Consider the following 57,671-nt stretch of genomic DNA (forward strand, 5'->3'; position numbering starts at 1 on the left):
TACCCCCGGCGGCCCCCAGAATATCATTGATGGTAGCGAACCTGATTCAATTGCTTTACGCAGTACCGCTCCCGGCCCAACAAGATGTTTTTGCCCAACATAATCATCAAGCGATTTGGGCCGCATACGTTCGGCTAATGGTGGGAGGTTATTCATAAAAGTAAAATTCAGAAAAGAAAACGCTAAATCCTAAAAAAATTAGTAAAATAGTATTTGCGCTTGAACAGGGTTTTCAACATCTCCTCTTGAGAGGGGGCGCGGAGGAATGAGCGGTGGCAGGGGTGTGTTTCTGCGATAGACTCATCAAAGTAGAAACCCACCCCTCCACCCCTCTCGAGAGAGGAATCGCACGTACCCCCGCTTTTTGACGAATATACTCTCAAACAGGAGCTAAATGTGATTATCTCAATCCTGTGTAATTGGTTCGTGATGTGCATGGCAGGCCTCTGCACAATCCAAACAGGCTCTGGCGCATTCCCGGCAATGATCGTGTTCGTGCTTACCGCATTCGGCAGCACAAAGGCGGCAGATTTCTTCGCATAAAACCAAATATTGGTGGGCAATAACCGAATCCCGTTGCAGTAACCGGGCAGCCTGAGTGCAGATATCGGCGCAATCGCGGTCGAGGCTGATGCAGGCGGCCATCATTTTAACATCTTCTTCGTGCAGGCATGCGGTAGCACAGTGTTCGCAAGCTAAAGCGCAATCCAATAATTTTTGAATTATAGCGCGGTGATCATGATTTTGCATAACGGTAAATTTTAAGTTTTACTTAATATACTACCCATTACAGTTAAAAAAAGTTTGCACAAATCTGAAATGTCTTATCAGGGCGCCAACAAAAAAGGCTGCCTCCACAAAAGAAGCAGCCTTCATAATATATATTGAATTTTTATTAATTACTGTTGGTTAGGGTTTTGATCGCTGTTATTATCTTCAGGATCATCTGACGGGGTACCTACAATTTTGTAAGCTTTGTTGCCGCCATCCTGAGTTTCCTGGTAATAATAACCATCAGGCGATACAAATAATTTTTCGCCATTGATTTTGATCTTCCTGCAATCAGGAGGCAATTGGGTTACAATGTCGCCAATTTGCGGGCCCTGATCAACGCTACCGTTATCGCCATTACCCTGATCGGTATTTAACTGACCATCTTTGCCGGCGATCACATAAACAGTTGAGCCGTCGTCTTTGGTATATGGCTGATAGTAAACACCATTTAACTCGTAGTACTGTTCGCCATTGATCATGATTGACTCTGCACCTGATGGCAAGGTTTTGATTTCGGCACCAATTGGAGGCTCAACAACGGTATACTGATCGTTATATTGGCGGTAGTACAAACCATCGCTATAGTAATACTGATAATCGCCCCACCAGAAAGGATAGTAGCCATAAGGCAAGAAACCAATGCTAAAACCTAAACGAGGGTAATAGAACGAATTATAATAGTTACGATATGGATAATAGTAATGGCTGCCAAAGTAACCACCACGACCACCGTAAGGATAGGTACCAGGATAAACCCTGCGGCCACCGTAAGCGTATGATCCGCCCCTGTAATAAGTACCACGGCCACCGTTATAAGCGCGTCTGTCGACAGTTGTATAACCACCGCGGCTGCCGCTATAAACACGTGCAGTGCTGCCATAGCTACGTTGCGGTGCAATAGCCGAACCATTTGGTCTTATACCACCATAGCTGCGTTGTTGTGGAGTGCCGTAGCTGCTGCGCGAATCGGTACCGTAGCTACGTTGTGGTGCTGCTATTGCGGTACGGGTACTGCCGTTAAACGAAGTTGACGGGCGTGAAAAACTACCACCTGAAGAACGGGAAAAACTACCGCCTCCGCCACCACCGCCTGACGATCTTGAACCGCCTCCGCCGCCTCCACCACCGCCGCCGCGGGATCCACCGCCACCACGTTGTGCATCAGCATTAAATGCCAGGGATAAGCTCAACAAGCCCCCTAATGCAATTGTTAATAGATTTTTATATGTCCTTTTCATGATGAAAGATTTTTAACTGATCAGCATGGTATTTTTGCTGATATAAATATATAGACTATTAAATGTTTAAACGGTTTAACACGTTTTAAATTATTTTTACTCAAAAAGCGAACCAATACTATCTAATACGTACCGGTTACTGCTTTCGCTACTCCAAATCCTCGGCAATGAACAAAAAAGATTGCTCAAAATGCAGCGTAAAAAAGCCATCGTGCGTGGTTTTGTACCTGTTATTGCCCATGGCTTCAAGCCCGCTTAATTGTAAGCCTGATGGATGTGAAAGCAATTCAATGAACTCGCCTGCCGGTTTCCATTTGCTGAACCCCGGGTTAACCGGATAGACTTTTTGTTGCGCCTGGAAAATCACCAGGTTTATTTTATCGGCATAGAACAAAAAATCTTTCAGATCCAGCGTATCCGTAATCACATTAACCGATGGGTAATTATGCGTTACCAGGTATTTTAAAGCTGTGCCTGCAGCATTATTATCCTTGTCCAAGGGCATCAGTTTTACATCCGACTGCAAATCACCTGCATCACCATCACCTATTATCCAGTCGACCTTTATACCTGAGGCATCCAGTTTTTCGGCCGTATCCGTTGTACAAATCACTGTTGGGCTCCATTCCAGCAGTTGTCCAAGCATCTCCTCATCAAAAGTATCCATACTTAAAACCAGTAAAGCAGGCTCCTGTTTTTCGCGAACTATATGATGTGATGACATTGCTAATGTAGATGGAACAGATGAATATTAAATGAAAATATAAAGATGGGGTTTTTATTGATTGGTAAAGCTAAATCAACGTTTTATGACGGTAGAATCGCTTTTTAAAAATTGATGTCATTTCGAGTGAGCGGGGACAGGCTGAGCTTTGGAGCGAAAGAGAAATCTTATACGCCATACAAATCCGGTAAGTATTTTGGTTTAGCAGCTCGCATAAGATTTCTCACTCGTTCCTCGTTTCGAAATGACAGGGCGTAGAGGGCCAGTCATTAATACATCTTCCTGTAAAACTCCTTAACCTTCGCAGCCGGATCGGCAGCCATATTGATGGCTGATGATACCGCGATGCCATCGATACCCGTTTGAAGCAGGGGCTCTACATCATCTATTTGAATGCCGCCAACAGCTATCACGGGGATCCCGATGATCAGCTTCTTCAGTTGACGGTATCCGCTAAACCCAAGCGGATTGTGCTTAGCAGGCTCCACTCTATTAGTGGCTGCAAACGGCCCGTAGGCGTAATAATCAACCACCCCGGCACTTTGCAGCTTTAACAACTCATCCGTATCCGCAGCAGATACGCCGAGAGTTTTATCAGGGCCAATAGCCCTACGGATTGTTGGCAGATCGGCATCTGCATCGTCAATATGCACGCCCTGCGCGTCAACACGGTCAATCAGCTCATAATGATTGGCAATAATGAGTGTTGCACCCCATTCATCACAAATTTCGGCTATCTCGTTTATTTCATCAATCAGCTCATCTTCGGGTTTGGTAAGGCAACGGTATTGCACCCAGTTTGCCCCTGCACCACAAGCCATCTGTACTTGTTGTACGTGGCTAAAACCGGGTAGGTCATGTGTGAGATAATGAAATTTAGAAATGTATTTTTTCATTTTTAAATCCGAAAATTTGGCTGAAATATAAAGTCCGAAAAACTACAAAGAATCTTTCGGACTTTATCAATCTCCGGCCACCCGGCAGGCAATTATTGTTTCAACATTATTTTAAAACTTCACTGATAGTTTTACCTACACAGCCATTAGGTGCCTGGATATGTAATAAGGATGCTATGGTAGCCGAAATATCCGTCATGTGTGTTTGGCGGGTAAGGCTGCCATGTTTGATACCCCAACCCATAAACACCAATGGAATATGCGAATCGTAAGGGTTCCAGGTACCATGAGTGGTACCGGTTGGGCCACGGTCGTTTGTACCATGACCGGTATACCATGCCGGTTTCAGGATGATCTGGATGGCCCCGCTATGCTCGGCATTATAGCCGTTAATGATCATGCTGCGCAAATCATCAGGAATATTAGCTTCCTGTACTTTTTGCAGATCAATTACATAAGCAATACCCGATTGTTTTTTCAGGTATGCGATACAATCCAGTTTTACAGCATCTTCGCTAACGCCGGCTTTTGCAAGTGCTGCGTTATTGAAGTTAACCTGGTAATTATCCATACTGATGATCAGGTTATCTACCTTGTATTTATCGCTGATCATGGTGTTCATTTCTTTTGCAGCTTTGCCATCGTCCCAAACACCGGCAGGGATATTATGATCTTTCAGGAAATTGGGGTTATGCGCAGCACCATGATCGGCACTCAGGAAAACCGAATAGTTGCCTTTACCCACGGTTGCATCCAAATAATTGAAAAACGCGGCCAGGTCCTGGTCAAGCCTTAAGTAAGTATCTTCAGCCTCAACCGAGTTAGGGCCAAACTGGTGGCCAACATAATCTGTTGATGAAAGGCTCACGGCTAAAAAGTCGGTTACGGTATTTTTACCCAGTTTTTCGCCTTCAACAGCAGCTTTTGCCAAATCAAGCGTCATGGTGTTGCCGAAAGGAGTAGAGCGGATCATGCCGATACGGCCTTTGTAAAGTTCAGAAGTTTTAACCGGCAGCGTTGGAGTTGCGGCACCCGCAAATTTGCCTTCATAACGGTCGCTGTTATCAGGAGCGCTTTGTATATAGGTATCAACGGGATATAGTGGGTTCCAGTCCTGTTTCAGGTATTTTTCGGCAATTTTTTGATCGTTAATAGTTTTAACCCAGGCAGGCAGATTATTCATATAATAAGTACTGGTGATCCAGTTACCGCTGGCATCATCAAACCAGTAAGCAGCATTGGCCGAGTGACCTGCAGGCAGGATACCGCCACGGTCTTTCAGGGCAATCCCAATAACTTTTGAGCGGAAGTTGGTTGCCAGTCTCAACTCGTCAGTAACTGTGCTAACCAGCAAGTTGCGCGGCGACATTTGTCCGGCTTTTGAAGTGCTACCAACAGCTACTACGGTGCTGTCATCTGTGCAATACATGGATTTACCTGTGGCCTGGATAATAAAATCATTACCCACGATGCCATGGATAGCAGGGATGGAACCGGTATAGATACAAGTATGACCTGCTGCCGTTACAGTAGGAATATAGTCGATATTGGTGTTTTCGCAGGTGAAGCCTTCATTAAGCATGCGTTTAAAACCTCCGGCCTGGTAACGGTCATAATAACGGTAAAGGTAATCCCAGCGCATTTGATCAACCACCAAACCCACAACCAGCTTTGGGCGGGGAATTGATGCAGATACCGGGGCAGTTGTTGTAGTTTTCTTTTTTTGTGCCGATACCGAAACGGTAGCGAAAGAGAGGGAAATAAGCAGCAGATGTTTAAACTTCATCGCGAAAAAAGATTTTTGATTTCGCCAAATATCAACAAAGCATTTAAAATGCAATATGATGTTTTTGTTAATTATAGAGGATTGTTACAAAAGCGTTTGTTGTTTAAAGCGAGGCCTGTTCAGGAAATCTTTGTAAGTTTAGCAAACCAATCATTAAACCTAAAGTAAATGAAACGCATTCTTTTATTGTCGCTTTTGCTGCTGGCCTGCTCTGTCATCGCTCAAAATAAAAACCTTGATATTGTTGTTACCGATGCAGGGAAAGTATCAGGATTCACCAACCAGGGTGGCGATGTTCATATTTATAAAGGCATCCCCTTTGCTGCGCCCCCGGTTGGAGATTTGCGCTGGAAAGAACCTCAGCCGGTAAAACCCTGGAATGGCGTAAAAAAATGCACCGAATTTGCAGCAAGCCCAATGCAGGGCAAGCCGGATGCTTTTGGGGTTTATACGCGCGAATTCCTGATCCCGTATGAGCCCATCAGCGAAGATTGCCTTTACCTGAACGTATGGACCGGCGCTAAAACATCGTCAGAAAAGCGGCCTGTACTGGTTTACATTTATGGTGGTGGTTTTGTAAGCGGTGGCGCTGGCGTGCCTATTTATGACGGAGAGGCCATTGCTAAAAAGGGGATCATATTTGTGGTCATTAACTATCGTGTAGGGATCTTCGGTTTCTTTGCCCACCCGGAGTTAACAAAGGAATCGTCGCATAACGCTTCCGGAAATTATGGTTTGATGGATCAGTTGGCTGCATTGAAATGGGTAAAACAGAATATAGCAGCCTTTGGCGGCGACCCGGATAAGGTTACCATAGCGGGGCAGTCGGCCGGGTCAATGAGTGTAAATTGTTTGGTGGCGTCGCCATTAGGGAAAGGGTTGTTTAACAGCGCGATTGCCGAAAGCGGGGCCAGTTTTATCAGTCCGCGGGGATATGGCGGCTTAAAAGAGGCTGAGGAGAATGGCTTAAAAACAGCAACTGCATTAGGTGCAAATTCCATTGCCGAACTACGGAATAAGCCGGCTGCCGAATTGGTTGGCAAAGGCCAAAGTCGCCCGGTTATTGATGGTTATGTTTTACCCGAAAGCATTGCTGATATTTTTAATGAGCATAAACAAAACGACGTGCCGGTACTTACCGGCTGGAATGAAGATGATGCCTTTGTTGGCCCGCCTAAAACAGCCGAAGATTATAAAAAGATGATCAGCACCCAATACGGTGCCGATGCTGATGAGTTGCTAAAGCTATATCCGGCCGGGTCAGACCAGGAAGCTGCCACATCTCAAACCAAGATGAACCGCGATCAGATCTTTGGGATCCAGAACTATACCTGGGCCAACGTGCAGAGCGAGAAAGGAAAGTCAAAAATTTACGTTTATCGCTTTACCCGCCGTCTGCCGGCAACTGCCGATTTTGTTAAATATGGCGCTTTCCATACCGGCGAAGTTGCTTATGCCTATGATAACCTCAAATTCCTGAACCGCCCATGGGAGCCTGTTGATCAGCAGCTGGCCAATACCATGAGCACTTACTGGGCCAATTTTGTTAAAACCGGGAGTCCGAATGGCAAAGGCTTACCAGCCTGGCCGGCTTATACAACAAGCGATAATAAAATAATGATCCTGGGCGAAAAGCCCGGCGCTAAAACTTTACCGGATAAAGCCGCTTTGGATTTTATGGTAAAGCGGGCCAGTGGGAAGTAATATAAGATTAATTTGTTTGAACTTTAAGAGTAAACGCGTTTAAACCCATTAGTAACAGGAGGCACCTACGGAGCCAATACTATTCGATTTTTGTCTATAAACATGGTACTCCTACGGAGTTTAGTATACTGTAAATACATAGCAGGATTATTTATGATTTTCCAAAATGCAACCTGCATTACAACCTGCCCATGACCTAGTTAAAAAGGGGAATGCGGAGTGTATCCCCCACCTAAAAATTACTGCAATTGTAAGTTAACTTATTAATGCCTAATTTGTTGGTTTGCAAATCACAAATGAAAAAACATCTTTTAAACCTATGCCTTTTCTTAATTATAACTACAGCTTACGGTCAGCATAAGGCAGTTGATAGGATTATTGACTCCTGTGTCAAAAAACGAAATTTTAACGGTGTCGTTTTAATAGCCAAAAACGGCAAGCCTGATTATTTAAAATATACAGGCTTAGCCAACAGGCATTATAATATTAGCTTCTCCCCCAAAACAAGGTTCCAGATTTTTTCTGTTACCAAAACGTTTACTGCGGTGCTCATTATGCAGCTATATGAACAGGGTAAGATCAGTCTTGATTCAACCATATCAGCTTACTATCCGGAATATAAAGGAGAAGCAGCGCATAAGGTAACCATCCGCAATTTGCTTACTTATAGTAGTGGCAGGTATTTGAAAGAAATGGACCCTAAATTTATCCCTGAAGCCTATGACCAGAATTTATGGCCTGTAGATACCTTCATTAACAGGTATTGCTCCGAAAAACTGATTGATACTCCCGGCACAAAATTTAACTACAGCAATGGCGACTTTATTTTATTGGGCAGGATCATCGAAAAAATTTACAAACAGCCATTTGAAGTTGTTTTGAAAGAAAAGATCCTGGCCCCGCTTAACATGGATAATACCAATTACCTGCACCACGAGGATATTGTTCCTAACCTTGATGAAGGTTATTACAACAAAGCAGGCAGTGTTGATTCTTTAATTATGCCTACCTATCACTATATCGATAATCATTTCTCGGCAGGGGCCATGTATTCAACACCGCAGGACCTGCTCACTTTTGATCAGGCCATATTTAACCATACACTATTGAAAAAGGCTACTGTAGATTTGATGCTGACATCCTATCCCAAACTTGGCGATGTTGCATTTGGCTTTTGGGTATACCCGCGGAAAATAGGGAAGTCGAATACCATTTTTGCCGAGCGGCAGGGCGGAGGCTACGGAAACGAATCAAACTGGGTGCATTTAATAGATAAAGGGATAACTCTTATCCTGCTGTCAAATACAGAAACAGCCGATTTGAATAAGATGAGGTTAGATGTTCTGGATGCTTATTTAAATTATAAATAAAGCTTATTTATTGATCCTGAAAATTTGATAGTTGTACATGATCCTTTCCAGGTGATAATTGCTTTTGACCAGATTGCTTACAAAGGCACGCAAATCGGCATCAACCAGGTTTTGATATTCGGGAAACATAGGGATCAGGATCATGGCCGGTTTATTTTTTTGCAGATCCTGGTAAAATCGAGCTTTGGCTATCGGCGTTTGAGTAATATTAAAATAAATGGTAGGTGATAATCTTTCCGAATAAACCTGTACCTGGGTACCAAAGCTGTGCACCAACACCAAATCTGTGCTATTAGTATGGGCTTTGATCCATTTCCCTAATGCTTTACGGTCTCCTTCGGGCGGATTTACATATGGAGCTTTACCATAAATTATTGGAGATTCGGCACTACCTAACAAAACTTTCAGGTTAGCTATCGGCACAGCCATCGACGGAAAAAAAATAATACCAATCCCTAAAGCTACTAAACCAGCGGGCAGCTTGTATTTTTCAATAAGATATGTGGCAGCTATGGCATTGATAAGTGCCAGGGAGGGCAACAGATCTTTTAAATGCACTGCATCATAGATCCCTATCATATTAATGGCAGTAAATGCCAGCACGCACCATAAAATCGGGAGATCTATTTTTCTTTTAATAAAAACATAAAGCAATACTAATGGGTAGAACAGCACAAGCGGCGAGTAAAGAAACCTGTGGCAAAAGTTGTCAAATTTAAAGGCCGCTGTATGGTCAGTCGCACTGCCTTTGCCAAAGTTATCTAACAATCCGTTTATCAATAACTGATGGAGATCAATGCCAGCCAAAGCGCAGCTGATTATCAAAACTAACAAGCCTGATACCACACCAAGGCAAAATATCAGGATATCAGTAAAACGTTTCCGGAACAGTGCATGAATCAAAATCGCGAGTATAACAAAGGCAGCCGAAAGCCTGAAATCGACTGCTATACCGGCCAACAGGCCACTGATTAAAAAAGCTTGCTTGTTTGAGGCATTGATGTACAGGTACACCGCAACCGTCATAAACATTACTTCGTAGGTTTCGGTAAATGCCACATATTGGCTTCCGGTGGCATGCCATAGTAACGACAGGCCATAAAACAGCAACACTAACAATCCCGCTGTGTTGCCCGCAAGCTTTTGGGCTATTTTGTAAAGATAATAGATGCCGATAGCCTGGCATAGTGTTGCCAGCACCCTGGGGAACCAATAATTTACGCCAAAAAGGACATCGGACAGGCCAAAAATGGCAAAAATAAAAGGCGATTTATTGTCGGCCCCGCCGGTATAGGGAACAAGTCCATGCCTGAACCAATTACGCCCGATATAATGCCAGATAGATTCATCGAACGATAAAACAAACCCATTACTGAGCAGGGTAACTATCAACTGTAAGGCAGTAAGGAGAACGAGAACGGTAAGCGGCTTGATCTGATACCTGGTTCCTGTGCTTTTTAAAGTGATATACAAGTGATATACATTTGATTTAAATTTCAGCACGTTGAACCGATTAGCCAAATTATGAATATACTCCCATAATTACATTAACAACTGTGATACAGTTACTTTCCGGCTAAACTTACAAAGTTTTTGAAACTCTGTAAATTTAGTTAAAAAGGAAAGTTGTTTAAAAGCGATAATTCACACCGGCCTCAACAGTGGTAACAGATACACCCAAAATATCAGCAGCCGATTGAATACTTATTGAGGGGCTGTAACCAAAATTGATATCCAGTTTTTTATCGATGATAAACCCGGCCTTTGCAATTGGCGCAAACCAGGTACCACCGCTTGATGGTACTTTTTCTTCTTGAACCGAATTATAACCAGCTACGGTAGCACTTGACACCTGTTTTTTTACATTAGCCCCGCTATACCGCGAAAAATTAATAGCAGCACCGCCACCCGCATAAAATTTCAAATTACTGCCGTTAAAAAAACTGTAGATAAGTTGTGGCCTTAATGACACGCTTGTTTGGGTAAACGAATAAGTATTAACCGTTAATGCACTATACTCAGAATCATAATTGCTGATCCGGGCTTTGATCATCTCCAACACCAGCTCGGTCCTGAAAACCAAACGACCGGTATTGGGATTAAAGGGCGCATCGATACCAAAAACCAACTCGGGTAGGTACGAGGCTTTTTCCACATTAGTAGTCCCGGCAAATGGATTGCTTGATCGGGTTACCCTGCTGGCATTTAAACCGATACCTACGTACAGGTTACACGTCCGTGTTCCGTTTTTCTTGATGGGGGCTGTGGTATCATCATTATTGATGATATTAATTATCCTGAGCAATTCATCCTCATTGTAATTGAGCACTACAATGCGGTCAATAATTTTAGTGGCATCATCAGCGTGGTATTTATTAGCAAGTGCGATAAGTTGTGCATAATAAATGTTTTTCTTTTTTAATGCTGGCGAATCTTTGTCGAGATAAGGCTGATACTTCAGTTCCTGTGGAGCGGCACCTGTTTTATTATCAGTGACATAGAACCTCGTTTTAAGTGCATCAGTATATGATAGCAACGATACGTTGGTTCCCTTTTTTATGATCTTTAAAAACACCTGATCGGTTTTAGAGCTTGTGTCAATCTCATCTTTAATCGTCTGGATATTCGTTTTGCCCAAACTGATAGCTACCATAGCTGATTGATAAGCTTCAAGACCGGAGATTTCGAAATAGCCGAGATCTGTTGGGTGGTAAGTTTGCGCCTTATCATTAAGCGTCTTTTTAAAGCTGATGTTATTAGGATTGGAATACCACTCTCTATAATTAATAAAACCATTAATGGTTTCGCCGTTATTGGTGATAACATATCCTTGTTTGTAATTGCTTTGGGCAGAGACGAAAAATGGAAGCAGGAAAATTGCAAATGCGAGTGTGTAAAATAGCTTCATGAAATAATGTGATCGGTATAAGTTTACGTTGGGCCCTAAAATACATTAATTATTATTGATTTTAAGACCCAACGTAAACTTCACCGCAGTTAAATAGCGTACTGATGATTACAGGGGTAATTTGATAACCTTAACCGCATTGCCCCGCTCAAGCGAATGATGCTCCAGCCACTGACTTTGTTGCTGATCTGTTAATCTACCATTTTGCAGCGCGGTTATCCTTTCCTGAAGCCTGGTTAAACATAGCTTCTTATTTTGTAATTGTGAGCGACTATCCATTACGGTAACCTGTATGCCGGTAGGCTTGTGTACACCGCGCACTGCTGTTTCAACCTTATTTACATTTTGCCCGCCCGGCCCTGATGACCTGATGGTTTCAAATACCACATCGGCTGGATCAAAACGCGTTTGCTCCGGAACATCAAATACCTCAACACCTACAAACCAGTTTTTACGCTTATGTGCCGGTCGGTAGGGGCTTTGTGCCGTCCACTGTATAGTTCCCTGCCAATCTCTCAACAGGTTTTCCAATTGATCACCGTCTGCCATTAAAGTAGATGACAGGAGTGTGCCGCCTTTGTCGCCCGGCTTATCTTCGGTTACGGAGATCGCTATATTTTGTGCCTTTGCCTGTTTCAGGATCATGTCCCTAACCTTAACAACAACGCGGCAACACTCGGCAGGACCTTTGCCTGCCGTAATTTGTATGATCTTTTTCATTATTCTTTATCCATTTTTACTATACGCGGGTAAAACTTACCGTGTACTTCAATTAATTGCTGCTGGGCCGCCATCACGGTTTCGATGTTTTTATAGGCGGATGGATTTTCTTCCAAACTTCCGCCAATCAGGGTTACCCCGGCATCGGTCAGCATTTTTTTTACCGCCGAAGCTGTTGTATTCTCCCTGGCGTCCTTACGGCTCATGGCTCTGCCGGCGCCGTGCGATGCAGATTGTAAAGCATCATTATTCCCTTTGCCCATTACCAAATAAGCGGGTGTGGCCATGCTGCCGGGGATAATTCCCAATTCTCCGGAATGTGCCGGCGTAGCACCTTTACGATGGATGACGACTTCGGTTCCATCTGCCAACACTTCTTTCCAGGCAAAATTGTGATGGTTTTCTACTTTAGCCAACGATTTTAAACCCAGTGCCTTTAGCAAATTGGTGTGAATGCGATCATGGCAAGCCTTTGCATAATCGCCTGCGAGGGTCATGCTAAGCCAATACTCTTGCCCGGCCTCGGTATCAAGATCAAGCCAGGCCAATGGTTGAACTTCACGCGGAAGCTTACAGGTACCCATAGCAATTTGTGTGTAATACCGTGCGATATTTGCCCCCAGTCCCCTGCTGCCCGAATGCGACAGCAAAGCAAGATATTGTTGAGGTGGCAGATTAAGCTCATTATCCGCGTAAAGTTCTATCAGCCCAAACTCCACAAAATGATTGCCGCTGCCCGATGAGCCCAGTTGCTTTACGGCTTTGCCATGCAGTTTTTTAAGCAGTTGTGTTTGATTAAACACCGGGCTATCCAATACCTCGTGATATTGTGATTTACTTAACCCGCCATCAGCTCCAAAATGAGTGTGATCATTTATAGCCTGCTTCATCTGGTAGTTGTAACGTTTCAGGAAACGCTCATCAGCATCAATAATGGATAAAGCCATCCTGCAGCCGATATCCATACCAACGCCGTAAGGGATCACCGCATTTTTAACAGCAAGTACCCCGCCAATGGGCAGGCCATAACCACTGTGCGCATCAGGCATCAGTGCACCCTGCAAACTAACCGGGAGTTTTAGGGCAAGCTCCATCTGCTTTATGGCGGATAACTCAATATGTTCTTCGCCATAAATATTTAATGGTGCATGTTGATCTTTTAACCCGTAAGATGCAGTTACAGCTTCATTTTTATTGTTAATGAATGTTTCGGCTATTTTGCCGGTTATATCATTGTTTAAATAAGCACCGGGTTGTTGCCTGATCTTACTTAACAGATCAATTACCTCAGCTTTGCTGTAATGCTTAAAGTGCCTGCCTGTTATATTCACTGCCAGGCTGCGCTGTTTATTATCAGCGTAACCTATTTGTGTTAATTCTTTTGTTTTTAAATTGCCCATAAGGATATATCGTTTAATAGTCGAGGTAAGCCTCTTTTGAGGTGTACTTCGGTTTGTTTTTAAATTCGTTAATGTATTTAGGGTGTTCATAGAAATCCCAATCCCATCGGTTATTGGTTTTATCCGTTAGCCTGAGAATGCGGGGCAAATGACCGTTCCAGTCTATAAATTCATTGATTTTACCAAGCTGTTGTTCAAGCTCTTCGTCAATTTGCTTTACAGTGTAGATAATGTGTGGCTTGACCACCAATACAAATCGCCATTGTTCGGTAAAAACATATGTAGGCTTCCAGCATTGACACCGTGCATCCCATATTTCTTTTAAATAAAAACAGCGTTTTTCAGCATCAGAAAGGTTAAGTTTTGAACCGTGAAACTCGTTGGGCTCGATCTCCTTTAGCTTCTGCTCTTTCTCTGAATAAGTGTACCTGCATTTGCGGCGCTTTTTCTTTTTAAAGGATTTATCGTGGTGCCACCATTTCACGTTTATTTTATTGAGTAAGTTTTGATAAAATTCGGCTTTATCATTGCGTGCAATGTCGCTGCGTAAAATAAAATAGCGTACGTAACCCCTTTGGTAGGGTTTTTCCAAAGGGATAGGTGGTAACTGGCGAATCTGATTGTTCAGTTCTTGTCGTTGTTTGCTTAAGGTGATCAGCTTTTTATCAAAAGCCTCTTTAACCAATCGCTTTTTTCTCCGTGCCGATTTTAGACGGTACGGCAAATCATGTATGTCCATCGGACTTTACGTGTTTAGTTCATTAAAATCTGTTATGATTTTCAAAAAATTCGCCCCCGGGTTAGGGATCTACCCATTTTGAAAAGCGCAAGCCAAACCTTCAACACATAAAAAATCCGCAGACAAACAAAACCTATCGCCGGTTAAAACAAACCGATCAAATCGTTTAAATAAAACAAAAGAATTGCTGTCTCTACCTGTTAAAGGTGATGCACTAATGGGATATGGATGAGATACTCTGTAGCATAGTCCTTAAAATATTAAAGGGTTAACAATTAAGGAATTGCTGCAAAGATGCAAATATTTTTTGATTAAGGAATAAGCGGATAAATAAAAAGCGTCATTGCGAGTATCCATCAGGGGAAACCTGAAAAAAAACGTAATGACGCCTGGTTACCAGATTTTGAATAACGGAAAATCAGACTTACGAAGTTTTAAAAACTTCGTAAGTCTTGCGGTGGTTTTAACTTTACAATATAAACTTCGTGCTCAGGAAATTGGAATCGTTATCATTCACAATTTCGTTGATGATGTTTTTATTGGTTTCGGTCATTTTGGTGGTAACCAATGAGCGGATAGAGAACGATCTCAAAGCATCATGTACCGAAAGGGTTCCTTCAGCACTGTCCTTACGGCCGGTGAATGGGAATACATCTGGTCCGCGCTGACACTGGCTGTTGATGTTTACGCGGCTCACCAGGTTCACAAAGGGATCTATCAGCGATGAAATTTCTTTGGCATCATTACTGAAAATACTTACCTGCATACCATGCGGCGAGTCAATCTGGTAAGTGATCGGTTCCTCAATATCCTCAAACGGGATTACCGGGATCACCGGGCCAAACTGCTCTTCGCGGTACAGCTTCATGTTTTCATTAACCGGGTAAACGATAGCCGGGAAAAAGAACGAAGCAGATGTCTCGCCGCCGTTTTCGTTAATGATTTTGGCACCATTGGCTAAGGCATCGTTTACAATATCTGTTAAATACGCCGGCTTGTGCGGCTCGGGCAATGGAGTAAGTTTTACATCCTTTTCCCATGGCAGGCCGAATTTAAGTTTGGCAACGGCTTCGCTCAATAGTTTTAAAAACTCATCGGCAACGGCTTTGTGCACAAATATTACTTTAATGGCAGTACAGCGCTGTCCGTTAAATGACAGTGAACCCAAAATACACTCGCTTACCGCCTGCTGCAGATCGGCATGTTTGGTTACGATGGCTGCATTCTTGGCATCCAAACTTAAAACAGCCCTTAAACGGTTAATTTTAGGGTGACGCTTTTTAAGATCGTTTGCCACCTTACTTGAGCCAATGAAGGCCAGCACATTCACCTTACCCGATGCCATCAGCCCCGGGGTCACTACGGCACCGCGACCGTAAATGGTATTCACCACTCCTTTAGGAAACGATTCCTGGAAGGCTTTTAATAGTGGGTAATGCAGCAGTGTACCATGTTTAGGTGGTTTAAATAAAATGGTATTCCCCATGATCAGCGCTGGGATCAGGGTAGTAAAAGTTTCGTTAAGCGGGTAGTTGAACGGCCCCATGCAAAGTACCACACCCAACGGCGAGCGGCGGATCTGGGCTACCAGTCCTTCGGCCATTTCAAAGCGGGACGACTGGCGGTCAATATCCTTCAGGGCATCAATAGTAGCATTTATGTACTCAATGGTACGGTCAAATTCTTTAGCCGAATCGGCGTATGATTTACCGATCTCCCACATCAGCAGCTTTACCACCAGCGTACGTTGTTCGCTCATTTTATAAATGAAGCGCTCCATGCATTTAATGCGGTCGGCAATGCTCATGGTAGGCCATTCACCACGGCCGTTATCATAGGCTTCAAGCGCGGCATCCAAAGCTTCAAAAGCTTCCTTTTCGGTACAAACAGGATAGGTGCCGATCAACTTACGTGTGAAAGTGCCGTCCGGGCTCCAAAAGCCAACCGGCGAGTAAACCTCGCTTACTTCACCGTTCCAGGGTTTCATTTCGCCACCGCTCAGGTATTCGCGCTGGTGTACTTCTTCAATCTGAAATTCGGGGGGAATATTGTTTTCATCAACAAAAATTGAACTGAGCTGGGTTTTAAAACTCATATTTTTTCAAGGGTTTGATTTGCCCTAAGATAAAAAAAGCCTGCTTTAACAAGCAAGCTTTTATGCGTTAATAAATTGTTTACTGATTTATTGCGACGTAATGACGTTTGTTTAAAATCTATTCGAAAAAAATGTCCTTAAACATTAAACAAACCGTTACGTTCCTGTTCCTGGTAATCCTGCACCGTTTCAATGGCATTATCAACCACATCGCTAAGGGCGGTAATGAATGTTCCGGGGCGGGCAAGGCTCATGGCGTGTTTAATAGCATCAACTTCTTTAGGTACAACTTCAACCTGTTTGTCAGGATCAACTGATTCAATTCCCTCTTTGAGTAAACCAATGATATTTTCGGCGGTACGGCCACGCAGGTGTTTCTCCTGGCGTAGGATAATGTAATCAAACATTTCGGCCGATAGTTTTCCTAACTCGCGGATGTCATCATCACGCCTGTCGCCGGTACCGGCTATGATACCAATTTTAAGCGGCGAATCGATATGCCTTAAAAACTCCTTGATGCCGGTATAACCATCAGGGTTATGGGCAAAATCAATCATGAAACGGAAATCTTTAAACTCGAAAATATTCATACGGCCAGGCGTTTGTGATGCCGATGGAATGAATGTTTCAAGCGAGATCTTGATATCTTCCGTTTTAAATCCCCATAAAAAAGTAGCCAGCGTTGCAGCCAGCACGTTCTCGATCATGAACGGCACAGTACCGCCAAACGTAAGCGGGATCAGGATGGTACGCTGAACGCGGATCTTCCAGTCGCCTTTTAAAATGGTGATGAAGCCATTTTCGCAGATAGCGGCAATGCCTCCTTTTTTGCAATGCGATTTGATGATCGGGTTGTTTTCGTTACGACTGAAATAAGCGATGTTACATTCGGCTTTTTTGCCAATGCGTACGCAATATTCATTATCGGCATTTAAAACGCCCCAGCCATCCTTTTTAACCGAATTTAACACTACGCTTTTCACCCTTGAAAGGTCTTCAAGCGAATGAATATCCGACAAGCCAAGGTGATCTTCCTGGATGTTTGTAATAACCCCAATATCGCAAAAGCCAAAACCTAAGCCCGAGCGCAGGATACCGCCGCGTGCAGTTTCCAGTACCGCGAAATCAACCGTTGGGTCTTTCAATATAAACTCAGAGCTTACCGGGCCTGTGGTATCGCCCTTCAGCATCATGTTGTTTTGAACGTAAATGCCGTCAGATGTAGTAAAACCCACCCTATGCCCGTTGTTTTTTACAATGTGCGCTATCAAACGGGTGGTAGTGGTTTTGCCGTTGGTACCTGTAATAGCGATGATAGGGATGCGGGCCGATTTACCGGCCGGGTAAAGCATATCAATTACATGCCCGGCTACGTTGCGCGGCAGGCCTTCGCTTGGTGCAATGTGCATCCTGAAGCCTGGTGCTGCGTTAACCTCAAGGATCACACCACCGGTATCGGTTAGCGGCTCGGTAAGGTTTTGCGCCATAATATCGATGCCGCAAATATCCAGACCAATGATTTTAGAGATCCGCTCGCAAATAAAGATGTTTTGCGGGTGCACATGGTCGGTAACATCAACAGATGTACCACCGGTGCTCAGGTTAGCGGTCGACTTAACGTAAACAACCTCATCCTTTTCCGGAATGGTTTCAAGCGTGTAGCCCTTTTTGGCCAGCAGGTCGAGTGTATCCCGGTCTACCGTTATTTCGGTAAGTACATTTTCATGCCCATAACCACGGCGCGGGTCGGTGTTTTCCTGGTCAATCAACTCCTGGATATTCAGCTTACCATCGCCGGTAACATTAGCTGGTTTACGTAAGGCCGCTGCAACCATTTTATTATCGATAACCAGCACCCTGAAATCAAAGCCGGTAACATATCGTTCCACAATGACACGGCGCGAGATTTTTGCAGCGTGCTCATAGGCTTCAATCGCTTCTTCTTCTGTCTTGATATTGATAGAAATACCGCGACCATGGTTACCATCAAGCGGCTTAAATACCAGCGGGAAACCCACCTTACGGATAGCATCCGGCACAGCCGATGCCGACGATATGGTTACGCCTTTGGCCACGGGAATAGCCTGCTCCTGTAACAGGCGCTTGGTTTCTTCCTTGTTGCTGGCTATATCAACGGCAATACTGCTGGTTTTTTCGGTCATGGTAGCGCGGAAACGTACCTGGTTTTTACCATAGCCCAACTGCACTAACGACTGATTATTGAGTCTGATCCATGGGATATCCCTTGCAATAGCTTCTTCCACAATTGATCCGGTGCTTGGCCCCAAACGGGTGTTTTCCCTGATCTCGCGCATTTGCTGAATATCTGCATCCAGGTTGTAATCTTCGCCTTTGATAAGCGCTTCGGTAATGCGCACGGCTGATTCGGCAGCAAAAACGCCAACTTTTTCTTCCAGGTAAGCAAAAACTACGTTGTATACACCTTTAGTTTTGGTTTCGCGGGTACGGCCAAAGCCGGTATCCATACCGGCAAGCGTTTGGATCTCAAGCGCTATATGCTCAATAACGTGGCCCATCCAGGTACCTGCTATTACCCGTTGAAAAAATCCACCGGGTACGCCTGGCGAGCAGCGGTGGCTGTATAACGATGGCAGCAGCTTTTCAAGCCGTTCATAAAAACCATCAATTTCGTTAGAGGGGCGGTGCTCCATCTCCTGCAGGTCAAGCCGCATTTGTATTAATTTTTTGCGCCTGATGCTCCAAATGTTGGGTCCGCGTAGTACCTGGATATTCTCGATCTTCATTATGTAGAATGCTATTTTTTTTTCAGCCTAATTTCCCCTTAAAACTATAAAACATAACACGGGAATAAAATTTTTGATGGCAAAAAGCCATTATTTATTATTAGTTCCTGTGTTTGTGCATGTTTTTATCGTAATTTGTATATAGTTGTATTAAGATAGTGTGAAATAATCATGATTGTCCCGAAAGGTAAGCTAATAATTATAGGCGGCGCGGTTGATATGGGTAGTAATGTTACCCTCCAGGAGCATATTTTGCAGCCCGATTATATCAAATTTTTTGAACAAGGCATATTAAGGCGCATAATTAACGAATCTGCGAAGCACGAGGGCTCAAAAATTGAGGTAATTACTACGGCATCACAGATCCCCGAGCTTGTTGGTGCGGAATATATCAAGGCTTTCGGCCAGCTTAACGTTACCAATGTTGATGTGCTGCACATCAAGAGCCGTGAAGATGCAAGCAATAAAGTTTATCTCGACAGGATACGTAAAGCCGATGTGGTGATGTTTAGCGGGGGCGACCAGCTTAGGCTTACGGCCATTTTTGGTGGCACCGAGTTTTTACAAATCCTGAAACAACGTTATCAGAAAGAAAACTTTGTAATAGCAGGGACTTCGGCTGGGGCTGCGGCAGCTTCAACACACATGATTTACCGCGGGCAAAGTAACGAAGCCCTGGTTAAAGGCGAGGTGCAAATAACCGCCGGTCTTGGCTTTATCGACTCGGTTATTGTTGATACCCACTTTGTACAGCGCGGCCGCATTGGCAGGTTAATGTATGCAGTGGCAACCAACCCGGGCATTTTGGGGATAGGATTAGGCGAAGATACAGGCCTGCTCATTACCGAGGGCTATATGATGGAAGCGATAGGCTCGGGCCTGATTATTTTGGTTGACGGACGCAACATCGTATCAACTAATATTTATGATGTGGAACTTGGTTCGCCAATCTCTATCGAAAATTTAAGGGTACACGTCATGTCGATATTTGATAAGTACGATTTGGTGCAGCACCGTTTAATCATAAAAAAGAGTATGAAGGTTGAAGAAGGCGTTTTTATAAATGCGCCAGGCAGCAAACTTCTACAATAATTTAAACTGCATATAGTTCTTATAAATACCCTGGCCTTATTTATGCAGGTACATCTACTTAATTTATAATTATGAAAATAATTATTCATGGCGGTTTTTTTAGCGAATCGCTTACCAACCAGGAAGTAAAGCTGGCCAAACAGGAAGCCCTGAATGGCATAGTACAGTTAGGATATAACCACCTGCAACATCATACCGCGGCAGAAACTGTAGTATATACTGTACGGCTGCTTGAAGATTGCGAGCTTTTTAATGCCGGTACCGGATCGCAAATTCAGAGCGATGGTAAAATCCGCCTCAGCGCATCGCTCATGGATGGCAAAACCCAGCGCTTTTCGGGCGTTATCAACATTGAAGATGTTAAAAACCCTATCTGCGTAGCCGAAAAACTTCAGGCCTATGATGATCGTGTTTTAAGCGGCAAGGGAGCGTGCGATTTCGCTATAGAAAACGGCCACAAATACTACAATCCTGAAATTCCGCAGCGCCGTCATGAGTACGAGCAAAAACTAAGCGATTCTATCAGGCTCGGCACCGTAGGCTGCGTTGCGCTTGATGTACATGGCAATCTGGCTGCTGCTACCAGTACCGGGGGCAAGGGCTTTGAAATTCCTGGCCGTGTTAGTGATTCGGCCACTACAGCTGGCAATTACGCTAACAGCTTTGCCGGCGTTTCATGTACCGGCGTAGGCGAAGATATTGTAAGCGGCTCGGTAGCTGTTAAAATTGTTACACGCGTAACCGATGGCATGACCCTCATGGCCGCTACCGAAAAAACCCTTGACGAAATGAAGCCTTACGATGGCTTTGCAGGTGTTATAGGCATTACTACCGACGGGCAGATCTATCACTCAGATACACATCCATACATGGTTTGGGCCCTCCACGATGGCGACATCGAAGTTTTTAACTAAAACCTAAATTTATTTTTTCCGTAGAAAGGTATAAATTCAATATTTGTAAAATAACAGTGGCATTTAAGCGTTTATGTGTTTGCTGCCTTTTATAGGTATTGTTTTCCCGTTAACAAATAATTACATTTGTTAAGCTGATTAATTTAAAATTACACAGTTTAAACCCAGGAAAAAAGATTAGATGAGATATTTCCTACTTATTATTTTATGCTCTGTTGGGTTCAATGCATCAGCGCAATGGTATTACAAACCGTTCAATAAGCGCACCAGGTCTCCGCAAATGGCATATGCGCAAAATCATTCCATTAAAAGGTTGCCGCCCCCTACAGTAGCTAAAGTAAAAATCCCGCCAACTATTATTGAGCATACACCTTATGTAATGGCAATGATCGAGGAATCGGTGATGAGAACCGCGCAGCATAATATGCGTTTCCATGTATACAATGCTGCAAGCTATAACTTTAGCGACCTGGCCCAGATGTATATGAAGCAAAACCGTCTGGCCGAAGCCAAATGGTTCCTGCTGCAAAGCATTACCATATCGCGCCAGCAAAATGATGACAGGCACACCATAGCCAACCTGCTTGATCTGGCCACCGTAAAAGCCGATTACGGCGATTACGCACAGGCAAAACAGGATTTGGCCGAAGCCCGCCAGTTAGCTATTTCACGCGGTTTAACATATGACCTGGCTACAGTAGAGAAGAAAACGCGCTATTTACAGGACAATAAATTTAAAACGCCACACAGCGAAACCCGCTTTGCAGAAACTGCCGATGCCGGTACAATTACCAAACCGGCTAATAAATAGTATTTTTTTGTAACAAAAGCGTAAAATGGTGCAGCTCGCATACTATTAGTAAAACATAATCGTATTATTGTTCTTAGTAATTAAGAGACAGCATTTTGACTGTCTCTTTTTTATTTTACATTAGCAAATTAATAATAGGCACAAGTATTGATGTTTTACACCAACCCCGATTTAACTACAGTAAAAGATATGTTTAAGAAAGTATATTTGTTATTGGTGCTGGGCGCAGCCCTCGCCTGTAAAGCATCGCCATCCAAACCTGTTAAAGTAGCAGGTTCAAATGATTTACAGCCCGATGAACAGCAAAGCGTTGTTTGTAAGCAGGTAGCATCATTAATTTCCAACTATAACTATAAAAAAGTCCCGCTGAACGATTCGGTATCAGCTATAATTTTTGATCGTTATATCAAATCACTTGACGAAAACCACAGCTATTTTTTAGCTTCAGATATCAAGGATTTTGAAAAATATAAAACCGTACTTGATGATGATATTAAAGCGGGCAACCTGACCGATGCTTTTTACATCTTCAACGTTTTTCAAAAAAGGTATATCGAGCACGTAAAATATTCAATTGAACAGATCAGCAAAAACTTCGATTTTAACAAAACCGAAACCTTTGTTTATGATCGTGACAAACTGCCATGGATTGCTTCGCAAAGCGATATGGATGCTATGTGGACCAAGCGTGTTAAGTATGACCTGCTAAACCTGAAACTGGCCAATGCAGATATGGCCAAAAACAAGGAGACACTTAAAAAACGTTATGAAAACCTGTTGACCCAAACCAACAAGCTATCGAATCAGGACGTTTTCCAATACTTTATGGATGCCTTTACCGAGGCTATCGATCCGCATACCAACTACTTTAATCCGTCAAACGCTGCCAATTTCAACATTGAAATGTCGCGCCAGGTTGAAGGGATAGGGGCTTCACTCCAGGTAGAAAACGAGTATGTAACTATCAAAACTATCGTAGCAGGCGGCCCGGCCGATAAAAGCCACCAGATAAGTGTTGATGACCGTATTGTTGCCGTGGCACAAGGCAAAACCGGCGAATTTCAGAACGTGGTAGGCTGGCGCGTGGATAATGCCATCGCCATCATCCGTGGTACTAAAGGCACCACCGTTAGGCTTGAAATATTGCCTGCGGGTGTAAACGCATCTGCTAAACCCAAAGTGGTTGAAATGGTTCGCGAAAAGATCATCCTGAAAGATCAATCGGCCAAAAAAGAGATCCGCACTTACAACAGCAATGGTAAAACGGTTAGGATAGGTGTGATATCTATCCCGGCATTCTACATTGACTTTAACGATTATAAAGCAGGTAACCCTAACTACAAAAGCACCACCCATGACGTTAAGGCGATCCTTGACTCATTAAAGAAAGAAAATGTAGACGGCCTTGTGATCGACCTGCGTGAAAACGGCGGCGGTTCACTGATGGAAGCCATTGAGCTTACCGGCCTGTTCATTAAAACCGGACCGGTAGTACAGGTACGCGATACCAAAGACCAGGTTGAAATTGATAAAGACGAAGATCCGGATATCACTTACAGCGGCCCGATGGCTGTATTGGTTGATCGTTTCAGTGCTTCAGCCTCTGAAATCTTCTCAGGCGCAATACAGGATTACGGTCGCGGATTGATATTGGGTACTCAAACTTATGGTAAGGGTTCGGTACAAAGCGCCATCGACCTTGACAGGGTGATCGGTTCTTCTCTCCGTGATAAAATTGCTGGCGTAGTTGGCGGTGGTAAAAAAACAACGTCTACCGGCAGTCAAAGCACTTATGGCCAGCTTAACCTTACCATAGCTAAATTCTATCGCATCAGCGGTAATTCAACTCAGCATAAAGGCGTAACACCTGATATTTCATTCCCATCAGTTATTCCGTTGGATAAATATGGTGAAGATACTGAGCCATCTGCAATGCCTTTTGACATCATTGCCAAAACAGATTATACCAAAACAGGCGATTTCACCGGCGTATTGCCACAGCTTAAAAAGCTGCACGACCAACGTATGGCTGGCAGCGACAGCTATAAATACCTGCTTGAAGACATCGCCGATTTCAAAAAACATGATGCTGATGACAGCGTATCGCTAAAAGAATCTGACTTGAAAAAACAACGCGACGATGATGAAGCAAAAGCATTTGAACGCAACAACCTGCGCCGCGTAGCATTAGGTTTACCAGCCCTTAAAAAAGGACAAACCAAACCTAAAAACGAAGACCTTGACTTCGTAAAACGCGAAGCCGGCCAAATCATGACCGACTATATCAGTCTTGATAACAAGTTTACAAGTGTTGGCTCACAGCCGGCTAACTAAGTAGGTTTTAGATAACATTCAACGCCCGGTATTGAAAGATGCCGGGCATTTTTATTTATACACGAATATTTTACAGGCTGAGAAGAATTTTATCGAATTTCACGAATGGGTGTTAGAAGTCACTACAATTGTTCGAAAGATAAAAATATCTCTTAAAAACGTATGTCATTGCGAGCGCAGCGTGGCAACCTCGTAGCAAATGCCTGTCGAACAAGCTTGTCGTTTATGCATACCGACGAGATTGCCACGTCGCGCCATGCGTAGCCCCGCACAAGCTCCTTATAATGACGCGACTGTAAGTTATTGATTATTAGGATTGTTTTTTTGATCGATTTTATAACATGGGCGTTGCCTGCGGCCCGGGCTGTACGCTCATACTACGCGGGCCTTAGCCACAGGCCGGTATCCGCTCCCATCCCTAACGCAACCCAGCGCACTATCTCTAAAACATATTTTTTTACGTCATTACGGTTTTTTCCAGGGCTCCCTGGTGGATAATGCACCATTTTCAACTGGTTTGCATCTTCCGGACACTTATAATAACAACACCGACCATGAGCTGAATTTGCATACTTAGATATCTTACATTGAAAATAAAATTCGTGTAATTCGATTTAATTCGAGGGATAAGTGTCATATTCTTAAAAATCACTTCCTTGTTATAAAACCCTGTCGGCTAATACCCTTGCATTTTGTAAATTTGGCCTCTTATAAAAAATTGATACAACGTTGAAAAATAATATTCTTATTGTTGATGATGTGCATGCCATATTTATGGAGCAGGCCGAAGCTAAAGGTTACACCTGCGATTACCGTCCGCTGATTAAGCTTGACGAAGCTATGCAGATCATAGGCGACTATGCCGGCCTGGTGATCCGCTCAAAATTCAGGGTGGATAAAGCCGTACTTGACGCAGCCACCAACCTGCAGTTTATAGCCCGCGCCGGCGCGGGTATGGATAATATTGATGAAGATTATGCTGCTCAAAAAGGAATAAACCTCATTAATGCTCCCGAAGGTAATTCAGATGCCGTGGGTGAACACGCTATCGGCTTGCTGTTGTCATTAATGAATAATTTAAATCGTGGCGATGCTGAAATACGCGACGGCAAATGGCAGCGTGAGGCTAACCGGGGTTACGAGCTTAAAGGCAAAACAGTAGGTATTATAGGCTATGGTCATATGGGCAGCAGTTTTGCCCGTAAACTATCCGGTTTCCAGGTAAATGTTATTGCTTATGATAAGTATAAAACGGGTTTCAGCGATAAATATGCCCGCGAAGTAAGTATGGAAGAAATTGTAAAACACAGCGATGTTCTTAGTCTCCATATCCCGCTAACTACCGAAACCAACGGACTGGTTGACGATGAGTACCTGTTCCACTTCAAAAAGCCTATATTTTTCCTGAACACATCCCGTGGCAAAACCGCCAAGGTGAGTGCCGTGCTTAACGCAATCCGCGAAGGCAAGATATTGGGTGCTGGTTTAGATGTATTGGAGGTTGAAAAGTTCCCTGCCCTTGCCGAGCAGCCGTGGTTTGAAGAGTTAAGACAAAGCGGTAAAGTGCTCTTAAGCCCACACGTTGCCGGCTGGACATTTGATTCGTATCGGAAGATCAGCGAGGTTATGGCTGAGAAGCTGGTTGATTTGAAAGTTTGAACCTTGATTTATAGGATTTGAGGATTGCCATAAATTATGCACTTGTCTGAACTCGAATTAAACGAATTTTAAGAATTTATCAAATTTACATAGCATTCTGTTAATTCTTTAATTCCAAAAATTCGAGTTCAGACAAATATCAGCCAGACAAAAAATCTTTCAACCCATTGTTAACAATCTTTTTTTGAATTGTAAGCCTATTCCCCCAACTTCGCAGTCCGAATTTTGATTATGAGTATTCATTATAAAATAATAGCTGCAGAGCTTTCTGTAGCCGAAAAACAGGTTACCGCTACGGTAGGCCTGCTTGATGAAGGAGCCACAGTTCCATTCATTTCCCGTTACCGTAAAGAGCTTACCGGCAGTTTGGATGAGGTGCAGGTAGCCGCCATCCGCGATCGTGTACAACAACTACGCGAGTTAGATAAACGCCGGGAGGCTATCCTGAAATCGCTTACAGACCTGGGCAAGTTAACGCCCGAACTGGAAAAGCAGATCAACGAAGCCGAAACCATGGTTACTTTGGAAGATATTTATCTTCCTTATCGTCCTAAGCGCAAAACCCGCGCTACAGCGGCCCGCGAAAAAGGCCTTCAGCCACTGGCCGACGTTTTATTGGAACAAAACAATATCGACCCGGAACTGATCGCAGCCGAATACATCAGCGATGAAAAAGGCGTTGCCAGTGTTGAGGAAGCCCTGGCCGGTGCAAGGGATATCATCGCCGAAACCGTTGCAGAGAATGCCGAAGTGCGCACTAAGATCCGTGAGCTCTTTGTAGAGAAAGGCACTTTCGCATCGCGCGTAGTTGAAGGTAAAGAAGAGGCAGGCATTAAATATAAAGACTACTTTGAATGGACAGAGCCGGTTAAGACAGCTCCATCTCACCGCATACTGGCTATGCGCCGCGGCGAAAAAGAAGAGATCCTGTGGCTTGATCTTAAACCTGAAGAAGATGATGCGCTGGAGATTCTGGAAAATTCGGTTATCAAGGCCAACAACCGGGCTTCAGGACAGGTTCGCTTAGCGGTAACCGATGGCTACAAACGCTTGCTGAAACCATCGATGGAAACAGAAGTACGCCTGCTTACCAAAAAGAAAGCCGACGAAGAAGCTATCCGTGTGTTTGCTGAAAACGCCCGTCAATTGCTACTTGCTGCTCCGCTTGGTCAGAAAAGAACAATGGCCCTCGATCCCGGCTTCCGTACAGGCTGTAAACTGGTTTGTTTGGATGAACAAGGCAAACTCCTTGAAAACACTACCATTTACCCGCATACAGGGGCAGGACAGGCGCGTGAAGCCGAAAAAACGGTACAGCACCTGTTCCAGAAATATAATATCGAAGCTATCGCTATTGGTAATGGTACCGCAGGCCGCGAAACGGAGGTTTTTGTGCGCAACCTGAATTTAGCAGGTGCAACCATTGTAATGGTAAATGAAAGCGGCGCTTCCATCTATTCAGCATCTGAAGTAGCAAGGGAAGAATTTCCTGACTATGATGTTACCGTTAGGGGAGCCGTATCTATCGGCCGCCGGTTGATGGACCCACTGGCCGAATTGGTAAAAATCGACCCAAAATCAATTGGGGTAGGTCAGTACCAGCATGACGTTGATCAGAATAAGCTTCAGACGTCCTTAGATGACACTGTGATCAGCGCAGTGAACGCGGTAGGTGTTGAGCTTAACACAGCCTCAAAACAGATCCTGGCTTATGTATCAGGCCTTGGCCCGCAGCTGGCACAAAACATTGTTGAGTACCGTAACCAAAACGGAGCCTTTAAACGCCGTGAGCAGTTGAAAAAAGTTCCGCGTTTGGGCGATAAGGCATTTGAGCAGGCAGCAGGCTTCCTTCGGATCCACAATGCAGAGAACCCGCTTGATACCAGCGCCGTTCACCCGGAGCGTTATGGTTTACTGGAACAGATGGCGACTGACATGAAATGTACTGTAAAGGATTTGATGGGCAACCCAACCCTGCGCAAAAGCATTCCGCTGCAAAAATATGTTTCGGAAACAGTTGGCTTACCAACTTTGAACGATATCATGGCCGAGCTTGCCAAACCGGGCCGCGACCCGCGTGAGCAATTTGAGGCATTCAGCTTTACCGATGGAATCAATGCCATTGGCGATCTGAAAGTGGGCATGAAACTACCGGGTATCGTCACCAACATCACTGCTTTCGGCGCTTTTGTTGATATCGGTGTTCACCAGGATGGCCTTGTTCACCTGAGCCAGATCACTAACCGTTACATTAAAGATCCTAACGAGGTATTGAAGGTACACCAAAAGGTTGAGGTAACAGTTACGGAGGTAGATGTGAACCGTAAGCGTATTGCCCTATCCATGAAGGAGAACGACAAAAGCGCACCGGATCAACGCAGGAACGACGACCGCCGTCCGCAGGGTAATAACAAACCGAACTTTAATAAAAGAGCCGAAAAAGAGCATGAAACCGATATGGCTTTGAAACTGGCTGCTTTGAAGGAGAAGTTTAAGTTGTAATTAACCCCTCTAAATCTCCCCTAAAGGGGAGACTTAAAAACTTCTAAAGCCCTCTCCTCTGGAGAGGGTTGGGTGAGGTTAAACAAAAAGGGTCCCCAACCTTCCGGCTGGGGACCCTTTTTTATATCATTTAACGGATACTTACGCTACTGTACCCTCTTTCAGCTTCTCAGCATTCTCAGCAAACTGAAGCGACTCAAGAATCTCCTGTAAATCACCATTAAGAACGCCTGGCAGGTTGTAAATGGTCAAGCCAATACGGTGCTCAGTTAAACGTCCTTGCGGATAGTTGTAAGTACGTACCTTGGCCGACCTGTCGCCGGTTGATACCATGGTTTTACGTTTTTTAGAGGTTTCTTCCAGGTGTTTCTGCAACTCCATCTCGTACACCCTCGAACGTAATACCTGTAAAGCCTTATCGTAGTTTTTTAATTGCGATTTCTGATCCTGGCACTGGGCAACAATACCAGTAGGAAGGTGGGTTAACCTTACCGCAGAATACGTAGTATTTACCGACTGACCGCCCGGCCCTGAAGCACAGAACAGATCCTTACGGATATCACTTACGTTTAGCTCGATATCAAACTCATCAACCTCGGGTAATACTACTACAGATGCTGCTGAGGTATGAACACGGCCTTGCGTTTCGGTATCAGGTACACGTTGTACACGGTGTACGCCCGATTCATATTTAAGCGTTCCATAAGCGTCTTCGGCGTTTACGTTAAATACAATCTCTTTATAGCCGCCACTGGTACCTTCGGTATAGTCAACCAGCTCGGTACGCCAGCCGCGTTTTTCGCAGTACCGCATGTACATGCGGTAAAGGTCGCCGGCAAAAAGGGCAGCCTCGTCACCACCTGTACCACCACGAATCTCGACGATCGCATTTTTAGAATCCTCAGGATCTTTAGGGATGAGCATCAAACGGATCTCCTCCTCTTTTACTTCCTGCTGGGCAAGTAGTTCGTCAAGTTCCATTTTAGCCATCTCGCGAAACTCCTCGTCTTTTTCGGTGGCCAGGATTTCTTTATTGGTATCGATATTGCTCATAATGTTGCGGTAGATATAATACTCATCAACAATTTTGGCAAGGTCTTTATATTCTTTGTTTAACTGGGCAAAACGCTTCATGTCCTGCATGGCGTCAGGACTGCTCAGCTCACCTTCAACATTTTTCCAGCGCTCGTATATCAGCTCTAATTTATCTAACATATTTTATAAATAATGATGCAGCTAAAACTGTTTGATATTGAACCGGCTTATGAAAGATTTAACGTTTCGGGAGCGGCTTACAGGCTTACTGCAAAAAAGTGCACAAAAGTACGCAATTTACTGCATATTTTAATTCAGCGGATTGTAAGTTGTTTTTACTGGTTCATAGATGATGGTTCATGGATCGCTGCGGCCTATGGTTAATGGATCATAGCAAGCCCCAAAACAGTTAACTCGGTCAAACCATAGCTTCTAAACTACAGGCACCATGAACCATGATCTATTAACCATGAACTATAAAAAATATTCCACCTTCAACTCCTTACCGTCAAAAACGGCATAAGAAAACTGAGTGATCCATTCGCCAAGGTTAATGTACCTGCTTTGCGGGTTTAGCTGAATGTCAAGCGGAATGTGGCGGTGGCCAAAAACAAGATAATCGTAAAAATTGGTCTCCAATTCTTCGCGGCAAAAATTTACCAGCCATTCCTGCTCGCCCGGTTTGGGGTTCTCTTTTTTTGCATTGGTATCGCGACTGTGGCGGCTCCATTTATTGGCAATCCCCACACCAAGATTGGGATGGATGCGGGCAAACAGCCACTGGCAAAACCTGCTCCTGAAAAACCCCTTTAAAAACTTGTAAAAGTTATCGCCGGGGCCAAGTCCATCACCGTGGTGAATAAAGAATTTCTTGCCGCCGCGCTCAATTTTTAATTCATTGGTAATGATGGTTGCACCAAACTCATTTACAAAGTAATCAAACATCCACATATCGTGGTTACCTTTAAACATGTAAAGCTTTATGCCTGCATCGGCAAGTTCGGCAAGTTTGCCCAAAAAACGGATATAACCTTTAGGCACTACGGTTTTGTATTCGAACCAAAAGTCAAAAACATCGCCAACCAGGAATATTTCGGCCGCGTCATGCTTAATGCTATCAAGCCAGCGCACTATCTTATCTTCGCGTTGGCGGCTTGAGGCATAAGTACCTGTACCTAAATGAAAATCAGAAGCAAAATAGAGTTTGTCGCGAACCGGCATATCCGGCAAAAATACGTTTTAACAGCCAAACAGAAAAGATAAAGATTGTTACACAATAAGCACCAAACAACGCCGTATCTTAGTGGTTATTCACGAATACATTAAACATTAAAATTATGGCAATCCCCGAAAACCCAAATCTTGATGATGCCCAGGAAGACAAAGATCCCGGCAACGAATTTGAACAGAACGAAGGCCAGGATACCGGCAACGAAATAATTGATAACAGCGAACCGGATGTAGCCGGATTGAACGCAGCCAGCCGGGCATCAGAATCATCATTTACTTTAAACTTTGAAGATGGCTATGCCCCCGCACCGGATAAAAAGGATAACGACCAGCAATCACCCAAACACTGATATATTAAACAATGAAAAAACTATTACTGCCGGCATTGATCCTCGTCATTTTTGCAGGTAAGGCATCGGCACAGTCAAAAGGCTTTATCATGGCCGATTTCAAGGCCAATATAGGCAAAACGGGTACCTTGTGCGATACCGTTTACTCATACAAAGCAGTAAGCGACACACTTACATTGTTAAACATTGGTGCTGCCTATCCAAGGCAAAAATATACCATAGCCGTAAAGGGCAGCGCAATAAAGCTTGACCTATCTACCATAAAAGGAAAACACGTATGCGCAACCGGTACATTTGAACTTTTCAAAGGTCAGCCTGAAATTGTGGCCGACAAGCCGGAACAGATCACGGTTAACTGATCAATCTAAATGACTATAAAACAAAAAGAGAGCAGATCAATGATCTGCTCTCTTTTTGTTTTATTATGATAATAATATCAGCTTTTGGCTTAAAACGCCTTATACAAACCAAATACAATTTGGCCTTCGGTAATTGGCTGCTTGGTAACTAAGCGGCCTACATTAAGCGTACGCCCGGTTGTTGTTACATCATATCCGGGAGATTTAACATAGTTGCCTTTAAGCGATAATCCCCAGCCTGCACCCATATCAAACCTGATTGCTGCACTGCCGCCGTATGCAAAAGCATAGCCTTTAGCGCTTTGTTGAGTAATGCTGCCGGTTTGCGCATCAACACCGGTAACACTAATGGTTAACAATGGTGATGTCTGGCTTTTTAAAGCACCTGCAGATGCCCTTAGGTCAAATGATAAGCTGCGCCATACAAAGGTATATTGTGGGCCTACTAACAGGTTAAAGCTGCGGTAACGTTTATCAGCAGTTACAGTTCCCTGATCGGCTTTAAAATCGGTTGTATATCCTTGAGACAATATCAAGTCATCATCATAGGAGAAATTACTTTGATCCTGGTACGAAAAGGTATAGCCGATGCCAAAATTCCTGTGCAGGTAATACGCTCCGTCCAATTGGAAAGTAACCCCTTTGTTTGCAAAGCCCGATTTGTTGTTACTGTAGTCTGCTTTTGCAAAATCGCCCAGCGCATAGGAAATACCCATACTTAAACCTACATAAGGTTTAAGTTTTACTTTGGTTTCATCATCTTTATCGTTGGTATCCTGAGCTTTTGAGGTAAATGACAGCAGCATTAAAAGGCCTGCTGTAAAAAAAGTAAGGGTTTGTTTCATGTTTGTTATTATGTAACTGTATTACCGTAAGTTGCCACTGCATCCTTAGCTGCAAAGCAAACGTGTAAAAAAACGCATTATTATTGATACTTATATGATAACAAGCCTCCTCTTTAGGGCCAAAATCACATCGATTATCATCTGCAAAAATCAAAGGGGTTAGCTTTTAATTACTTGCCCTCATTTTACAGCAGTTTTTTCACGCCACTAATATAGCCTGCAACGGGCAATTAAACAGCAGCCGGCCGCAAAATTAACAACTTTTAACCTTTTGAACCGTTATTGCCTTGCGGCAATGTACCCTGAATAGTTATCTTTAGTTGCCTGTAATTTAAACTATCATGACAAAAACGTTCTGTTTATTAGCATTAGCTGTTTTATTTTGCAGCTATACACGTGCACAAATGACTATAAAAACACTTCCATATCCCAAAGCAAAAAAAGTTGATGTTATTGACACCTATTTTGGCACCCAGGTGCCCGATCCGTACCGCTGGCTCGAGAACGATCATGCCGCGGATACCAAAGCCTGGGTACAGGACGAAAATAAAGTAACGTTCAACTATCTCGACCAAATCCCTTACCGCGCAGAAATCCATAAACGCCTGGAGTTTTTATGGAACTATGAAAAGTACAGCGCTCCCTTTAAAGAAGGCAAATACATCTATTTTTATAAAAATGATGGATTACAAAGTCAGAATGTACTATATCGCCAGCTGGGAGATAACGGTGTACCTGAAGTTTTCCTTGATCCGAATAAATTTTCTGCCGATGGTACTACTTCTCTGCAGGGTATCGAATTTAGTAAAAACGGTGAACTGGCAGCTTATCAGATTTCCGAAGGTGGCTCGGACTGGCGCAAGGTCATCATCATTAACACCGAAGATAAAAGTGTTGTCGGCGATACTTTAAAAGACGTAAAATTCAGCGGGCTGGCTTGGCATGGTACCGACGGCTTTTACTACAGCAGCTATGACAAGCCAACCGAAGGCAGTCAGCTTTCAGGTATGACACAGTTTCATAAGCTGTATTATCACAAACTGGGCACGCCTCAAAGTACCGACAAACTGATATTTGGCGGCGATAAAACCCCTCGCCGATATATAGGCGCTTACCTTACTGAAGACGAACGCTTTCTGGTTATTACTGCGGCCACATCCACAACAGGTAATGAACTTTACATCCAGGATTTAAGCAAACCCGGCAGCCAGATCATTAATGTTATAAATAACTTTGATAACCAGCACAGTGTTTTGGATAACGTTGGCAGCAAGCTTTATATCCTCACCAATATTTACTCACCAAATTTTAAAATTGTTACCGTTGATGCGGCCGAACCAGGCATTACCCATTGGAAAAACCTCATCCCCGAAACCAAAAATGTATTAAGCGCCACTACCGGCGGGGGCAAAATTTTTGCCGAATACCTGCAGGATGCTACATCCCTGATACAGCAATACAATATGGATGGCAAGCTTGAACGTACTATTCAACTCCCATCAATTGGCTCGGCTTCGGGTTTTGGTACAAAGAAGGAAGAAAAGGTAACTTATTACACTTTTACCAATTATATCTATCCGCCTACTATTTTTAAGCTGGATATTGAAACCGGCACTTCCACGGTCTATAAAAAATCCGGCGCAAAGTTTGATCCTGAGCAATATGAATCAAAGCAGGTATTTTATACCTCAAAGGATAAAACAAAGATCCCGATGATCATCACCTATAAAAAAGGGACAGTGCTAAACGGGCAAAATCCAACCTTGCTGTATGCCTACGGAGGTTTCGGCGTTAGCCTAACCCCGGCTTTCAGCACATCAAATATTATATTGCTTGAGCATGGCGGCATTTACGCTGTACCTAACCTGCGCGGCGGCGGTGAATATGGTGAAACCTGGCACCGCAAAGGCATCAAACTAAAAAAACAGAATGTATTTGATGATTTTATTGCAGCGGCCGAGTATCTTATCAAAAACAAATATACTTCCAAAGATTACCTTGCCGTTTCGGGCGGTTCAAATGGCGGCCTGCTCATTGGCGCTATGTTAACCCAACGCCCCGACCTTTTTAAAGTAGCCTTCCCTGCCGTGGGGGTAATGGATATGCTGAGGTATAACAAATTTACTGCCGGGGCCGGCTGGAGCTATGATTATGGCACGGCCGAAGACTCGGAACAAATGTTCAAATACCTTTATAATTATTCGCCGTATCATGCCCTTAAACCGGGCATTTACCCAGCAACCATGGTTACCACGGCTGATCATGACGACCGTGTAGTACCTGCCCATTCCTTCAAGTTTGCCGCACGCCTGCAGGAATACCAGCAGGGTGCAGCGCCAACACTTATCCGTATTGAAACCAATGCCGGCCACGGAGCGGGACAAAGCACCGCCCAGCTCATCAATGGCCAGGTTGATAAATGGGCTTTCATGTTCTGGAATATGGGCGTTAAATGGCAGTAATACGATTTGCCATTTGCACAGGATCATTTATGGCTAAATAGCTTAAAATTGAAACATTGTGGATATATTTAATCAACTAAATCAATCACCCATGACCCGTTTCAAAATTCTTCAGTATTTAAGCATCCATGTATTCCTGCTTTTGGCAATAAGCACATTTGCGCAAAAGCCCCGCGCCCGCGATATCGGTATCCCTTTTGAAGGCACACCCGGCAAGTACAATGCCATTACCGATGTGCAGGGCGTTGAAGTTGGTTATAGTACAATTATATCAGGATCGGGTAAAAATATAATTGGCAAAGGCCCTGTGCGTACCGGCGTTACAGCTATTTTCCCCAATGGCAAGGTTAACCACCATCCTGTTTTTGCAAATTGGTATACCTTGAATGGCAACGGTGAAATGACAGGCACCACCTGGTTAACAGAATCGGGCTTTTTAGAAACCCCTGTCATGATCACCAATACCAATAGTGTAGGCGTAGTACGCGATGCTGTATTAAAATGGTTTGTAAATACAAACTGGTACGGCAACGAAGAATATTGGTATACCTATCCTGTAGTGGCCGAAACTTATGATGGCGGACTTAATGATATCTACGGTTTCCAGGTTAAGGAGAGCAACGCGTTTGATGCGCTGAACAATGCTGCTTCCGGTACTATAAAAGAGGGAAATGTAGGCGGTGGCACCGGGATGATGTGCCTTGGATTTAAAGGAGGTACCGGTACAGCATCAAGAGTTTTAACTATAAATGATAAAACCTATACTTTGGGGGTATTGGTACAATCAAACTTTGGCAGGAAGAAGAACCTTACCATTGCAGGTGCACCGGTTGGCCGGGAATTAAAAGACACGCTGAATTATGAATTTAAAGCCCCACCGCAATCAAAACACCAGGAAGGCGATGGCAGTATCATTGTAATATTGGCTACAGATGCACCTTTACTGCCACATCAGTTGAAGCGGCTCGCCGAGCGGGTTGCTTTAGGCGTAGGGAAAGTAGGCGGCCGGGGAGAAAACGGTTCCGGTGATATTTTCCTTGCATTTTCAACGGCTAATCCGGATGCTTTTAGCCGAACAGGCAGCACCCGGGTTGAAATGCTGGCAAATGATCAGCTTAACCCGCTGTATGAGGCTACAGTACAATCTGTTGAAGAAGCTATCATTAATGCCATGGTTGCTGCCGATACCATGGAAGGCATTAATGGCAACAAAGCTTATGCCCTGCCACACGACGCTGTAATGCGTGTGCTAAAAAAGTACAACATTGTAAAATGATCTTATAAACCACATGAAAAAACAGTTCATACTCATTGTTATTCTATTTTCCATTAACCAGGTCTTTGCACAGCATAAAAAAAGCAATCTAAACGTCGTGTTTATCGGTAATAGTATAACCCAGGGTGTCCAACTGACCGATGCAGCTACCGAAGCCCCGCCCGCAACAGCTGTAGCTTATCTGCAGAAACAAAAAAACCTGGATACGGTAAGTTTCAGCAACCAGGGCCATAGCGGCTATACTACGCTCGATTTTTTGCCCGGCACCGGCACTTTTGCCAAAGTTGAAGATGCCGCCAACGCTTTTACCAATAAGGACGCATTGCTGATATTTTCGATAAAACTTGGCACAAATGACAGTGCCATACATGGGCCGCACGGCGCACCCGTATCGCCCGAAGATTATCAAAAAAATTTGAAGACCATAGTTGATAAATTATTGGCAGATTTCCCGAAAGCGGTTATCATTTTCCAGCATCCGCTATGGTATAGCCCTAATACCTATAATGGTGCAAAATACTTACAGGAAGGCTTAAACAGGTTACAAAGCTATGTACCGATGATAGATGGGCTTGTAAAATCATATGCTACATCAAACCCCAAACAGGTATTTGTGGGCGATACCAAAGCCTTCGCTTATTTTGAGAAAAATCATTTAACTGACCTCATCCCTGAGAATGGTAAACAGGGCACGTTTTACCTTCATCCCAATAAAAAAGGGGCTGAAGCTTTAGGTAAGTTTTGGGGAATGGCTATTAATAAGGTTGTAAGGCGAAATTTTAAATGAGGATTGCCTATCGCTGGGAATGTTGGCTTAAAAACCATGTCATTGCGAGGAGGAACGACGAAGCAATCTCGTGGCTATGCAGATCAGACACGCATTGGCAACGAGATTGCCACGCTACGCTCGCAATGACATAGTTTTTGTTTGTTTTTCTATGCAAATTTCATCTTCTCAACAATTGTCGTTCCCGTTGCGCACGCGCTCAAGAGGGATTTTTTTAAAATCTCTTGTTAAGGAAATCGCTTAAGTTAACGGCTAAGAATTGCTCAATTCATTTCGTTAACCGCCAATAAAAAGTGCTGAAATTGGAATAGGATTGTTTTGTTCATTCCGTTCAGTTTTCTTAATCATTAGCATAAAAATATGTGCTATGCTTAATTTTATGCTAATGAAATACTTGCTGCTCTACATCCCTTTAATCCTGTTTATAATATCATACGGCTATAGCCGCAGATATTACCGCTTCATTGATAATGGTCGTGTGTCTGAAATTATCCAGGCAAACCAAAGGTCAAAACAGTTCATGAATATGGCTGTATTTTCGTTTGTGGCGCTTTTAATAGTTCTAAAACTGCTTTAAGTTTCATTAACGTAAAATCACTACATAGCCCGAAAGCACGATGTTATTCATCTTGGTATTTACTATATAGTAGTAAGTACCGGATGGCAGTGCTTTGCCCTGGTAAGTACCATCCCAGGGCTTAGGATATCCTACAGAGTGAAATAAAGCTTGTCCGTAACGGTTATAAACATCAACAGTACTGTTTTCATACGCTACAAGGCCTTTAATTTCCCAGTTATCATTTATCCCGTCGCCATTAGGAGTAAAAGTGTTACTTACATTTATCACCGGCGAAACCTTGACCGCAACCTGGCTATAGTTAACACAGCCGTTTGATTTATCGGTTATTTTCAGTTGATAGGTTATATCCTGATTGCCGGTTACCACAGGGTTTTTAACTGTAGTATTATCCAGCCCCGTAGCTGGTGTCCATTCATATGTCACGTTTTCGCTGCCTACCACCGGGTTTAAAGTGATGGTATGATCTTTTAAAACATATCTTGTATCGCCGGCAGCATCTGCCTGAACGGTTGGCGGCGGAACAAAATTGATGGTGATATCATCAGTAGGTGTATGACAATCATCAGCCTGGGTTGCCCTAAGCGTTAATTTGACCGAGCCTTTGGCAATGTCAATAGGATCGGGCTGAAAAGTTGGATTGGGCACAATATCCGAAGGAATAAATTTACCTAAGCCAGATGCTGAAGTCCATTTAACGGTTGTACCTGAAAGCGGCTGGCCATTTAATGGCACCATAGGGTTTTGGTTACAAACATTATCAATGCTTGGCGGCCCGGCATCGGCACCGGGGCTTGGAGCAAAGGTGAATGTAACATCCCTGGATACCGGTGCGCAATCATTGCCGGTTGATGTAAGCGTTAATTTGACCGATCCTGCGGCCCTGTCTGCTGCCGATGGAAAGTATTGTGTCGTGGGAACATCAAGCTTAGCGAAAGTTCCTCCTGCGCCGCCACTCCAGATCGCAGTCCTGCTTGTACTACCCTCAAGTTGTATAAATGGAACGCTAATACATACCGGATGTGAGGGGCCTGCATCAACCATTGGGATACTGTTTACCACAACCGGTATGGGGGGGCTTAGTTCGCCCTGGCAGCGGTTTACAATCAAAGATAAATGATAGGTGCCCGCATTGGCGGCTGTAGCATTTGGAATGGTTGTGCTTGGGCTTTGAGTTTCCGACCTGTAATTATTTGGCCCTGTCCACAAATATGTTACGGCGCCTGCTATGGGCTGCGTTTGCAGCACGATGTCACTGCCTTCACAAACAGGACTGTTGCTATGCCCCTCGGCCGATGATGTTTGAGGTTGTACAACTATAGTGTATTTAACAGGGGTACCGGGACAACCAAATGCAACAGGTGTTATAGTATAAGGAACCTGAATTGGATTGGTTGTGGTGTTAACCAATGCTTCATTGATAGGGTTTGCCGTTTGATCGGTAACAGCGGCATTGCTTATACCGGGTACAACCGGCCGGCTCCATAAATAAGTGGCTGTAAATATATTGGATTCCAAAGTAAGCCCCAGCGGTGTGTTATTACATACCGGATCCGAAGGCGGTGGATTGGTAAGAAGCGCTCCCGGATTAACCCTTACCGTAACCGGATATGGTGCCGCCGTACAACTGCTGGTTTTATAGTTAAAAACATATGTAACGTCAATTGGCGCAGTGGTTGTATTGTAAAGCACTTCTTTTATGGTAGGTGCCGCCTGCCCGGTTACAGCAGCATTACTGATACCATCAACAGCTGCCCGACTCCAGTTAAAGTTTGTTACCTGACCCTTGAATTGAACCTGGTAATTGGTACTTGAACCATTACAAACTGCGGGCGGGGCTGGACTTATAACAGTTGGTAGTGCATTTACCATTACGGTGTAATTGAATACGGGTCCGGGGCAACCGTTTAAGTACGGTGTTATATTATAAGTTACATTAACAGCAGTGCCGTTGGGATCGTTATTGATCAGCGTTTCGGTAATTGAGCTTGTTGTTTGACCTGTTACCGCAGGGTTACTGATCCCGGGCACAGCCTTGCGGTCCCATGAAAAAGTTGCACCGGGCTGATCGGCAGTTATCGTATAATTTAATGCTGTACCACTACATACCGGATCACTTGCGGAACTGCTTGTAATCTGCGGGGCAGGGGTAACTATTACATCTACTTTAGTGCGTTCGCTGATACAGTTATTAACCTTAGTCTCCACATAATAAGTCCTGTTGATAGTTAGCGGAGTTGTAGTAAAAGGGTTACTTTGGCTTACCGGCGTGCCCCCAACAGGAACGTTATACCAGGTATAAGTACCTGTTGAGCCATTTGCCGTAAGTATTGCAGGCTGTCCTTCACAAACCGTTACCTTGTTATCTGTACCAACCACCGGCGCTGCGGGCGGGGCCACTGCCTGCACCAATACGGGAGTGCGTTGGCTGGTAATACCGCCTACAGTTGTTGCAACATAATAGGTAATATCATTCAATATTGGTGGAGTTATAAATACAGGGCCGGTTTTAATGGCTGTACCGCCTGTAGCATCACTATACCAGCGATATGTACCACCGGGTGCTGATGCCTGAAGTGTGGCTGTATTGCCTGTGCAAACAGCTTTACCGGGGGCAGTTGGCGCCGCTGGGGCCGGGTTTATAGTAATAGTAACAGTACTTGAATTTGCGCTGCAAGGGCCGGCAGGATCATTGGAAGTTAAAGTTAGTGTTACTACCTTCTCTCCTGCAGCAGGAGTGTAAACAGCATTCTTCTTTGTTGGGTCAGAGAATGTACCAGCACCGCCGGTCCATTTTACGGATGTAGCTCCTCCTCCAAACTCTCCGGCTAATAGTACCGGATCACCCTGCTTTACAGGTTGATTTGGCCCGGCATACACTAAAACTTTATCGTAAATAGTTATAGAGCCTGTGGCAATACTTTGTGCACAGCCGCTGCTCGCGGCTATGGTATTGGTTATGGCATAAGTTCCAGGCAAACTATTAACCGGGTCGATCTCGCCCGTACTGCTGTTTTTAAATTTCAGTTTACCTGATGGCTCGGTGAAAATGCCGGCGCTGGCCCCTGCCGGAAATATAGGCAGTGCACTTTTTAAATCATTACAGATCGGGGTATTATATGAAAAACTGGCGTCGGGTGTTGTTACTATGGATATACTTTGACTGGCTGCACCTGCACATGTACCGCCATAAGTAAAAATTACAGTATATTTTCCCAATGCGCTTGCCGCCACATTGATTTCGCCGGTAGTATTGCTTACAAAAACAAGCCCTGAAGGCGACGAAGTAAAAGTGCCGCCTGCCGGATTATAAATAACGGGCGAAACATTGCTTCCTGATGTACATATCGTGCCCGACGGATACCGGAACTGAGGATCAATAATTGGTGTTATCGATACCGTAAAAGCAGTACGCGAACTAATACAAGAACCATTAACCGCCTCGGCGTAAAAAGTGGTTTGAGCAAACAAAGGATCGGTGGTATAAGTGTTGCCTGTGTGCACCGGCGTACCGCCGGTGGCATCGGTATACCATTGAATAGTTCCGCCCGAAGCCGAAACACTTAAAGTCGCTGATTGGCCCGGGCATACCGTTGCTGTACCATTAACAGATGGTGCAGCAGGTAATGGAGTAATTTGCACGGTTACTGCAACACGCGGACTGTTACAACCATTGGCTATGCTTTGCACATAATAGTTTGTATTTGCTGTTAGCTCAGGTGTTACATAGGTGTTGCCGGTTATCAGAAGATTACCGCCTGTAGGTTGGTCATACCATTCATAATCATCGGGTGAGCCGGTTGCTGTGAGGGTGGCCGAAGTGCCGGAACATGTTGTTGTTCCCGGAGCTGTAGGGGCTGGGATAGCGTCAAGTACCGTTACTGTAATTGCCGACCTGTCACTTACACATGAGCCCACTGTAGTTTGAACATAATAAGTAGTAGTAGCTGTTAAAGCCGGTGTTGTAAAAGTATCTCCGGAAAACAGGGCAGTGCCGCCGGTAGCTGTGGTAAACCATTGAAAAGTTCCGCCTTGCGTTGATGTTGCAGTTAACGGCGTTGATGACCCATTACAAACTACCGGACCGTCGGGCACAACCGGTGCATCCGGTGCAGGGGTAACAGCAACTGTTACCGGGGTACGGTCAGTTGTACAGCTGCCGGTAGTATGCTCAACATAATAGGTTGTGTTACTTGTTAAAACCGGGGTCGAAAAAGTATTGCCTGTGGCTACTGCAGTGCCACCGGTTGCTGATGTATACCAATTATAGGTACCAGTGGGCGATGGATCGGCAGTTAAAGTAATACTTGTACCATAACAGGTGGCAGGCGATTGCGAAGGTGGCGCTGCCGGTATTGGCGTTACAGATACGGGTACTGGTATACGGTTGCTTGTACAATCGCCCACTCGTGTTTGCACGTAATAGGTCACCGGCGATGTAAGTACAGGGGTAGTATAATCCGGACTTGAAATTAGCGGAGTACCTCCCGATGGCACGTCATACCATTCAACTACTCCTGAGGCATCGGCATGCAAGTTTATTGACGACCCTGAACAAACGCTGTTATTGGCCGGATTTACTACCGGAACGGCAGGAGGCGCGTTTATTCTGGCAACTACAGGTATGGCTGCACTGGAACAACCGTTAGTTACCGTAAAAAGATAATAAGTTGTATTTGCAAATAAAGCGGGAGTAGTAAACGTAGCGTCAATACTTAAAGGCGTTCCGGTTCCTGAAGCATCGGCATACCATGCATAACTATTTGCGCCGGATGCCTTTAATATTGCCGGCGAGCCGTAGCATACTGGATCTGACTGTACACCCGGCCCTCCGGTTACATAAACAATAACCGAGCTTCTGGTACTGGTACAGCTACCTACAGTTGTTTCTACATAAAAAAGCGTAGCCTGAGTAATGGCAGGTGTTACATACGGATTACCTGTAAACAGGAAATTGCCGTTGGCATCATACCATTGGTAAGTTCCGCCCGGCGCTGTTGCTGTTAATGTTGCCGATGTATTGGGACAAACAGCCTGGTTACCAACAGTAGGCGGATTAGGAGAAGCCACGGCAGTTACCACAAAATTGGTAGCTTTTGGCTGGCAGCCGGGGGTTTTATCACTTACTGTTACAGTATATGTTCCGGCTTTATTTACATCAATGGATGAGGTATTTTCACCGGTACTCCAAACATAGGTAAACGGGCCGGTACCGCCGCTTACATTTGCAGTTAAGGTTACGCTTTTTCCCGAACATATCGTATTAGCGGGCGAGGATATAGTTACATTTAATGTACAAGTTTGACTGTACCCGGCAAAGGAAGTGAGGATCAGCAGAAATAGTACAAGTAACGGCTTATTAATGTTCTTCATAAGTCTCTTTATACTCAATAAATGTGGCTGCAAGCGGCTCATGTTAACGACTCCCCTTATTGAGCACAGTTTTTTAAGATTGGCAGATAGTTGTCCTGTTTTATACCAACCTGGCAATGATGTGTGCCCTTATACGTAAAATACTAAAAAAATGTTCCAAAAAACATGAACAAAATGAACATTGAAACCCTAATGAAAGTATTTATTTTACTGGTTAAAAAAAATGCCCGGCTAAGAAATAACCGGACATCAAAATAAGTCTTAATGGTGTATTTTATACAATTAGCTAAACGGCCAGGCACACCTTCCGCAGCCGGCAGCATTATGCAGTACGCGGAGAGTAATCGTTCCGGTTTATAACAAAGCCACAAAATCGCGCATGGCCTGTCCCGGATCCTGCTGTTTCATAAAGGTTTCGCCAATAAGGAAACCATTGAAACCTTCCAATTTAAGATGGCGGATGGTTTCGGGATCGCTGATGGCGCTTTCCGAGATCTTCATAAACTCGGCGGGGATGTGTTTGGCTAATTTGTATGAGGTTTCTACCGATACAGTAAAATCGGCCAGGTTGCGGTTATTTACGCCAATAGCATCCAGATTAGGGTTGATACTCCGTTCCAGCTCTTCCTGGTTATGTACCTCAAGCAATACATTCAAGCCTATACTTTTGGCAAGTTTGGCCAGGGTGTCAATTTCGGCAGGAGTAAGTATGGCGGCTATCAACAGAATAATATCGGCACCTAATGATTTAGCTTCTATCACCTGGTACTCATCAATCATAAAATCCTTGCGCAAAACAGGGATGCTATTCACCGAACGGGCTTTCACCAGGTCGGCTTTGCGGCCCATGAAAAAATTGCGGTCGGTCAAAACAGAAAGTGCCGAGGCTCCGGCTGCAGCATAATCGGTAGTAACGGCACTAACCCTCACTTTGTCATTAATAATACCTTTTGATGGCGATTTACGTTTAAACTCAGCTATAATACCGGTACGTGTCGGGTCAAGTAAAAACTCTTTAAATGAATAAGTATCGCGGTGAAAATGTTCCGACTCTTCAAGTACAGTGTACGATGTACGTTTTTTTGCCGAAGCAACCTCTCTTTTTTTATTGGCAACTATTTTATCAAGTATGGTCATAAGATCGAAGTACTAATATTTTACGTCATTGCGAGGAACGAAGAATCTCGTAGCTGTAACTGTACAATATGCTTTTCATGCTACGAGATTGCCACGCTATCGCCTATAATGACACAACCGTAAGTTGTTGATTATTAAGTATATTTTTAAGTCTGTTTTGTAATATGGGCGTTGCCTGCGGCCCGGGCTATCCGCTGCAAGTCCTCGCCTTTCCTGCTCGCAAACCCAACCCGCGCTGTGGGCTTTACGCTTCTATCCCTAACGCGGCCCCCGCGCAACACCCCTAAAACATAGCATACACATCATAACATTTTTTTTCAGGATTTTCCTGATAATTCCTCGCAATGACATATATAGATTTATTTCTTTAACAATCAAGGCGAACAAAGTTATCATTATTCCTTAAAACTAAGCCTTTAGCCAGTTTTGCATCATTTCTTTACCATAATCGGTTAGGATAGACTCAGGGTGAAACTGTACCCCCCTTACATCGTATTGTTTATGTTTAAGCGCCATGATGGAGTTATCGGCTTCATCAATAGCAGTAACCTGTAATGAATCGGGCAGATCATTACCACTTACCACCCATGAGTGATAACGGCCAACTTTAAAACTTTCGGGTAGTCCAACAAAAAGCTCCTCTTCGCCATCGGTAACTTTTATAGGCGTTGCTATACCATGCATCGGCTGATTGAGGTTGTACAAACTGCCGCCGAATGCTTCGGCAATGGCCTGCTGCCCAAGGCATACGCCAAATATGCTCTTAGTAGGTGCATACTTTTCTATCACATCCAGCAGCAAACCAGCTTCTGAGGGTATGCCCGGCCCCGGCGAAAGGATGATTTTATCAAAAGCCTCCACGTCCTCAATGGCAAACTGGTCGTTCCTCCAAACCTCACACTCCAGGCCAAGCTCGTTAACCAAGTGCACCAGGTTATAGGTAAAGGAATCGTAATTATCTATAATCAGGATTCGCCCCCCCCGCCCCCTAAAGGGGGTGCCTTGATTAGTATTTGTGTTTTCGTTCATTGTATTTATATCTTAAAACTATCTATATAACTTCTTTGTCCACCATTATTCCCCCTTTAGGGGGTTAGGGGGCGTCGCCTACAACTCCTCCGCCAACTCAAAGGCCCTTCTTAGAGCCGAGATCTTGGTATCAACCTCCCGCAATTCGCTTTCGGGTATTGAACCGGCTACTATACCCGCACCGGCCTGGTAATGCAACGTATTGTTTTTACTTAAAAACGAACGGATCATAATGGCATGATTAAAGTCGCCGTTAAAACCCAGGAAACCAATCGCGCCGCTGTAAAAGCTTCGTTTGATGTTCTCATTTTCGTCGATGATCTCCATGGCCCGGTATTTGGGAGCGCCACTTAATGTGCCCGCCGGATAAGTATCGGCCACAACTTTAAATGCCGATGCCCCAGGTTTAAGCTTACCGCTTACATGCGATACGAGGTGAATCAGATGCGAATAATATTGTACCTCTTTAAATGCTTTAACTGTCACATTTTCGCAATGGCGGCTCAGGTCATTACGGGCCAGATCAACCAGCATTACGTGTTCTGCCGATTCCTTGGGGTCATTCTCCAGGTTACGGGCCAATTCGGCATCTTTCTCGTCGTCACCGCTGCGTTTAAATGTTCCGGCTATCGGGAAAATATTGGCTACATTATTTTTTATGGTGATCTGAGCCTCTGGTGATGAGCCGAATATCCGGAAATCGCCGAAATCAAAATAAAACAGGTATGGCGATGGATTAATAGAACGCAGGGCCCGGTAAACGTTAAACTCATCGCCCAGGAAGGTACGCGAAAAAGCTCTTGAAGGCACTATCTGGAAAACGTCGCCACGGTAAATGTGCTGCTTCATTTTCTCCACTATAGCAATGAACTCATCACCGGTGAGGTTTGATTTTTCATCGCCATTGCTTTTGAAACTGTATTCGGGAAAGTTTTTGTTTTTGATGAGGTATTCCAGCTTTTCGATGCCGCCGTTGGTTGGAGCGCCTTCGGGCTGGTTGTGGAAGATGTAGAGTTCGTTCTTAAAGTGGTCGATAGCGATGATGTACCTGTAAATGTGATACTGCATCACCGGTATTTTACGGTCGGTATTATCGCTTTGCTTTAGTTTAATGGTTTCATAATGTTCAACCGCTTCATGGGTAAAATAGCCAAACAAACCATTGGTGATCATTTTCAGCGGCAACGAATCCGTTTCAAAACTGCCTATGAAACTATTGATCTGTTCTATCAGCTCAAATGTGCCGGGCTCAAGCGTTTCGTGACTGCCATCGGGGTACTGCTTTTTCAGCACGCCGTTGTTCAGCACTATGCCGCTTAAGGGCTCACAGCAAATGTAGCTGGTACTGTTTTCGCGGCTGTGATAGTCAGAGCTTTCCAGCAGCAGCGAGTTGGGAAATACATCGCGCAGGCGAAGGTAAATGCTAACCGGCGTGGTGGTATCCGCCAGTAGCTTTTTATAAGTGGTAGTAATTTTAAATGTGCTCATGTTTATTTTCAAAATATCTTAAAACAAAAAACCCGGCGAATTGGGGTCGCCGGGTTTCCTATTTAGGTTCACAATTGATTAGGTTGTCTCTGATCAAAAAGCGCAAGCCGGCTGCCAATTTAATTGGTGCCACCAGCTGTTTTTATGTGTGTTTTTAATCATCGCGGTCACAAATTTATAAAGAAATTTGAATTGTCAAATTTTTTGTGAAATTATTTATTTGCTAAATCCTATTAGCTACGTAGAATTACTGTGGAATAAGCATTATACCTACCGAAATAAGTACAATCCCTATCAAATAAAAGATAGCGATGGCTTTATGCTTAGCCTCGGGCAGTGTAGCTTTCTTTGATTTGCTATGCCCGATAGTGATAAGCGCGATGGCAATGAGCATAATCACCCAGTGCTCTACAGTCCAATAACGGGTGATAGGATTTGTCATAGTGTCCTTACTAAACTGCACCATCGGGCTAATGAAAAACAGGATGATGCCCAGTAAAAATTGAGTATGCACCGAGATCATGGCAAACAGGTTAAGTTTGCGGTTTCCCTCGCCGTAAGGTCTTTTACCCAGCCAACCCATAAACGCGCGTACAAGGGCCAGCAATACCAGTACTATAACAATGTACCTGAAACCGGAATGGAATTCCTTAAAAAAGCTATAAAGTGTCATACATCAAAATTTTGCCGTGAATATACGCATATAGGTCATTGAAGTCATTAGGTCATTGTGTCATTTTTTGCAGATATGTGTTTGTTTTGATCTAATAATGTCATTGCGAGCGCAGCGTGGCAACCGCACGGAAGCATAGTCGCCCTGCATAGCATGCGATTGCCGCGTCGCCCCATCGCACAGGCCCACCGCGCTCCTCGCAATGACAAGGCTTTTATTCTCAGCACAAAACAAAAAAAGCGATGAGCCTAAACCCATCGCTTTTCAAAATCCGAAATCGAAAATCCGATATCCGAAATTATATCAGCAGCCTTACCGGCTCTTCTAATAATTGTTTTAATGTTTGCAGGAAGGCAGCAGCTGTAGCACCATCAACCACGCGATGGTCGGCGCTCAGGGTAACCTTCATAATGTTGCCAGGTACTACCGCACCATTTTTAACAACCGGAACAGCCTGGATACCGCTTACAGCAAGGATACAAGCATTAGGAGTGTTAATGATAGCAGTGAACTCGTCAACACCAAACATACCAAGGTTTGAAATGGTGAAAGTTGAACCTTCCATTTCGTTTGGCTGTAGCTTTTTAGCTTTTGCTTTGCCGGCAAACTCTTTCACTTCAATCGAAATGTGGCTTAAAGACTTACCATCGGCAAATTTGATAACCGGAACCAATAAACCTTCGTCAACAGCAACGGCAACGCCGACGTGAACGTGTTCGTTGGTGCGGATCTTATCACCCAGGAATGATGAGTTGATAGCAGGGTGTTGCCTTAAGGCAACGGCGCAGGCTTTAACAACAAAATCATTAAATGAAATTTTAACCGGGGCAATCTCATTCATACGGGTACGGGCAACAATAGCCTGATCCATATCAATGGTCATGGTTACATAGAAATGCGGAGCAGTGAACAAGCTTTCGCTTAAGCGGCGGCTGATAGCTTTACGCATTTGAGTAACCGGTCTTTCGCTAAATTTCTCTTCGCCGGTAAAGGTTGGCAATACGATTGGCGCTTTTGCAGCAGGTGCAGATGCAGCAGCAGGTGCGGCCTCAGCGGCAGGAGCAGCAGCCGGCTTAGCAGATGGTGTATATTCTTCAATATCCTTTTTGATGATACGGCCGCCTTCAGCGCTACCTTTTACATCATTAAGGTTGATGCCTTTATCTTTAGCTATTTTACGTGCAAGCGGAGATGCTTTTACGCGACTGTCATCAGATGAGCTTTCAGTTGCAGTAGCAGAAGCAGTTGCTTCAGCAGCTTCAGTTTTAGTTTCAGCAGCAGGTGCAGCTTCAGCGGCAGGGGCCGAACCACCATCCTGTAATAATGGAGTGATGTCGGTACCTTCTTTACCTACTATAGCAATGATATCATTTACTTTAGCAGCTTCGCCTTCTTTAACACCTATATATAATAAAGTACCGGCTTCATAACCTACAACCTCCATGGTAGCCTTATCGGTTGCCACATCGGCCAATGAATCATCTGCTTTTACTTTATCGCCAACTTTAAAGTTCCATTTTTCAATGGTGCCCTCGGTCATGGTGTCACTCAATAACGGCATGCGGATAACCACAGCCGGGATGCTTGACAAATCAACCTTTGGAGCGGTTGGTGCCGGAGTAGCGGCTGGTGCTTTATCAGCAGCAGGAGCAGGTTCTTCGGCCGGTTTAGCAGCAGCGCCGCTGCCAGCCTGATCAAGTAAAGATTTGTAATCTTCGCCTTCTTTACCTAAAATGGCAATAACAGCGTCAACCGGAGCAGCAGCACCTTCCTGTATACCGATATACAGCAATGTACCATCCTGGTACGATTCAAAATCCATGGTAGCTTTATCAGTTTCAATCTCGGCCAATACATCGCCAGATTTAACCTTATCGCCAACTTTTTTATGCCATTTAGCCAATACCCCTTCGGTCATGGTATCGCTCATCTTAGGCATTTTTACTACTTCGGCCATATACTATTTATATGTGTTTAATTTTTAGTAATTTTTTATTGTCCGAAAGTCTGGTGTCCACAGTCCGAAAGTTTTTGATTATTAACTTTGGGCTTAACACTCCCGACTTAAAACTTAGTCCCTGATGTAAGGATAATCTTCCTGAACATATACATCGGTATACAATTCGGAAGCATCAGGCCATGGTGACTCTTCAGCAAATTGTACTGCTTCATCAACAATAGCTTTGATCTTAACATCCATTTCATCAAACCATGCTTCATCAGCATATTTTTCGGCAAGGATAGTTTGTTTAACGGCTTCAATAGGGTCTTTTGCTTTGTAGCTTTCCAACTCCTCTTTAGTACGATACTTTTGCGGATCGGACATAGAGTGACCTTTGAAACGGTAAGTACGCATTTCAAGGAAGGTTGGGCCTTCACCTGCACGTGCACGCTGAACAGCTTCGTCCATTGCTACGTGAACCGCAGCTGGATCCATGCCATCAACCGGTGACGAAGGGATACCATAAGGCAAACCTAATTTATAAATATCAGTTTGTGCGGTAGTACGCTCAACAGAAGTACCCATAGCGTAACCATTGTTTTCGCAAACAAAAATTACAGGTAACTTCCAAAGCGCAGCCATATTAAAGGTTTCAGTAAGCGCACCCTGGCGTACGGCGCCATCGCCCATGTAAGCAATGTTTACAAACTCAGTACCTTTATATTTCTCGGCAAAAGCGATACCGGCACCCAGTGGCACCTGACCGCCCACAATACCGTGGCCACCATAAAAATTCTTTTCCTTATCAAACATGTGCATAGAACCACCTTTGCCTTTTGAGCATCCGGTAGCTTTACCATACATCTCGGCCATAATGGCTTTTGGAGTTACACCTTTAGCAAGCGCGTGAGCATGGTCGCGATATGCGGTGATCAAACTGTCTTCAGGTTTAATTACAGACATAGCTCCGGCTAAAACAGCCTCCTGCCCAATATACAGATGGCAAAAGCCCCTGATTTTTTGTTGTCCGTATAACTGTCCTGTTTTTTCTTCGAACCTGCGCATCAATAGCATCTGTTCGTACCACATCAGGTAGGTGTCCTTGTTTATTTCGATTGAACTCATGTATTAAACAACCTTTTTGGAGTAAAGCGCAAATCTAATTATATCCTGCAAAATATCGAAACCTCAAGCAAATTGTTGCAAAATTTTATTTGGTGGCCTTAAAGCGTGTCTGTCACCGCTAAACCAGGGTTTTACAGGTTTGGCACAGCTAATCCGGCTAAAATAAAACTTAAAAAAACACACCTATGGGCAATAAATTATCGTTTTACGAAGTTTTAGATAATGTGTTTTTATCTAAATGCCCCAAAAAGCGCTTAAATAATTACAACCAAATTACATTGGTTATCGTACAAGAGCCTGTTTATTAAAAGGATGTGCAATAAAAAGCGCTTTTTTATATTTTTTGAAAAATAAGGAGCATTTATTTGCAATTTTAAAAAATATAAATAGTTTTGTAGAGCACGATAGACATAGTGTCTGATTTAATAAACAATTTGTTGCCCTAACTCAACAAACAAACTGATTAAATGAAGAAATTTGCCCTGGCTATTGCCTTACTTTTCAGCGTCGTAGCTTCACAAGCTCAAACAAAAAGTGCCCCGAGCACCAGTGATGACAACAAAGACGACCAGGAAAGTTTAGGTAAAGCATACTTTTCCCAAATTATGGGAGTTGCTTTATCTGCTACCTCAAACATGAAACTCTTTCACTTTGTATATGATTGGATTGGTACCCCTTACCACTTTGGCGGAAGCTCAAGAAGAGGTATCGACTGTTCGGCCTTTACAAAAGAATTATACAGCGAAGTTTTTAACCTTGATATCAAACGTAACTCACGTGATATTTTCAGCATGGTTAACCCTGTTGCTAAAGATGAGTTGAAAGAAGGCGACTTGGTTTTCTTTAAGATCCACAGCCGCAGCATTTCGCACGTTGGTATTTACTTAGGCAATAATAAATTTGCTCACGCCTCATCAAGAGGTGTAGCTATCAGCAGCCTTGACGATGCTTACTACAGCCGTTTCTTTTATAAAGGAGGCAGGTTGTTAGCTTCATTTAAAGATGAATTTAAAGGTTCGGCATCCACGGGTAACAACGATATGGGCGACGACGTAGACGAAAGCAAGAACTAAACGATTTTGAAATAAATAAACTAATTTAGTCCTCTCATCCTCAATGAGGGGATTTTTTTTATAATGAGATTTTTATTGCTTACAGCAGCCGGCCTGGCGCTGTTTTTACAGGCGTGTAACCATCCGCCAAATAAAAAACAAATACTGGCCCCTGCTCCTAAACCTAAACCCGATACCGCAACAACAGCTACCGCCGCTGTTCAGCGTGATTCATCCATATCCATAGCCGCCGTTGGCGATATGATGCTAGGAACATCCTACCCCAATAATTACACCCTACCTCCCGATAGCGCCAAAAACAGTTTTGCTGTTATTGCCGGCGAATTGAGAAATGCCGATGTAACTTTTGGGAACCTTGAAGGGAGCTTACTTGATGGCGGAAATCCCGCCCACTATAAACTGCATCAACGAAGCAAAGCTTATTTATTCAGAATGCCTACTGCCTATGCCGGTGTTTTTAAAGATGCAGGTTTTAATTTATTAAGCCTGGCCAATAACCATATTGGCGACTTTGGCGATACCGGCCGCATGAGCACTACACATGTATTGGATAGCATAGGTATTAATTATGGCGGCTTGCTTAGCCACCCCTCCACAGTATTTGAACGCAATGGCATTAAATACGGCTTTTGCGCCTTTGCCCCCAATGCCAACACCTTACCAATCCTTGATCTTAAAAACGCCTCCCGTATTATCAGCGAATTGAAACAACGCTGCGACATCCTTATTGTGTCATTTCACGGCGGCGGCGAGGGGGTAGCTTATGAACATGTGCCCTTTGCTATGGAATCATTCATCAGCGAAAAGCGCGGTGATGTGAATGCCTTTGCACATAATGCCATTGATGCAGGTGCCGATATCATATTGGGGAACGGCCCGCACGTAAGCAGGGCTATGGAAGTTTATAAGAACAGGTTGATCGCTTATAGTCTCGGTAATTTTTGTACTTATAAATCTGTGAGCGTGGCTGGCGTTTGCGGCCTGGCCCCCTTGCTAAAAGTAAAACTGAACAAAAAGGGAGAGTTTTTGAATGGACGCATTATATCACTAAGGCAGGCGCATGATAAGGGCTTGGAGCTTGATACGCTTAACAGGGCCGCCATCCGGATCAGGCAACTTACGGAAGCCGATTTCCCCAATGCCGGGTTACTGATATCCGATACAGGTGAGATCAGCCTTAATCCTGTTATTCGGAGCGAGAGCCTGTAAATAGTAAAGTAGGGCAGGAATTGAGCGCCGTATCGACTCACCCCAACATCGCTGCGCTCGTCACCCCTCTCTACGCAGGCATAAAGAGGGGATTTTTATCTTTACCCTCTTTCCGCCAAAGGCGAAGAGAGGGTGGTCCAGCGTAGCGCAGACCGGGTGAGTAAGCTATGCGATTTGCAAAGCACGCTAACCTATTTAAGCCGCTTCATCTTTAGTATTCCGCACCAGGCTTATCCCTGTTGAAAAGAAGATGAGTGAAATGATCCCTATTACTACCATGGTAGTTACTTGTGCACTATGGTTAATGATAGCTATACCGGTGTAAATGAGACCGACCATACCAAGCACGCTCAGTATGGTTCCGAATGTTCGTTTTAAGTTCATGACGGGTGTGATGTTTTTTATGAGCATTTTTTAAAAAACAAATAACACACCAATAATTAATGCTACTTTTATTTTAAACATAATAAACCAAACCATGCCCGAATCATTTGGATCATTGATAACAATCATCATTTTCGTTGTTATCCTCATTACCATTTTTACTTCGTTTGTGTCTGTAAAACAGGGCACAATAGTCGTAATAACCGTGTTTGGCAAATACCGCCGTATCCTTACACCGGGATTAAACTTCAAGATCCCTTTTATCGAAAACATCTATTCCAAGATCTCCATCCAAAACCGCTCTGTGGAGCTGGAGTTCCAGGCAGTAACTTACGATCAGGCCAATGTTTACTTCAAAGCTATGCTACTGTACTCGGTACTGGATCAACAGGAGGAAACTATCAAGAACGTAGCTTTTAAATTTGTTGATGAACGCAACCTGATGCAGGCCCTTATTCGCACCGTTGAAGGCTCGATCCGCGCTTTTGTAGCAACCAAACGCCAAAGCGAGGTACTGATATTACGCCGTGATATTGTTGAACACGTAAAAGAGCAACTGGATGTGATACTGGAAGGCTGGGGCTACCATCTTCAGGATCTGCAATTGAACGATATCACGTTTGATGATGTGATCATGAAATCAATGAGCCAGGTAGTAGCATCCAATAACTTAAAGGCTGCCGCCGAAAACGAAGGCCAGGCCCTGCTCATCACCAAAACTAAGGCTGCCGAAGCAGAAGGTAACGCCATTAAAATTTCGGCACAGGCCGAGCGGGAGGCGGCACAATTACGCGGACAGGGTATAGCGCTGTTCCGCGAGGAAGTTGCCCGCGGTATGACCGTGGCCGCTAAAGAAATGGCCGAGGCCAATATGGATACCTCGGTGATATTGTTCACCATGTGGACAGAATCCATCAAACACTTCTCCGAAAACTCGAAAGGGAATGTTATTTTCCTTGATGGCTCAACCGATCAGATGCAACATACGTTAAAAGAAATGATGGCCTTAAACCTTTTACATACCGACAACGTCAAAAAGTAAAAGTTTAAAACCGCCATTTTTTTAAATGAAAAGAAATATAGTGAAAGGGATAGGCCTTGCGGCCATGTGTTTTTTAGGGGTGATCACGCCGGCTTCGGCGCAATCATTTCATCAGCTTACCGCCAATGATTTTTGGGGAACGCCGCGGGCCAATGCCGGCGGCGTTGTAGCTTATACCAATTGCACCATCGATTACCGCTACCAGGCCCGGCGTGAGGGCGGAGGATACCGGCTTAATTTCAACATCAGGCTTATCCTCAACAACAGCAAGTCTTGGTTAGACAGAAGTCGGGTTAGTACCCCACAGCAAATGACCGAGATATTAAAGCATGAACAGGGTCACTACACTATCGCCTTTTTAGAGCAGCAGGAATTGTTACACATAGTAAGCCGCACCCGTTTCAGCAATAATTATAACTACGAGGCTATGGCCATCTTCAACCGCATAGATGCCAAATACAAACAGCTTAATACTGATTATGATGAGGATACAGCCCACATGACTGATCGTAAACAACAACATAGCTGGGATCTGTACTTTCAGCAAAAGCTTAAATTTTTGCCGGAGGATACGGAGAGTTAGTTTCTCCTTTGCATATTCAAGCGTCCTTCGCTTGAATAATAGGGCAGGTAAGCGTCCACGCTTACTTTACAAATCATTATCATTATAGTAAGCGTGGACGCTTACCTGCACAAGCCTCAACTTAAACCTGCTAACCTAATCTTGCGCTCGTTTGCAACGAGCGCTTAATATGGTTGGGCGATTGTATCGCCTGTGCGTTATAAACGCAAACCCAGTTATGCACTCGTTAAAAACGAGCGAGTTAAGAAGAATCGGAATATAGGCGCAAACGCTTAACCTGCTATCAACACTTTGCAGCAACCCTGCAACCCGCCTATATTTGCGTTCACCGGCATGACTGAGCAATCACCCATTATCCACCGTAAAATTATCCATATTGATATGGATGCATTTTATGCGTCGGTTGAGCAGCGGGATTTTCCCGAATATCGGGGCAAACCATTGGTTGTTGGTGGTTTGCCTGAAGGGCGTGGAGGGGTGGTAGCTACCGCCAGTTATGAGGCCCGGAAGTTTGGGGTCCGGTCGGCAATGTCATCGAAAAAGGCCTTGCAGCTGTGTCCGCATGCTTTGTTTGTACGGCCCAGGTTTAATGTTTACCGCGAAGTATCGCAGCATATCCGGGAAATTTTTAGCCGATATACGGATTTGATCGAACCGCTTTCCTTAGATGAAGCTTACCTTGATGTAACTAACGACAAGAAAGGTATTGGCTCGGCCATTGATATTGCCAAGCTCATAAAACAGGCCATTAAGGACGAATTGCAGCTTACCGCATCAGCGGGAGTATCTATCAATAAATTTGTAGCCAAAATAGCATCCGATATCAACAAGCCCGATGGTCTTAAATTTATTGGTCCGTCAAGCATCGAGAATTTTATGGAGCAGCTGCCTGTCGAAAAGTTTTTTGGCGTGGGCAAGGTGACCGCTCAAAAAATGAAGCAAATGGGTCTGCATACCGGGGCTGATTTGAAAAAGCTTGAAGAGAGTGAACTTACCCGTCACTTCGGTAAAGTGGGGAGGTTTTACTACCAGATAGTGCGCGGCATTGATAACCGCGAAGTGCAACCCCATCGCGAAACCAAATCCCTGGGCGCTGAAGATACTTTTGCTTACGATTTGACTACGCTGGAAGAGATGGAAGCCGAGCTTGATAAGATAGCTGTCACCGTACACAATCGGCTGCTTAAATATGAATTGAAAGGCCGCACCATCACGCTCAAAGTAAAATACCACGATTTTAAGCAGATCACCCGCAACCAATCATTCCCAACCCCGATAAACGACCTGGAGACCATCAGCAATACGGCCAAACAACTCATGGCGGTTACAGGAGTTGATGACGTGAGAGTGCGTTTGCTCGGTATTTCACTTTCAAATTTTGGGGAGATAACAATTAAGCAACGGGATGACAAAGAGCTTGGGCCGGGGGATCAGTTGGAATTGGAGTTGTAAGTCATTTCCCCGGGCCGTGTTCCCACGGCTCTTAAATTTATGTTCGACTTGCGCTCGTTTTTAACGAGTGCTTAATGAGGTTTGGCGTTTGTAACGTAAGCCCATGTTAAGCACTCATCGCAGATGAGCGCAAGAGAGTATACAGGGCGGATTTGCTTCCATGCGATTGCCACGCTGCGCTCGCAATGACATTTCTAACACTAATTCACCATCCGCCCCGCAATATCCACCGAGCGGGCAAAAGGATTAAAAAACCTGTTGGCCAAGATGGCAAATTCCCGGCGGGTTACTGGGCGTTTCAGATCAAAAGGAGATGCAAACTTATATTGCTCCTTCCAGGCCTTCTGCATAGCGATTTCCAATGTGTGCGGATCAGTTAAAGTGGTTTCGCTGATAAATGACAATAGATTGCCTATGGTGAATACCGGGCCCGGTTTTTCTTTATTGAACCACAAAAAACCGCGGGTATAAATTTCTTCCAGGGTCGGTTTTATTTCGGACGTCGCTACTAATGAATCAGGCTGAAACAGCAAACGCGTGGCATTGCCCTCTGTTTTATGCACTCCTTTTAATAATCCGGAAGCACCTATTTGCTGGATCGCCCTGAAGTATGGGTCGGTTGGTTTAACGTCTGTAAAAGGCATGATCCAGGCTTTAAAATCGAGCAGTTCACCCTGAATGATCCGCACATTTAAGTTTTGTGCAGTCGTTTTAAAAAATGCGCAGAAAGCTGCTGTTGCACCGGCACCCTGCCCAATAGCCATTTGTACGGAAGGATACATGGTACTGGCATTTACCAGGTGCGTTACCGACATGGCTTTTTCCGTTACCAGTAAATTATCCAGGTCTTTAAGCACAATGGCACCCAGCGGCACTCCATAAGCAGGGAAAGGCGGGTAATTGACTTTCGGAGCCCCGGCATCGGTATAGTGCTGTCCCGGAGAGGCATCGCCAACGGCAATCGCTGTACGGTAAAGTTTCGATTCGCGGTCGTATGGTTTATACACATCATCCAGCATCATCCTTACTAATCCTTTCGTCGCGCGACCGGCCTCGCGCAGATAGGGGATATATGGCAAATGATCGGGCGTGGTAAAACCATCGTCCAAACCCAGGTTTTTGTAGCCCAGTTCGGTTTGTAAATAGTATATCAAACCCAAAGTATGCAGGCGCGCTTTGGCATAAAAAGCCTCCCGGTTTTCGGGTTTTAAATTATCTGCGGTAACGGGGAACTGGTTCCCGCATTCGGCCCATTTGATCATGTATTTATCATTGGGTAACCTGCCATCATCAAGCATTTTTTTAATATTCTTCCCTTTAAGGCAGGCGTACACCGCAGCATCATATCCCTCGGGTCGGGGAATAGTTTTATCGGCCGAAGTGCCAAAATCCTTCAAAATGGCAATCCAGGTAAGGTCCTGTAGCTGTGCCGATTCACTATCAGGCGCCAGGGCCTCGGCAGTTTGTTTTTTACTCTCAAAGCCATAAATGTAGGTTTCGCCTGCTTTGGCAGCTACATCGCCGGTTTCGGTGGCGTCAATTACAACTTTTGCTTTTACGGTCGTGGTTTTTCCGTCGATGGAAATGCTTACGTCCCAGCCGGTACCATCTTTTTTAATACCTGTAAATGGGCTGTTTAATTTTACGGTGAGATTTTTAACCGTATCTGTTATTTTTTTAAGGATGGCTGCGCCGGTATAGGGTTCAAACCTTAATGTAGCATTGTAAGCAGTATCATAACCCGGTGTTTTGCTGTAAAAATCCCTAACCCTGCGCCTGAATTCGCCCCAGATACCTGTTGGTAAATTG

Annotated in this window: 45 protein-coding genes (2 of these 45 cut by a window edge); 20 read left to right on the plus strand and 25 right to left on the minus strand. The window is 44.3% G+C overall.

What is annotated here, in order from left to right:
• From AC59JO_RS27105 to pafA, 6 genes are all read right to left on the minus strand, one after another.
• Positions 1-156 carry the 5' portion of a replication-associated recombination protein A gene (locus AC59JO_RS27105; protein WP_497309392.1) on the minus strand. The gene continues 1,125 nt to the left of window position 1, outside the view, so 156 of the gene's 1,281 nt are visible here — the first part of the coding sequence; its start codon is at positions 154-156; its stop codon lies beyond the left edge, outside the window.
• A 249-nt stretch (positions 157-405) separates the two neighbouring features.
• Positions 406-750 (minus strand): four-helix bundle copper-binding protein, encoded by a 345-nt coding sequence (locus AC59JO_RS27110; RefSeq protein WP_497309394.1) that lies wholly within the window; start codon positions 748-750, stop codon positions 406-408.
• A 149-nt stretch (positions 751-899) separates the two neighbouring features.
• Positions 900-2,012 (minus strand): DUF6515 family protein, encoded by a 1,113-nt coding sequence (locus tag AC59JO_RS27115; protein WP_497309396.1) that lies wholly within the window; start codon positions 2,010-2,012, stop codon positions 900-902.
• 148 nt (positions 2,013-2,160) lie between these two features.
• Positions 2,161-2,736: a thiamine diphosphokinase gene (locus AC59JO_RS27120; RefSeq protein ID WP_413670230.1), complete on the minus strand. Its 576-nt coding sequence runs from the start codon at positions 2,734-2,736 to the stop codon at positions 2,161-2,163.
• Positions 2,737-3,005: 269 nt separating this feature from the next.
• Positions 3,006-3,632, minus strand: coding sequence for a thiamine phosphate synthase (locus AC59JO_RS27125; protein WP_497309398.1), 627 nt, complete (start codon positions 3,630-3,632; stop codon positions 3,006-3,008).
• A 106-nt stretch (positions 3,633-3,738) separates the two neighbouring features.
• Positions 3,739-5,418 carry an alkaline phosphatase PafA gene (pafA, locus tag AC59JO_RS27130; RefSeq protein WP_497309400.1) on the minus strand — a complete coding sequence of 560 codons (1,680 nt, stop codon included), beginning with the start codon at positions 5,416-5,418 and terminating at the stop codon, positions 3,739-3,741.
• A 168-nt stretch (positions 5,419-5,586) separates the two neighbouring features.
• On the opposite strand from pafA, the gene AC59JO_RS27135 reads away from it, so the two are divergent.
• On the plus strand, positions 5,587-7,122 hold the full coding sequence (locus AC59JO_RS27135) for a carboxylesterase/lipase family protein (RefSeq protein ID WP_497309402.1): 1,536 nt from the start codon (positions 5,587-5,589) through the stop codon (positions 7,120-7,122).
• 296 nt (positions 7,123-7,418) lie between these two features.
• Complete coding sequence (locus AC59JO_RS27140) at positions 7,419-8,492, plus strand: serine hydrolase domain-containing protein (RefSeq protein WP_497309404.1); 1,074 nt, start codon at positions 7,419-7,421, stop codon at positions 8,490-8,492.
• A gap of 3 nt (positions 8,493-8,495) precedes the next feature.
• Here the strand turns inward: AC59JO_RS27140 and AC59JO_RS27145 are convergent, their stop codons facing one another.
• The 7 genes from AC59JO_RS27145 to cphA form a co-directional block, all read right to left on the minus strand.
• Positions 8,496-9,995, minus strand: coding sequence for an ArnT family glycosyltransferase (locus AC59JO_RS27145; protein WP_497309406.1), 1,500 nt, complete (start codon positions 9,993-9,995; stop codon positions 8,496-8,498).
• 127 nt (positions 9,996-10,122) lie between these two features.
• Entirely contained in the window at positions 10,123-11,400 is a 1,278-nt protein-coding gene (locus tag AC59JO_RS27150; protein ID WP_497309408.1) for a hypothetical protein, read from the minus strand.
• A gap of 108 nt (positions 11,401-11,508) precedes the next feature.
• Positions 11,509-12,120: a peptide chain release factor H gene (gene prfH / locus AC59JO_RS27155; RefSeq protein WP_497309410.1), complete on the minus strand. Its 612-nt coding sequence runs from the start codon at positions 12,118-12,120 to the stop codon at positions 11,509-11,511.
• Entirely contained in the window at positions 12,120-13,520 is a 1,401-nt protein-coding gene (locus AC59JO_RS27160; protein ID WP_497309412.1) for an RtcB family protein, read from the minus strand. The genes prfH and AC59JO_RS27160 overlap by 1 nt, the downstream gene beginning before the upstream one ends.
• Before the next feature lie 13 nt (positions 13,521-13,533).
• Positions 13,534-14,259 carry a hypothetical protein gene (locus AC59JO_RS27165; RefSeq protein ID WP_413670240.1) on the minus strand — a complete coding sequence of 242 codons (726 nt, stop codon included), beginning with the start codon at positions 14,257-14,259 and terminating at the stop codon, positions 13,534-13,536.
• 469 nt (positions 14,260-14,728) lie between these two features.
• Positions 14,729-16,354 carry an NADP-dependent glyceraldehyde-3-phosphate dehydrogenase gene (locus AC59JO_RS27170; protein ID WP_497309415.1) on the minus strand — a complete coding sequence of 542 codons (1,626 nt, stop codon included), beginning with the start codon at positions 16,352-16,354 and terminating at the stop codon, positions 14,729-14,731.
• Between the two features lie 137 nt (positions 16,355-16,491).
• Positions 16,492-19,119, minus strand: a complete 2,628-nt coding sequence (gene cphA / locus AC59JO_RS27175) for a cyanophycin synthetase (RefSeq protein ID WP_497309417.1) — start codon at positions 19,117-19,119, stop codon at positions 16,492-16,494.
• A gap of 171 nt (positions 19,120-19,290) precedes the next feature.
• Here cphA and AC59JO_RS27180 point away from each other — a divergent pair, with 171 nt between their 5' ends.
• The 6 genes from AC59JO_RS27180 (at position 19,291) to AC59JO_RS27205 (ending at position 28,431) form a co-directional block, all read left to right on the plus strand.
• Positions 19,291-20,211 carry a cyanophycinase gene (locus AC59JO_RS27180; RefSeq protein ID WP_497309419.1) on the plus strand — a complete coding sequence of 307 codons (921 nt, stop codon included), beginning with the start codon at positions 19,291-19,293 and terminating at the stop codon, positions 20,209-20,211.
• Positions 20,212-20,282: 71 nt separating this feature from the next.
• Positions 20,283-21,125, plus strand: coding sequence for an isoaspartyl peptidase/L-asparaginase (locus AC59JO_RS27185; protein WP_413670244.1), 843 nt, complete (start codon positions 20,283-20,285; stop codon positions 21,123-21,125).
• 181 nt (positions 21,126-21,306) lie between these two features.
• Positions 21,307-21,936, plus strand: a complete 630-nt coding sequence (locus AC59JO_RS27190; protein ID WP_497309421.1) for a tetratricopeptide repeat protein — start codon at positions 21,307-21,309, stop codon at positions 21,934-21,936.
• A gap of 189 nt (positions 21,937-22,125) precedes the next feature.
• Positions 22,126-24,270 carry a carboxy terminal-processing peptidase gene (locus AC59JO_RS27195; RefSeq protein ID WP_413670246.1) on the plus strand — a complete coding sequence of 715 codons (2,145 nt, stop codon included), beginning with the start codon at positions 22,126-22,128 and terminating at the stop codon, positions 24,268-24,270.
• 729 nt (positions 24,271-24,999) lie between these two features.
• The gene (locus AC59JO_RS27200; RefSeq protein WP_413670247.1) at positions 25,000-25,929 is read left to right on the plus strand and encodes an NAD(P)-dependent oxidoreductase; all 930 of its coding nucleotides are present in this window, start codon (positions 25,000-25,002) and stop codon (positions 25,927-25,929) included.
• A 231-nt stretch (positions 25,930-26,160) separates the two neighbouring features.
• Positions 26,161-28,431, plus strand: a complete 2,271-nt coding sequence (locus AC59JO_RS27205; RefSeq protein ID WP_497309424.1) for a Tex family protein — start codon at positions 26,161-26,163, stop codon at positions 28,429-28,431.
• A 141-nt stretch (positions 28,432-28,572) separates the two neighbouring features.
• Here the strand turns inward: AC59JO_RS27205 and prfA are convergent, their stop codons facing one another.
• Positions 28,573-29,646 (minus strand): peptide chain release factor 1, encoded by a 1,074-nt coding sequence (gene prfA / locus AC59JO_RS27210; protein ID WP_413670249.1) that lies wholly within the window; start codon positions 29,644-29,646, stop codon positions 28,573-28,575.
• Positions 29,647-29,658: 12 nt separating this feature from the next.
• Here prfA and AC59JO_RS27215 point away from each other — a divergent pair, with 12 nt between their 5' ends.
• The gene (locus tag AC59JO_RS27215) at positions 29,659-29,850 is read left to right on the plus strand and encodes a hypothetical protein (protein WP_413670250.1); all 192 of its coding nucleotides are present in this window, start codon (positions 29,659-29,661) and stop codon (positions 29,848-29,850) included.
• 90 nt (positions 29,851-29,940) lie between these two features.
• Here the strand turns inward: AC59JO_RS27215 and AC59JO_RS27220 are convergent, their stop codons facing one another.
• Positions 29,941-30,687, minus strand: a complete 747-nt coding sequence (locus AC59JO_RS27220; protein ID WP_497309427.1) for a UDP-2,3-diacylglucosamine diphosphatase — start codon at positions 30,685-30,687, stop codon at positions 29,941-29,943.
• A 116-nt stretch (positions 30,688-30,803) separates the two neighbouring features.
• Here AC59JO_RS27220 and AC59JO_RS27225 point away from each other — a divergent pair, with 116 nt between their 5' ends.
• Positions 30,804-31,046 carry a hypothetical protein gene (locus tag AC59JO_RS27225; RefSeq protein ID WP_497309429.1) on the plus strand — a complete coding sequence of 81 codons (243 nt, stop codon included), beginning with the start codon at positions 30,804-30,806 and terminating at the stop codon, positions 31,044-31,046.
• Positions 31,047-31,057: 11 nt separating this feature from the next.
• Positions 31,058-31,405 carry a hypothetical protein gene (locus AC59JO_RS27230; RefSeq protein WP_413670253.1) on the plus strand — a complete coding sequence of 116 codons (348 nt, stop codon included), beginning with the start codon at positions 31,058-31,060 and terminating at the stop codon, positions 31,403-31,405.
• 89 nt (positions 31,406-31,494) lie between these two features.
• Here the strand turns inward: AC59JO_RS27230 and AC59JO_RS27235 are convergent, their stop codons facing one another.
• Positions 31,495-32,250 (minus strand): outer membrane beta-barrel protein, encoded by a 756-nt coding sequence (locus tag AC59JO_RS27235; protein ID WP_413670254.1) that lies wholly within the window; start codon positions 32,248-32,250, stop codon positions 31,495-31,497.
• 341 nt (positions 32,251-32,591) lie between these two features.
• On the opposite strand from AC59JO_RS27235, the gene AC59JO_RS27240 reads away from it, so the two are divergent.
• The 4 genes from AC59JO_RS27240 to AC59JO_RS27255 all read left to right on the plus strand — a co-directional run bounded on the left by AC59JO_RS27240 (position 32,592) and on the right by AC59JO_RS27255 (position 37,352).
• Complete coding sequence (locus AC59JO_RS27240) at positions 32,592-34,712, plus strand: prolyl oligopeptidase family serine peptidase (RefSeq protein ID WP_497309432.1); 2,121 nt, start codon at positions 32,592-32,594, stop codon at positions 34,710-34,712.
• 91 nt (positions 34,713-34,803) lie between these two features.
• Positions 34,804-35,988, plus strand: a complete 1,185-nt coding sequence (locus AC59JO_RS27245; RefSeq protein ID WP_413670256.1) for a DmpA family aminopeptidase — start codon at positions 34,804-34,806, stop codon at positions 35,986-35,988.
• Between the two features lie 13 nt (positions 35,989-36,001).
• Entirely contained in the window at positions 36,002-36,775 is a 774-nt protein-coding gene (locus tag AC59JO_RS27250) for a GDSL-type esterase/lipase family protein (protein WP_413670257.1), read from the plus strand.
• 385 nt (positions 36,776-37,160) lie between these two features.
• On the plus strand, positions 37,161-37,352 hold the full coding sequence (locus AC59JO_RS27255; RefSeq protein WP_413670258.1) for a hypothetical protein: 192 nt from the start codon (positions 37,161-37,163) through the stop codon (positions 37,350-37,352).
• 6 nt (positions 37,353-37,358) lie between these two features.
• On the opposite strand, the gene AC59JO_RS27260 is transcribed toward AC59JO_RS27255, so the two are convergent.
• The 7 genes from AC59JO_RS27260 to pdhA all read right to left on the minus strand — a co-directional run bounded on the left by AC59JO_RS27260 (position 37,359) and on the right by pdhA (position 50,119).
• Entirely contained in the window at positions 37,359-42,725 is a 5,367-nt protein-coding gene (locus tag AC59JO_RS27260) for an Ig-like domain-containing protein (protein WP_497309434.1), read from the minus strand.
• A 354-nt stretch (positions 42,726-43,079) separates the two neighbouring features.
• On the minus strand, positions 43,080-43,862 hold the full coding sequence (trpC, locus tag AC59JO_RS27265) for an indole-3-glycerol phosphate synthase TrpC (protein WP_413670260.1): 783 nt from the start codon (positions 43,860-43,862) through the stop codon (positions 43,080-43,082).
• Between the two features lie 408 nt (positions 43,863-44,270).
• Positions 44,271-44,891: an anthranilate synthase component II gene (locus AC59JO_RS27270; RefSeq protein ID WP_413670261.1), complete on the minus strand. Its 621-nt coding sequence runs from the start codon at positions 44,889-44,891 to the stop codon at positions 44,271-44,273.
• A gap of 78 nt (positions 44,892-44,969) precedes the next feature.
• The gene (locus AC59JO_RS27275) at positions 44,970-46,379 is read right to left on the minus strand and encodes an anthranilate synthase component I family protein (RefSeq protein ID WP_413670262.1); all 1,410 of its coding nucleotides are present in this window, start codon (positions 46,377-46,379) and stop codon (positions 44,970-44,972) included.
• Positions 46,380-46,626: 247 nt separating this feature from the next.
• The gene (locus AC59JO_RS27280) at positions 46,627-47,052 is read right to left on the minus strand and encodes a cytochrome B (RefSeq protein ID WP_413670263.1); all 426 of its coding nucleotides are present in this window, start codon (positions 47,050-47,052) and stop codon (positions 46,627-46,629) included.
• A 298-nt stretch (positions 47,053-47,350) separates the two neighbouring features.
• The gene (locus AC59JO_RS27285; protein ID WP_497309437.1) at positions 47,351-49,009 is read right to left on the minus strand and encodes a dihydrolipoyl dehydrogenase family protein; all 1,659 of its coding nucleotides are present in this window, start codon (positions 49,007-49,009) and stop codon (positions 47,351-47,353) included.
• Between the two features lie 114 nt (positions 49,010-49,123).
• Complete coding sequence (gene pdhA / locus AC59JO_RS27290; protein WP_413670265.1) at positions 49,124-50,119, minus strand: pyruvate dehydrogenase (acetyl-transferring) E1 component subunit alpha; 996 nt, start codon at positions 50,117-50,119, stop codon at positions 49,124-49,126.
• A gap of 467 nt (positions 50,120-50,586) precedes the next feature.
• Here pdhA and AC59JO_RS27295 point away from each other — a divergent pair, with 467 nt between their 5' ends.
• On the plus strand, positions 50,587-51,192 hold the full coding sequence (locus AC59JO_RS27295) for a C40 family peptidase (protein ID WP_091209810.1): 606 nt from the start codon (positions 50,587-50,589) through the stop codon (positions 51,190-51,192).
• A 63-nt stretch (positions 51,193-51,255) separates the two neighbouring features.
• Positions 51,256-52,401 carry a CapA family protein gene (locus tag AC59JO_RS27300; RefSeq protein ID WP_497309440.1) on the plus strand — a complete coding sequence of 382 codons (1,146 nt, stop codon included), beginning with the start codon at positions 51,256-51,258 and terminating at the stop codon, positions 52,399-52,401.
• Positions 52,402-52,596: 195 nt separating this feature from the next.
• Here AC59JO_RS27300 and AC59JO_RS27305 read toward each other — a convergent pair whose 3' ends face one another.
• Entirely contained in the window at positions 52,597-52,785 is a 189-nt protein-coding gene (locus AC59JO_RS27305; protein ID WP_413670267.1) for a hypothetical protein, read from the minus strand.
• Positions 52,786-52,879: 94 nt separating this feature from the next.
• Between AC59JO_RS27305 and AC59JO_RS27310 the strand changes: the two genes are divergently transcribed.
• The 3 genes from AC59JO_RS27310 (at position 52,880) to dinB (ending at position 55,862) form a co-directional block, all read left to right on the plus strand.
• On the plus strand, positions 52,880-53,827 hold the full coding sequence (locus tag AC59JO_RS27310; RefSeq protein ID WP_090534803.1) for an SPFH domain-containing protein: 948 nt from the start codon (positions 52,880-52,882) through the stop codon (positions 53,825-53,827).
• Positions 53,828-53,852: 25 nt separating this feature from the next.
• On the plus strand, positions 53,853-54,410 hold the full coding sequence (locus AC59JO_RS27315) for a DUF922 domain-containing protein (RefSeq protein ID WP_497309443.1): 558 nt from the start codon (positions 53,853-53,855) through the stop codon (positions 54,408-54,410).
• A gap of 333 nt (positions 54,411-54,743) precedes the next feature.
• Entirely contained in the window at positions 54,744-55,862 is a 1,119-nt protein-coding gene (gene dinB, locus AC59JO_RS27320; RefSeq protein ID WP_413670270.1) for a DNA polymerase IV, read from the plus strand.
• 200 nt (positions 55,863-56,062) lie between these two features.
• Here the strand turns inward: dinB and AC59JO_RS27325 are convergent, their stop codons facing one another.
• Positions 56,063-57,671: the 3' portion of an FAD-dependent oxidoreductase gene (locus tag AC59JO_RS27325; protein ID WP_497309445.1), read on the minus strand. The gene runs 221 nt beyond the window's last position; the window shows 1,609 of its 1,830 coding nt (coding positions 222-1,830); its start codon lies beyond the right edge, outside the window; the stop codon is at positions 56,063-56,065.

The organism is Mucilaginibacter sp. A5337 (assembly GCF_059690695.1).

What these genes read in the sequence shown, in the direction of transcription:
- AC59JO_RS27110 (WP_497309394.1), bottom strand. Translation starts at nt 750, where the DNA reads ATGCAAAATCATGATCACCGCGCTATAATTCAAAAATTATTGGATTGC.
- AC59JO_RS27115 (WP_497309396.1), bottom strand. Translation starts at nt 2,012, where the DNA reads ATGAAAAGGACATATAAAAATCTATTAACAATTGCATTAGGGGGCTTG.
- AC59JO_RS27120 (WP_413670230.1), bottom strand. Translation starts at nt 2,736, where the DNA reads ATGTCATCACATCATATAGTTCGCGAAAAACAGGAGCCTGCTTTACTG.
- AC59JO_RS27125 (WP_497309398.1), bottom strand. Translation starts at nt 3,632, where the DNA reads ATGAAAAAATACATTTCTAAATTTCATTATCTCACACATGACCTACCC.
- pafA (WP_497309400.1), bottom strand. Translation starts at nt 5,418, where the DNA reads ATGAAGTTTAAACATCTGCTGCTTATTTCCCTCTCTTTCGCTACCGTT.
- AC59JO_RS27135 (WP_497309402.1), top strand. Translation starts at nt 5,587, where the DNA reads ATGAAACGCATTCTTTTATTGTCGCTTTTGCTGCTGGCCTGCTCTGTC.
- AC59JO_RS27140 (WP_497309404.1), top strand. Translation starts at nt 7,419, where the DNA reads ATGAAAAAACATCTTTTAAACCTATGCCTTTTCTTAATTATAACTACA.
- AC59JO_RS27150 (WP_497309408.1), bottom strand. Translation starts at nt 11,400, where the DNA reads ATGAAGCTATTTTACACACTCGCATTTGCAATTTTCCTGCTTCCATTT.
- prfH (WP_497309410.1), bottom strand. Translation starts at nt 12,120, where the DNA reads ATGAAAAAGATCATACAAATTACGGCAGGCAAAGGTCCTGCCGAGTGT.
- AC59JO_RS27160 (WP_497309412.1), bottom strand. Translation starts at nt 13,520, where the DNA reads ATGGGCAATTTAAAAACAAAAGAATTAACACAAATAGGTTACGCTGAT.
- AC59JO_RS27165 (WP_413670240.1), bottom strand. Translation starts at nt 14,259, where the DNA reads ATGGACATACATGATTTGCCGTACCGTCTAAAATCGGCACGGAGAAAA.
- AC59JO_RS27170 (WP_497309415.1), bottom strand. Translation starts at nt 16,354, where the DNA reads ATGAGTTTTAAAACCCAGCTCAGTTCAATTTTTGTTGATGAAAACAAT.
- cphA (WP_497309417.1), bottom strand. Translation starts at nt 19,119, where the DNA reads ATGAAGATCGAGAATATCCAGGTACTACGCGGACCCAACATTTGGAGC.
- AC59JO_RS27180 (WP_497309419.1), top strand. Translation starts at nt 19,291, where the DNA reads ATGATTGTCCCGAAAGGTAAGCTAATAATTATAGGCGGCGCGGTTGAT.
- AC59JO_RS27185 (WP_413670244.1), top strand. Translation starts at nt 20,283, where the DNA reads ATGAAAATAATTATTCATGGCGGTTTTTTTAGCGAATCGCTTACCAAC.
- AC59JO_RS27190 (WP_497309421.1), top strand. Translation starts at nt 21,307, where the DNA reads ATGAGATATTTCCTACTTATTATTTTATGCTCTGTTGGGTTCAATGCA.
- AC59JO_RS27195 (WP_413670246.1), top strand. Translation starts at nt 22,126, where the DNA reads ATGTTTAAGAAAGTATATTTGTTATTGGTGCTGGGCGCAGCCCTCGCC.
- AC59JO_RS27205 (WP_497309424.1), top strand. Translation starts at nt 26,161, where the DNA reads ATGAGTATTCATTATAAAATAATAGCTGCAGAGCTTTCTGTAGCCGAA.
- prfA (WP_413670249.1), bottom strand. Translation starts at nt 29,646, where the DNA reads ATGTTAGATAAATTAGAGCTGATATACGAGCGCTGGAAAAATGTTGAA.
- AC59JO_RS27215 (WP_413670250.1), top strand. Translation starts at nt 29,659, where the DNA reads ATGATGCAGCTAAAACTGTTTGATATTGAACCGGCTTATGAAAGATTT.
- AC59JO_RS27220 (WP_497309427.1), bottom strand. Translation starts at nt 30,687, where the DNA reads ATGCCGGTTCGCGACAAACTCTATTTTGCTTCTGATTTTCATTTAGGT.
- AC59JO_RS27225 (WP_497309429.1), top strand. Translation starts at nt 30,804, where the DNA reads ATGGCAATCCCCGAAAACCCAAATCTTGATGATGCCCAGGAAGACAAA.
- AC59JO_RS27230 (WP_413670253.1), top strand. Translation starts at nt 31,058, where the DNA reads ATGAAAAAACTATTACTGCCGGCATTGATCCTCGTCATTTTTGCAGGT.
- AC59JO_RS27235 (WP_413670254.1), bottom strand. Translation starts at nt 32,250, where the DNA reads ATGAAACAAACCCTTACTTTTTTTACAGCAGGCCTTTTAATGCTGCTG.
- AC59JO_RS27240 (WP_497309432.1), top strand. Translation starts at nt 32,592, where the DNA reads ATGACAAAAACGTTCTGTTTATTAGCATTAGCTGTTTTATTTTGCAGC.
- AC59JO_RS27245 (WP_413670256.1), top strand. Translation starts at nt 34,804, where the DNA reads ATGACCCGTTTCAAAATTCTTCAGTATTTAAGCATCCATGTATTCCTG.
- AC59JO_RS27250 (WP_413670257.1), top strand. Translation starts at nt 36,002, where the DNA reads ATGAAAAAACAGTTCATACTCATTGTTATTCTATTTTCCATTAACCAG.
- AC59JO_RS27255 (WP_413670258.1), top strand. Translation starts at nt 37,161, where the DNA reads ATGAAATACTTGCTGCTCTACATCCCTTTAATCCTGTTTATAATATCA.
- AC59JO_RS27260 (WP_497309434.1), bottom strand. Translation starts at nt 42,725, where the DNA reads ATGAAGAACATTAATAAGCCGTTACTTGTACTATTTCTGCTGATCCTC.
- trpC (WP_413670260.1), bottom strand. Translation starts at nt 43,862, where the DNA reads ATGACCATACTTGATAAAATAGTTGCCAATAAAAAAAGAGAGGTTGCT.
- AC59JO_RS27270 (WP_413670261.1), bottom strand. Translation starts at nt 44,891, where the DNA reads ATGAACGAAAACACAAATACTAATCAAGGCACCCCCTTTAGGGGGCGG.
- AC59JO_RS27275 (WP_413670262.1), bottom strand. Translation starts at nt 46,379, where the DNA reads ATGAGCACATTTAAAATTACTACCACTTATAAAAAGCTACTGGCGGAT.
- AC59JO_RS27280 (WP_413670263.1), bottom strand. Translation starts at nt 47,052, where the DNA reads ATGACACTTTATAGCTTTTTTAAGGAATTCCATTCCGGTTTCAGGTAC.
- AC59JO_RS27285 (WP_497309437.1), bottom strand. Translation starts at nt 49,009, where the DNA reads ATGGCCGAAGTAGTAAAAATGCCTAAGATGAGCGATACCATGACCGAA.
- pdhA (WP_413670265.1), bottom strand. Translation starts at nt 50,119, where the DNA reads ATGAGTTCAATCGAAATAAACAAGGACACCTACCTGATGTGGTACGAA.
- AC59JO_RS27295 (WP_091209810.1), top strand. Translation starts at nt 50,587, where the DNA reads ATGAAGAAATTTGCCCTGGCTATTGCCTTACTTTTCAGCGTCGTAGCT.
- AC59JO_RS27300 (WP_497309440.1), top strand. Translation starts at nt 51,256, where the DNA reads ATGAGATTTTTATTGCTTACAGCAGCCGGCCTGGCGCTGTTTTTACAG.
- AC59JO_RS27305 (WP_413670267.1), bottom strand. Translation starts at nt 52,785, where the DNA reads ATGAACTTAAAACGAACATTCGGAACCATACTGAGCGTGCTTGGTATG.
- AC59JO_RS27310 (WP_090534803.1), top strand. Translation starts at nt 52,880, where the DNA reads ATGCCCGAATCATTTGGATCATTGATAACAATCATCATTTTCGTTGTT.
- AC59JO_RS27315 (WP_497309443.1), top strand. Translation starts at nt 53,853, where the DNA reads ATGAAAAGAAATATAGTGAAAGGGATAGGCCTTGCGGCCATGTGTTTT.
- dinB (WP_413670270.1), top strand. Translation starts at nt 54,744, where the DNA reads ATGACTGAGCAATCACCCATTATCCACCGTAAAATTATCCATATTGAT.